Consider the following 45,286-nt stretch of genomic DNA (forward strand, 5'->3'; position numbering starts at 1 on the left):
GGCTCGCGATCTCCGCGGCCGGGACACCCGCCCCGTACCACCGCACAGCCTTCTCACACTGCTCAAAACGGTCCATCTCGAAACACCCTCACTGGTGAAGGCGTTGCAACGACCACTTGAATCCACCCCGGCGGAAAGCGGGGGTCTCGACTCCGCTCGACCGGCGGAAAGCGGGGGTCTGGACTCCGCTGGACCGGCGGAAAGGGGGGGCTCGACTCCGCTCGACCAGCGGAAAAGAGGGGGTTAGTCAGTCGCGGCGATTCTTCCGTTCACGAGCCACCTCGAGGTAGTCGTCGAGCTGGCGAGAGAGCTCTTGGTCCAACGCGCGGTACAGCGTGTTGTGGGCGGCGACGCGCCCGGTTCGGCGCAGCTCGCCGAGGAAGTGAGTCGCCCAGTCGGACTCCTCGCCGACCTTCGGAATCCAACCGTCGAACCGGCCCTCGGTAATCGCGCTGCGACCGGCCGAGATCAGCGTGTGAGCTGCGCGGCGCATGTCCTCGTCGAGCTGCTCCTGAAGGTCGAGGGCATACGACAACGGCATGCCGCTCGCCATCAGACGCACGTATCCGTCGATGCTCTCGGTGTCCGTGATCGTGTACTCCTCGGGTAGCGCGTCGTCGCCGACCGGCTCGATCAGTCCCGCGTGACGCATTCGCGCCAACAGCTCCGGATCGTTCGTCCCGAGGAGTTGGTACAGTTCGTCGACGCCGATCGTCTGCGATGGAGTCCGAGACCACGGTTCGGTGACGAGTTCTCGCAGACCCAGGACCTCGGCGATGTCCTCGCCCTGCTCCATACGCTCGAAGAAATCCGCGATGTGCGTCATCGTGAAACCCCTGCTCAGCAGGTCGTTGATGATGCGGAGTCGCGATAGATGCTCGTCACCGTAGACGGCGATCCGGCCTCGACGTTCGGGCCGCGGGATCAGACCGCGATCTTGGTAGCCGCGGACGTTCCGCGTCGTCGTGCCCGCTTCACGTGCAAGATCGTCGATTCGGTACTCGGTCATTCGCATGATTCTTCCAAACCACAGGACGTGGGGCGTGAAGAACCAGGTGAGATGCCCTACATCTCGATCGTGAGCGACTCCGATGCGCACCGCGAGACGCACGGCAAGAAGTAGCCCGACTCCCGCTCGGGCTCCAGCAGGCTTCCGTCACGGTGGTCGACGACGCCGTCGCTGACCCGCACCCTGCAGGTGCCGCAGAATCCCTGTTGGCACGAATACGGAGCGTTCGGCCGCAACCGACGCAGTGCGGTCAGAGTCGACTCGTCCGCGGCGACGGTCTCGGTCTCCCCGGTCGACGCGAGCGTGATCCGGAACTCGGTTCCGTCCTCGATCGGGGGCGGGGAGAACCGCTCGTAATGCAGTTCGACGTCCACGCGATCGACCAGATGCGTGCGCAACGCTTCGAGCATCGGTGTCGGACCGCAGCAGTAGACGGCGAGGCCGCGATCGCCGACGTCGCCGACCAACTCGTCCATCGTCGGCAGACCGTGCTCGTCATCGGTGCGGATCTCTACGCGGTCGCCGTAGCGAGCGAGCTCGTCCCGGAACGGAAGGGAGTCGAGCGTTCGGCCGCTGTAGATCATCGACCAGTCGAGTCCGAAACGATCCGCCACCGCGATCATCGGGAGAATCGGCGTCACACCGATGCCCGCAGCGACGAAACGCAGGCGTCCGACCGGGGAGCCGTGTCCGGGCACCGCCAGCGGGAACGCGTTCCGTGGTCCTTTGATCTTGATGGAGTCGCCAACGGCGAGCGTGTCGTGAACCTCGATCGATCCGCCACCGCCGTTCGGAATACGGCGCACTGCGATGCGGTAGGTGCTCTGGTCGCCGGGATCACCGCACAGCGAGTACTCACGCATGCGGCCCGACGGCAGCAGCAGGTCGAGGTGAGCGCCCGATCGCCACGGCGGGAGTACTGAACGATCCGGGGCGGCGAACGTCAACGCGATGACATTCTCGTCGTGCGCGACCACGTCCCGCGCGACGATCTCCAATGTCTGGATCCCGTTCTTCTGCTGGACGTCGCGCAGCGGAGCGAGCGGAGCCCAGAACGGGAACCACACCTTGCCGATGCCGGTGAGTAGCCGCATCAGTGGATCACGACGCCACCGGCCGGTGAGGTGCGCCGGTTCGGCGGCAAGCGACGTCTCGTGTGGATGCTTGATGTGGTTCATGACTGTCATCCCGCGCGCCGAGCCCCCGGCGACGTGGCCAGGTAGGCCACGGCTTGGGCGGTGTCGCCGATCTCGGACGGATGGAACCCCGGCCTGAAGTACGTCGCCGTCGACACGACGATGCGCCCGATCTTCGGGAACATGCCGCTGCGCGACTCGGCGAAATAGTCTCTGACGTATCGCCGGTACCTGGCGCGAACAGTCATCTGCGAGAACGTCGGGTCCTGACTGTTGACATAACGGAAACCGCGCACCAGGAGGATCATCAGGAACGGGAGCGCCAAGCTCATGGCGCGGCCGCGGCGCAGCGGGCTGTCGCCGAAGTAGGCCGCCACCTCGTGTGCCACGGATCGGTGCTCGACTTCCTCGGCGCCGTGCCAGATGAACATGTCGGCCATGTTCGGGTCGGCGCCGTTCTCGGACCACGTGCAGTTCAAGGCGAAGTCGCCGAGAAAAGCGGTGTAGTGCTCGATCGCCGCGATCAGCCAGAGCCGCTCGACGAGATGCTTCTGCGCGGCCTCCGGTGTCTGTCCCTTACGTGGCCCGAGGACTCGACGGAAGATCCATTCCATCTGGGTGAGGTACCCGCTCGGATCGATGCCGCGTCCGGTCAACCATTCGTGGACCGCCTTGTCGTGGGCCTCGGCGTGCATGGCCTCCTGGCCGACGAAGCCGCGCATGTCGGTGGCGAGCTTCTCGTCCTTGACCAATGGAAGCGCTTCATTGAACGTCTGCACGAACCACCGCTCGCCTTCCGGCAGCAGCAGGTTCAAGACGGTGATCATGTTCGACGACACCGGATGGTTCGGGATCCAGTGCAGCGGACTCGCCGACAGGTCGAAATCGACGTTGCGGGCATGGAGTTCGACGTCGCCCGGATCGGTGTCGTCGCTCGTGCGTGTGCGTGTGTTCGTCATCGCGGGCTCCTATCCGGTCAGCTTCTGGCGTGCAGCGATGCGTGACGCCCACGGGATGAATCGGTACACGCGGTAGCCGAATTTGGCTTCCGGCGTCACGGGTACGACGGCCTTGTTGGACACGACGGCGGCGACGATCTCTCGTGCGACCTTGTCCGGCGTGTAGTTCCGCTTCTCGTAGAACCCGCTCACCTTGCGGCGCATGGCGTCCTGATCGTCGACACCCGCGTACTCGGTGACCGATGTGATGTTGGTGTTGACGATGCCGGGACAGATCGCGCTGACCCCGATGCGATGAGCCGAGAGCTCGGCCCGCAGGCTCTCCGAGAACATGAGCACGCCGGCCTTGCTGGCCGAATACAGCCCGAGTTCACGTGAGGGGGTGAATGCGGCCGCCGACGCCAGATTGACGATGTGGCCGCCGGTCCCCCGAGCGACCATCTGCTTGCCGAACGCTCGACTGCCGCTGATCACGCCGCGCAGGTTGATGTCGATGAGGCGGTCGATCTGGTCGTCGGTCGCGTCCAGCGCGCTGCCTCCCAGACCGATGCCTGCATTGTTGACGACGATGTCGGGGACACCGTGCTGTGCACGGACAGTCGCCGCGAATTCGTCGACCGTAGCCGTCTTCGAGACGTCCACGTCGTAGACAGCGGTCAGAACGCCCATCGCCTTGCACTCGGTCGCCGTCTCGTCGGCCGCCGCAGTGTCGATGTCTGCGAGCACCACCTCGCAGCCGAGAGCGGCCAACGCGAATGCCGTCTCGCGTCCGATCCCGCTGCCTGCGCCGGTGATGACGGCGAGCTTGCCGGTCAGCGGCTGCGGCGGACCGGAGACACGCGCACGGTCGATGGTGTTCGGGGCGCTCGACGTCCCGTTCTCGATGGAGTCGATGAACTCGATCGCCGTCGCCGCAAGGTAATCCGGGTTCGTGTACGGCAGCCAGTGACCGGTGGTCGACGACTTGCGCCACAGCTTCGCTGCGTGCGTGTACGTGCGGTCGTAGATGGCCGGGCGTAGAGCGATGTCGCGGTCGTTCACCACCTCGAGGACTGGCACTCGGGTAGGGCGGGGATTCGGCGAGGCGAGTTTGCCGCGGATGTTGGCGCGGTACAGCTTGAGGCCGGAGATCATGTCCTCGCGCAGAGTCGGCGCGAACGAGACGTTCTCACGCGGCGTGCCCTCGACCGCGTGGAGGAACTCGGTCCACAACTTCTCCGAGCCCAGAGCGCGGAAGAACGCGTCGGAGACCCCGGGGATCTGGAAGAACCCGGTGTAGGCCGACGATGCGACCTGAGAGAGTGCCTTACCGAGACTGCTCGGTGTTCCGGACGTCAGTTGGATGCGGGCCCACTCGCTGAGGAAGTCGAGGTTCGGACCGGACACCGACGTGAACGACGCGATGGCGTTCTCGGCGTCGGGCGTGGTCACTGATTCCCAGGTCTGCACGGAGCCCCAGTCGTGTGCGACGACGTGCGCGCGTCCGCCGTCGGTGACTGCGTCGATAACCGCGAACAGGTCCTGTGCCAGATCGGCCAAGCGGTACGACGACACCGAGTTCGGCCGGTCACTCTCGCCGAAACCTCTAGTGTCGTAAGCGAATACGCGGTAGTGCTCGGCCAGTTGCGGAGCTACCTGATCCCAGAGGTGGTGGGTGTCGGGCCAGCCGTGTACCAGGACCACCGTCGGGCGGTCGGTGTCCGCGGTGTCACCGTACGAGAACGTCGCGAGGCGGAATTCGCCTGCATCGACGTCGCTGCGATGCCAATCGATCATGTCGTCTCCGATCGTGCCAATGATCATTGAGACGGTACCACCGGTAACGGTCAAGCGCTAGCGCTTGCTAGCGCCTCGGAGTGTGTGTTACTGCCGGTACCACGACAGGAAGTTGCCGATCCGATCGATCGCCTCAGACAGGTCACGCCCCCACGGCAGTGTCACGATGCGGAAATGGCTCATATCGGTCAGATTGAAGCCCGATCCCTGTACCACCAGGATCTTCTCGTGAAGGAGTAGATCCTGGACGAACTTCTCGTCGTCGTGGATCTCGTGGACTTCAGGATCGAGTCTCGGGAACGCGTACAGTGCGCCCATCGGCTTCACGCAGCTCACACCCGGAATCTCGTTCAACTTGTCCCACGTGATGTTGCGCTGCTCCAGCAGGCGTCCGCCGGGTTGCACTAGGGCGTCGATGCTCTGGTAGCCGCCGAGGGCCACCTGGATCGCATGCTGTGCAGGGACGTTGGCGCACAGTCGTGTCGACGCGAGGATCCCCATGCCCTCGATGAAGCCCTTCGCGTGGTCCTTTGGTCCCGTCATCACGACCCAGCCCGCGCGGTAGCCGCACACGCGGTACGCCTTCGACAGGCCGTTGAACGTGAACGTCAACAAGTCCGGTGCCAACGACGCCACATTGATGTGCTCGGCGTCGTCGTAGAGGATCTTGTCGTAGATCTCGTCCGCCAGAATGAGCAGCGAGTTCTTGCGGGCGACCTCGACCAGACGTTCCAGCACCTCACGCGAGTAGACGGCGCCGGTCGGGTTGTTCGGATTGATGACGACGATCGCCTTGGTGCGCGCCGTGATCTTCGACTCGATGTCCTCGATACTCGGATTCCAGCCGTTGTCCTCGTCGCACTTGTAGTGGACGGGGGTTCCACCCGACAGGGAGGTCATCGCCGTCCACAACGGGTAGTCCGGTGTCGGGATGAGGACTTCGTCGCCGTTGTTGAGCAGTGCCTGCATCGTCATCGTGATCAGCTCGGACACCCCGTTGCCGAGGAGTACGTCGTCGACATCGAAGTACGGGAAGTCGGGGATGAGCTCGTAACGGGTCACCACGGCGCGGCGAGCCGACAGGACGCCTGCGGACTCGGAGTAGCCCTGGGAGAACGGCAGCGCGTGGATCATGTCGCGCAGGATGACGTCCGGAGCCTCGAACCCGAACAGGGCGGGATTGCCGATGTTCAGTTTGAGGATGCGGTGCCCCTCCGATTCGAGTCGCGCCGCCTCTGCGTGCACCGGACCTCGGATCTCATAGCAGACGTTCTGCAGTTTCTCGGACTGCTCGAGCGTGCGGAGATTCACGTTCTGATGCGACACATGGGGGCGACTCATGAGTACATTCTGTCAGCCTGACGCAGTCGATTTGAATTCGACGGGGACACTGGTAGGCGTGACCTCTACCTCGTTCACCGTCGCCTCGTTCAACGTCAACGGGATCCGTGCGTCCCGTCGTCGTGGGTTCGATGACTGGCTGGCGCACCGGGTGCCGGATGTCGTTGGCCTGCAGGAGTTGCGGTGTCCGGAGTCGGAGGTAGGGGAGTTCCCCGGCTACTCGGTGGCGACGGACGTCGGTTCGATACCGGGGCGGAACGGCGTCGGGCTGCTCACCCGGCACGAACCGGAGGCCGTCCGATCGTGGTCGGTCGCGCCGCCGAAGGCCCGCGGGCTCGGGGCGTATGCGTCGCACGGACGGTACATCGAAGTCGACCTGGCCGACCGTCCGCTCACCGTTGCCTGCCTGTATCTGCCAAAGGGTGGATTGCCCGGCCACCTGCAACGTCCTGGTGGCATGCGAGCCGAGACCGACGGCGGAGCGAAGTACGAGCGCAAAATGGCGTTCCTCGCTGGTTTCGCGCGTGAGCTCGACCGGAACCGGCTGGCGGCGGCGCGCGAGGGTCGCGAATTTCTCCTGGTGGGGGACCTGAACGTCGCACACACCCAGCACGACGTCACCAACTGGCGTCCGGCCCGCAAGATGGAAGGCTTCCTCCCGGAGGAACGCGAGTGGTTCTCGTCGCTGCTGTCACCGCGGCGCCTCGTCGACGTGGTGCGAACTCTTCACGGCGACCGTCCGGGCCCGCTCACCTGGTGGAGTTGGGCGGGACAGTCGTTCGTCAAGGACGTCGGCTGGCGGATCGATCACGAACTGGCGACCCCCGGCCTTGCCCGTCGAGCGGAGGACGTCTGGGTGGATAAGGAGTCGTCGCCGGATGTGCGCTTGTCCGACCATGCGCCGCTGATCGTGCGCTACCGAGACTGAACGGCGAACGTTTGTGCTCGACGGTGTCCTAGGGACACCTTCGAGCACAAACGTTGAGTGAATCGGAACCGGCTACCGGTGGCGTGCGTCTAACTGAGTATGGGGGAGAAGACGCTACGAGGCGTGCCGGCGTGTATTCGGGTCGCGGAACATCTCGCTGGTCACGACGGCATCATCACGGCGGCGCGGGCCTACGAGTTGGGTATGTCGGTCGGCGAAGTGAAGCACAGAGTGGCTGTGCGGCTATGGATCCCACACGCACGGGGCGTCTATTTGTCGGCCGAGCATCGGATGACGGAGATGGCGCGCCTACGGATCGCGGTGGCGACGCACGGCGGTGTGGTCGACCGGACGGCGGCGGCGTGGCTGCACGGTCTGATCAACGACCTGCCAGACGTGATCACACTCTCGGTCCCGCAGGCCGTGCACGGCACCGCTGACTGCGCGGTGACCACGGACTCCAAGCGGCGGACTTTCCCGTCTGAAGACGTCGCTGCCGTTGCGGGGATTCCGGTGACCGCGTTGCCGTTGACGATCTTGCAAGCCGCGACCGAACTGGACATAGACGCGGCTGTCTCGGTGATGGACCGTGCACTCCAGATCAAGCGGGTCACTGTGCCAGCGCTGCGAGCCAGCCTCGACCGCAATTCCGGCGCGCACGGAATGCGGTTGGCGCGCATCGTTCTCACCGCTGCCGAAGACGATTCCGAGTCCGAAGCCGAGCGGCTCTTCGTTCGTCTGCTGAAGAGGTACGGAATAACTGGTTGGGAACAACAGAAGTGGCTAGGCGGGCATCGCATCGATTTCGTGTGGCCGGAGTTGGGGATCGCCGTCGCGATCAACGGTTGGGCCTTCCATCACCAGTACGACAGGTGGGACAACGATCTGCGTACGACCAACATGCTCGTGGCGATGGGGTGGTATCCCCTCAGCTTTCCATGGAAACGGCTGCGGTTCGAAGAAGAGTCCGTGATGCGGGAACTGGTGAACGCGATTGAAACGCGACAGACCTGCCAATAGAAAAACGTTGGGACCCGACAGCGTTCCTAGGGCACTGGGTTCCTAGGACGCCGTCGAGTCCCAACGTCGGACTCGGTGCGAGTTACTTCGCGCCAGGGCGCTTCTTTCCGGCCGCGAGACCGAATCCCTTCGCCTTCGAAGCTCCGGTCTCAGCGATGGTCCGGGCGTCGGATGCGGGCGCCGACGAGGCCGGAGCCTCCGAGGCCTCTTCTTGCGCAGGTGCCTCTGCCTCGGGAGCTTCCGCTTCTGCAGGAGCCTCAGACTCCGCGGGAGCCTCGTCCTTCGGCGCTTCAGCTTCGGCCGCGGGAGCCTCCTCAGCCGGTGCCGCTGCTGCGGCTGGCTTGGGAGCGCCCGGTTTCTTGGCGCCGGGCTTCTTGATCCCGCCTGCCATGCCGAAGCCCTTGGCTTTGCCTTCGGTTCCCTCGGTGGTGACTGCTTCTGCAGTCCCAGCCCCGGCGGGAGCTTCGGCAGTGGGAGCTTCGGAGTCGGTCGACTCGGTGGAAGCTTCCGGCTCGGCGGACTCAGCGGGAGCCTCAGCTGCCGGTGCCGCTGCTGCGGCTGGCTTCGGAGCGCCCGGCTTCTTGGCGCCGGGCTTCTTCAAGCCGCCCGCCATGCCGAAGCCCTTGGCCTTGCCTTCGGTTCCCTCAGTGGTGACTGCTTCCGCAGTTCCAGCCTCGGCCGGAGCCTCAGTGGCGGGAGCCTCCGCCTCAGCGGGAGCCTCGGCAGCCGGTGCCGCTGCTGCGGCTGGCTTCGGAGCGCCCGGCTTCTTGGCGCCGGGCTTCTTCAAGCCGCCCGCCATGCCGAAGCCCTTGGCCTTGCCCTCGGTGGACTCGGTCGAAGCAGGAGCCTCGCTCGTCGCCGACGATTCGCTCGTCGCCTCCGACGTCTCCGCCGCAGGTGCAGCGGCCCCGCCTGGCTTGGGCGCTCCTCCGCCTGGCTTCGGCGCCCCACCCGGCTTCTTGAGACCGCCCGGCTTCTTCAGGCCTCCGCCCATAGCCAGCCCCTTGGCCGGTGCGGCCTCGGTGGTCTCGGCTGCCGGTGCGTCCGTTGTCGGTGCATCTGCTGCGGGAGCAGCCGCACCGCCCGGCTTGGGGGCCCCGCCCGGCTTCTTCAAGCCGCCGGGCTTCTTGAGGCCGCCGCCCTTCGGTGCCAAACCCACAGCAGGCTTGGGCTCCGTCGTCGGGGCTTGCGCGGTCTTGGTCTCAGCCGCGGCCGGAGCAGCGGCAGCCGCCTTTGCCGGTTCCGGCTCAGGAGTCGGAGCCAAGTCAGACTGGATCGGGTGCAAGAACTTGCCACCGCGCTCGACCTTTGCGCGGCCGCGCTGGACGCCCTCGAGAATCATCTGTGCGACGTCGACGACCTCGACCTTGCCCTCTTCTTCGGTGCCGCTGGTACGAGCGGTGACACCGTCGGTGAGCATGACGCGGCAGAACGGGCAGCCGGTCGCGATCTTCTTCGTCTCGCCCTCGCCGGTCGGAGCCGGAGTCAAGGTGAGAGTGTCGAGCGCTTCGTCGACGCGGTCGACGTTGATGCGCTTGCCGATCTGTTCTTCCATCCACATGCGCGCGCCGCCTGCGCCACAGCACATGGAGCGTTCTCCGTGACGCGGCATCTCAGTCAGTTCGCCGCCCGCTGCGTCCATCAGTTCACGCGGAGCGTCGTAGACCTTGTTGTGACGGCCCAGGTAGCAAGGGTCGTGGTAGGTGATCGCCTGACCGCCGACCGGGGCGACCGGCACCAGGCGCTTCTCGCGCACCAGCCGGTTGAGCAACTGCGTGTGGTGAACGACCTCGTAATCGCCGCCGACCTGCGGGTACTCGTTGCCGAGCGCGTTGAAGCAGTGCGCACAGGTGACGACGATCTTCTTGCGCTGGGTCGGTGCTGTGGCGAACAGTTCGTCGAACGTCTCGATGTTCTGCTGCGCGAGCATCTGGAACAGGAACTCGTTGCCTGCGCGGCGAGCGGAGTCGCCGGTGCAGGTCTCGCCTTCGCCGAGGACTAGGAAGTCGACGGCGGCGATGTCGAGGAGTTCCGCGACGGCCTTCGTGGTCTTCTTCGCCCGATCCTCGTACGCGCCGGCGCAGCCGACCCAGAAGAGGTACTCGTAACCTTCGAATGATTCGACGTCCTTGCCGTAGACCGGGATGTCGATGTCGATCTCGTCGATCCACGCGGTGCGCTGCGAGGAGTTCTGCCCCCACGGGTTGCCCTTGTTCTCGAGATTCTTGAACATCCCGGCCAGCTCGGTCGGGAAGTCCGACTCGATCAGCACCTGGTAACGACGCATGTCGATGAAGTGGTCGACGTGCTCGATGTCCACCGGGCACTGCTCGACGCAGGCGCCACACGTGGTGCACGACCACAGTGCTTCGGCGTCGATGACCGCTCCGAGCGGGTCTCCGCCGAGCGAGTCGCCGACCAGCTTGCGATCGGCCTCTGCGCGCGCAGACTCGGGGACCTTGGCGAGCTTGTCCTCGTCGACGTTCCCGTCCTTGTCGACGATGCCGACCTCGTTGCCTTCGGTGTCCTTGGCGCCGCCCGCGAACAGGTACGGAGCCTTGGCCTGGCCGTGGTCACGGAGCGCCATCATCATCAGCTTCGGCGACAGCGGCTTACCGGTGTTCCATGCCGGACACTGCGACTGGCAGCGACCGCACTCGGTGCACGTGGTGAAGTCGAGCCAGCCCTTCCACGAGAAGTCCTCGATCTTGCCTGCGCCGAACGCGTCGACGTCGGGGTCGGCCTCCTCCATGTCGAGGACCTTGCCCTGGCTCATCATCGGCTTCGCTGCGCCGAGGGCGACTCCGCCGTCGGTCTCACGCTTGAAGAAGATGTTCGGGAACGCTGCGAAACGGTGCCATGCGACACCCCAGTCGATGTTGAGGCCGACTACGGCGAGCCAGATCATGCCCGACATCAGCTTGATGACTGCTGCCGCGGTGACCCAGTACACGGAGCTGCCCTCGAAGAGCTGCGCGAAGTAATGAGTGAAGAACGACGTCCAGATCGGCGGGTCTTCGATGCCCGACGAGATCTTGAAGGTCTTGACGAACACCATGCCGAGGCCCTCGATGAGGACGACCAGTTCGACGAAGTACGCGGCGCCGAAGCGCGACCCGGAGAAGCGCGAGAGCCTGCCGGGACGGCGCGGGTGGTTGAGCTGGCGGATGATCATCATCGCGGAGATGCCGATCACCGTGCCGAGGCCGAGCACCTCGTCGGCGAAGATGTAGATGTTCCATGCGCCGATGACCGGCCAGTGGAACTCGGGGTCGAAGATCTGGCCGTACGCCTCGAACCAGAAGATCGCACCGATCAGGAAGCCGAACATCACCAGCCAGTGGGCCCAGCCGACGGTGCGGAACTTGACCATCCGGGTGTGTGCGACGAATTCCTTCAACATCGTCGCCAGGCGTTTACCCGGATAGGCGAAGCGTTGAGCATCGACCTTCTGGCCTTGCGCAATGGAGCGGATCATGGTGAATACGCCCCGCAAGAACAGCGCCCAACAAACCAGGCTGATCAACGCGGCGATCGATCCGATCACGATCGTGGTCGTCGTCATGAAAGTACCGGCCTTTCTTCAGGTCGTACCTGGACTCGACGTGAGCGGCCGATGCTCATGCCGAAGTCGACATTTTCTCCTGGTAACCGTAAGGCTTCGCACCCGGCGAGCGCTCCCAAGGATTACCTAACTTCGCTGGTTGCAACGGGTTCCAGGTCTGCATCGTGATGTTACTCGTGAGTAGGTAGTGGGCCAAGCTTCCTTCGACCGATCTCGGTGTGACGTCGGACAAGGTGCGGGCGGGGGGTCTCGACTCCGCTCGACCAGCGATGACGGGCTCGACCAGCGGTGACGGGGCTCGGCCAGTGACGACGGGCCGGGTCGGCGATGAACGCGCGACCAGCGATGAAGGGCTTGATCGGCGATGACGGGCGCGACCAGTGGTGACGGGTCGCGCCGGCGGTGGGCCGCGATTAGGTCAATCCTGTGCCGAAAATGTGACGTTTACGGGGATACGCGACTGTTTCGTCGTCGTCCGACTCTAATGTCCAATCCATCGCGACCACGCAGGTCGAGACCGTGCTTCCGCTCTGGCGGCCAGACAGAAAGAGTTGACATGAAGAAGTCGACAATCCGGCGAAGTGTGGTTGCCGCAGCTGCTGTCGCTGCGGTCGCCGCGGGAAGTCTCGCGCCCGCTCCGGCCGAAGCCGCTGTGTCGGTGCCCGTTCTCGCCACCTGTGCACCGGGAGAAGGACCCGTCGGCAGTGCGTTTCGCGGCGCTTCCGCCGACTGTTCCGCGGCCAGTCCATCGTTGATCGCGGCGGGTGCAGATGCACTCATCGGGTGGATAGTGCCAGACGTCGGATTCAAGCTGAGCGATCTCAACATGGCCTTGGCGATGGGGGTGCCGATTGTCAGTCCAGGCAAGGCGACGATCTCCGGCAGCGGATTCACCACCGCGGTGGGCATATCGGGGACTGGCCAGGCAGATGCTGGCGGCGTGTTGAGTGGTGCGATCGCGGTCGGGTTGCTCGGTGGCACGGGAGAGGCGGACTCGACATTCGGCGGCATCTCGCTCGCCGCCGGAGTGGGTGGGACGTCGACCGCACACGCCCTGCCTTTCGGATTCGCGACGTCAGTCGGCATCGGGTACGACACATCGGCGACAGCATTCGGCGGCTTTGCTTCCGCAGCAGGGACGTCTCCGCTCGCAGGCTCGGCGCAAACGGTATGCACCGCGCTGTACGCGACAGCTTCGGTGCGAAACGCTGACGGCAATGTGTCGTCGTGTACGAGTGTCCTGTTCATCTTCCAGCAGTCGCAGCAGGGTGACGGCCCGGTCGTCTACGCGATCAAGAATCCATTCTCGCTCGGATTCACCTCGCCGCTTGCCGGTCTCCTGTCTGTGCTCGAGGTACTCCCGCTCCCCGAGGAGGTCACGGATCTGCTCGATGTCGGGTTCATGCCGGTGTTCACTGAAGACCTCGTCCGCGTCGTGATGACCGATGGCGGGCCGACGGTCGAGTCGGACTTGTTCGGCTCGAAGGCGGACTCGGCGGCTACTGCGCCCTCGGTCCTCGCGGCGAAGAGTGCGTCGATGTCCGACGGTGTCGGATCCGGAGGCGACGTGTCGAGCAGTCGCACGACTGCGGACGTTTCGACCGGGTCGAACGGTAATGACGAGGGTTCGGGCGTCGAAGCTCCCGCCGTCGAAGCGACTGCGGATGCTCCGGCAGAGACGGAGACTGAGACTTCTGAGACGGGGCCTGCTGAGTCGGGGCCTGCTGAGACGGGGCCGACGGAGACCGAGCCTGCTGAGACCGAGTCGTCTGCGCCGGCAGCTAGCGAGAGCGCGTCGGATGGCGACGAATCGAGCGGAGCCGAAACGTCGTCGGAGGACGCCCCGGCGTCGGACGAGTCGGGGACCAGCGAAGAGGCACCGACGGCGGCGTGATGTGAGCGCCAGCTGAAGCGAGCGGAGCCGGATCCCGAGGGGTGTCCGGCTCCGCTCGTGTCGGGTGGGGGTCTCGACTCCGCTCGACCAGCAAAAAAGAGGGCTCGACCAGCAAAAAAGAGGGCTCGACCAGCAAGAACGGGGGTCTCGACTCCGCTCGACCAGCGGCGAGGGGGTCTCGACCGGCGGCGAGGGGGTCTCGACCGGCGACGGCGGGTCTAGGCCTTCGGGGGCAGCGCCTCCAGTTCGGCGAGCGTCGTCTCGAGGTGATCGAGGATGCGCTGGAGGCTGGGGAGTTCGGCGCGGGCGCCGGTGATACCGAAGTTCGCCTTGCCGGAGATAGTGGCGATCGTGATGTTGATGGCCAGACCTTCCAACGGGATCGACACCGGGTAGCAGCCATCCATGCGTGCGCCGTTCCAGTACAGCGGTTCGTCGGGCCCCGGAATGCTCGAGATCATCAAGTTGAATCCGGTCGGCGTGTACTGCACGAAGCCCGGGATCGTCGTGAACGCCAACGGCCAGATGATCGCGGCGCCCAGCGCGAGGGCCTGCAACGGTCGGAGGCCGCGGACGGCGGCCTTCGCGGCGTTCGTCGACGCTTTGATCGCGGCGACACGGGTGCCCGGGTCGGCGACGTCGGTCGCCAACCGCACCGAGATCGCGGTGATCGCGTTGCCGTCCGAATCGTTGTCGCTGTGCAACGAGACCGGCAGCACGGCGACGAGCGACTCGTCGGGCAGCGCATCCTGGTCACTCAGGTAGGTGCGCAGGGCGCCCGAGCACATCGCGACCATCACGTCGTTCAACGTCATGCCCTGCGCCTTGCCGACGGCGCGGAGTCGTTCGATCGGCCAGTCCTGGGCGGCGAAACGTCGTGCCGACCCGATCGGAACGTTCAAGATCGTGTTCGGAGCCTGCTGCATGGGCGGTACGTAGTCTTTGTCCGTCACACCGGCGATGGCGATCTTGGCGGCAGCGGGGCCCAGGCCGACCACCTGTTCGGCGATGCCGACGACCTGTGAGGCGACTCCTGTGATCGACGACAGAAGTCCCTTCGACTTTTCCTCGACCTTCTTGGGTTTCGGGGGACGCTGCATCCGTGCGTCCCACACGGCGGTCACCGACCTGTCGTCCGGGTCGGCAGACAGGCTTCGCTGCAGCAGTCGCAGAGCGGTGACGCCGTCGACGACGGAGTGGTGGAACTTCGTGTAGACGGCGATGCGGCCGTCCGCCAGGCCCTCGATGATGTGCGCTTCCCACATCGGGCGGCGTCGGTCGAGAAGGTTCCCGTGGTTGAGCGACACGTACTGCAGCAGATCGCGAACCGCACCCGGCCGGGGAAGGATCGCGCGCCGGAGGTGATAGTCGAAGTCGATCTCGTCGTCGTACGACCACGCGGTGTATCCGGCGACCTGCGCGGGAGTAGCAGGCCGCTTCAAGAACATCGGTGCGACATCGCCGCTCGGGATCCGCAGTCTCTCGGCCATCTCCTCGGCGAGATCGTCGGACGACTGGTCCTCGCGCGGCACGAACAGTTGGAGTCCGCCGACATGCATCGGCTGCTCACGGGTCTCCGCAATCAGGAACATCGAATCCGTGACCGGCATGTACTGCATGGCACCGCACTCCTCCCAGTTGTGTGCGCTCCTCCGCGCACGAATGGCTCAATTGTGACACGTCGCACAACGCCGGATGATCGCGCCCTACCTCGTCGGATTCCGCAGCGTGGACGGCGCGCACTACCGTGTACGGGTGTTCACTCGACGACGTCTCGTACGGCTCCTTCTGCTGTCAGTTCTCGCGGTGGAAGTCCTCGTCGCGGTCACGTCGTCGTGGGTCGCCGTCGCATCGCGCGGTCGTGTGGTCGAGCCGGGAGACATCACGGAGGACGCGCCCCGCACCGTGATCGTCCTCGGTGCGAAAGCCGACGACGGGCAGCCCGGGGACTACCTCCGCGCACGTCTCGACGTGGTCGTCGACCTGTATCGGGCGCAGCGCGTGGACACGATCCTCGTCTCGGGCAACGACGAAGACGACGCCGGAAACGAGGTTCGGGTGATGCGTGCCTATCTGGAGGCTCGAGGTGTGCCGTCGCGTGTGATCGTCGACGACGGGATCGGACTCAACACGGCAGCCACGTGCAGACGCGCCGCCGACCTGTTCGGGATCCGTTCGGCATTGATCGTGACGCAGAACTTCCACGCCGGGCGGGCCGTTCTCCTGTGCGAGGCCTACGGGATCGACGCGACCGGCGTGATCGCGCCGTGCGGGCACTGTTCGACGCTCAGCATGGTCCGCAATCACCTGCGCGAATCGCTCGCGTCGCGGCCGCGTGCCGTCTGGGACTCCGTCCGCGCGCGGAGATGACGGCAAGCACCTGACGACGAAACAGGTCATTCAGCCGAATTGCCGCCCTGCGCTGTCGGATTAGCGTGGTTGCATGGTGAGGACCGGAACACCCGGGTTGGACGTGGCCGGACTTGCGGTGACTGCCGCCGCAGGCGGTCATTGGGCGGTCCCGACGCACGCGGCCCTCGCCTCATTGCACGATGCCCGATTCCCGCCCACCGCGGTCACGGCCGTCTTTCATATGGGGCACGACATCATCGGACCGATGTCGGGGGCTGTCCGTGACGTCATCGGAGCGACTCGCTGCACACGCACGTTCGACGTCGACGTCGGCGCGATGGGCTTGGTCGCTGCGCTGGCGGTTGGCGCATCACTCGTCGACGACGGAGCGGTGTTGATCACCGTCTGCGAACCCGGCGGCGGAGCCGCATCGATCGTGTTGGCCGGGGGATCGTCGTCGCGCGCTGCGACGTTCGAGTTCGATCAGGCGCGCGGCGACGAGACCGGGCCGTACGTGCTGCGGTCGGCGTCCCCGGTCCGTGGGCTCCTCGACTGTCGCGCGGCCGGACGATACGACGTGGTGCTCGTGGCGGCTGACGGCGCGTCGCCGACCGCCTCCGTGCGGTGCCGCCTGCAGAGTCGCCACTGACCCGATCCGGTTGCGAGTAGTCCTCGAACACTGCGCTATTTGAACATCGGCGGCTGCGGCGGCCACCACTCGGTCGCCTTGCCGATGTCGGCGTCCAGATACGGGATCAGGCTGCGGATGAACGCAGTCGTCAGGTGATGGGAGTCGTGCCAGACCAAGATGTTGCCGACCACCGCGGGGCAGTAGCCGTCTCGGCAGAATGCGTCGCTGTAGTCGAGGAACGTCATGTTCGGGAAGTCTCCTGCGATCGCGTCGATCGGGCTGACTTCCGACAGGGCCCGCTCGCGGGAGACGCCGCACACCTCTGGATTCTTGCCCGCGGCGATGCAGTCGCGCGGGATCATCGGTCCGTGCGTCCACGGTGTGTCGCGCACAGCGATCACCTTCTGGCCGCGATCGCGGAACAGTGCGAAGTAGTCGAGATACCCCTTGGGCACCACGTCGCCCTTGCCGTCGTCGACAGGCCGTGACGCGGTCGTGAAGATCACGTCGGGCTTGTCGTCGTCGAGCTTGTCGGCGACCCGCTCGGCCCAGTCGTTGCACTCGGTGAGTAGTTCGCCGTTGTATTCGACCGCAGCTTCGGTGCTCATCGCGCACCCGGCCTTCATATACGTGGTGACTCGAAATCCGCGCTTCTTGCCGATGACGTCGAGTGCCGTCATCCAATGCTCGGAGTGCGAGCCGCCGACGACGGCCATCGTGCGGGTCGCGGTCGGGTCTCCGTACACGCCGACCCGGATGGACGGATCGCCGAAGTTGGAGAAGTGCGGTCGGTGGTTGAGCGGCCAGTCGCGCTCCGCGGCCTCGGGAGACGGCACCGCTTCGATGGCCGGCGTCGGGAAGTCGCTGAGGAAGGCGCGCGCGCCCGGGTAGTCGCGCGTGTCGAGGTTCGTGGTGTCGACGTACCGATGGTCAGCGCGGTACTGCCAATAGCCAGCGCTGCCCAGGGAGAACAGCGTCGCGACGACGAGGCCGACGGCAAGAATCCTGCGGTATCGAGGGGTGAATCCCGTGCCGCGCCCGGCGCGCAGCGGAGCCTCGACGAACTTGGTGGTGAGCCACGCGACGATCACCGACACGACGAGGATCATGGTGCCTTCCAAGAACGACACGTCGTCCTTGAAACGCCAGCTCATGTAGAAGATGAGGAACGGCCAATGCCACAGGTACAAGGCGTAGGCGATGGAGCCGAGCCACACGATCCACGGGTGGGCGAGGACGCGGCCGCCTGCCGAGAGGTCGTTGCCCGGCACCTCGCGCCGCGCGCTCGCCGACGAACCGAGCCAGATCAGCAGGAGCGTCGAACCGGCCGGGACGAGAGCCAGCAACGCCGGATACTGCTCGACGCCCGCGATCCAGATGCCCGACGTAGCGATGAGTAGAACGGCGACTGCGGTGAGCGCCGTCCGCAACCAGTCGGGGAGGCGGATGCGGGGCATCCAGATGGCGAGGACGCCGCCGGTGATCGGCTCCCACACTCGGGCGATCGTGTCGTAGTAGTTGAACGGCTGGTTTATCCCGTGGCGGTAGTTCGCCCACGCGAACGACACCAGTGCGACGACGGCCAGGCTGCCACCGACGACGCCGGTGATGACGCGTGGGCGACCCAATGCAGGCCAGAACCGTGCGCCGAGTTTCAGAAGCCCGCCGAGGGCGAGCGCGCTGATGATCGTGATGAAGAAGAACTGGCCCTGCATCGCCATCGACCACAGGTGTTGCAGCGGGCTGACCGCGGAGTCGGCGGCACCGTAGTCCTGCGACGCTAATGCCAGGTGATAGTTCTGGTAGTAGAACGCGGAGGCGACGATTTCCTTGCCGAGCGGAGCCCACCGGGTCGACGGCATCAACCACCAGGTCAAAGCCGCGATCACGGCGAGCAACAGGAACAGCGCCGGGATCAGTCGACGGAGCATCCGCGACAGTCTCGGCCACGGGTTGATCGCCACCGACCAACTCTGGTCTGCCGGGTTGGTTCGGATGACGTGCTTGAGCAGCGACGCGACGAAGAAGTAGCCGGACAGCGTGAGGAAGACGTCGACGCCGCCGGATACGCGCCCGAACCACACGTGGAAGATCGCGACGAGGAAGATCGCGATCCCGCGCAGCCCGTCGAGGTCGAGACGATATCCCGAATTGGTGCCGGCGGCCGCGTCCTCGTTCGGTGTCGAGTGCGACTGAGGCCCGTTGATCGCTCCGGCTTTCGTCACAGCGGGGATGGTACGTGGGAGGGCGTGCACTTTTCCATTTCGACGCGATGCGTGCAGTCGTCCGTTCGAGGGTAAGGACCGGTAAAGGGCAGCTCGGTGCTACGGGCCGCACGGGTGGGCACAGGAGACATGAGACGGCAGTCATAGCGGTGGTCGAGGCATTCACTCCATTCGGACGACTGACGAGCAGGTCAGCAGAATTCAATCCCGAACTACGCAAACCAGCCGGTCGGCGAGAGCGACTATGCACCGCCGGCCGACGATTACACGGGGTTCTCGATCGGTGCCGTCGCGACGCTCGTCGGCGCGGTCCTGGTGCTGATCAGCTAACCGATGGTCTGGTTCGTCGCGAAGCTCGACGACGGCGCGACGATCTCGGGTCTCGGCACCACCACCTCCACTCCGAACTTCGAAGTCACCGTCCAGACCGGCCGCCTGCACTGGGTCGCCGGGATCGCGATGATCGTGCTCGTCGGATTCGGCGTCGCCCGGCTTCTCGGGAAGTTCGGTGAGAACGTCAAGCGCGTGCCGGTGGTCCTGGGCGTCATCGGCCTGCTCAGCGCGGGAATCAGCACGTTGAGCGTCAGCGACGACTTCTCGATCGGTGCCGGTCTGTACCTGGCGCTTGTCGGCTCGATCATCGCGTTGGTCGGCGCCATCGTCATGGCACTGCTTAAGAAGTAGTCGAGACTGAAGAACCTCAGCACGACGAAGCGGGCCCGCCCTTGAATGGGGCGGGCCCGCTACGTCGTGCAGGGTCGGGAGGTCAGGCCGCGGGACGGGCCTGGGGCGTGGTCTCCGACGGCTCGGCCTCGCCCAGCTTCTGCGCGTACGAGACACCGAGGGCCAACAGGATGAGTCCGACGACGATGAACGCGATCACCCGGAAGATCCCGTCGAGTGCGGCGAGGTCGAACAGGAAGAGTTTTGCAATCGCGGCCGCCATGACGGCCAGCCCCGCGGTGAGGACGACGGCGCGGTCGGCGCCGGCCAGGCGTCGGGCCCAGAGAAGAGCGGCGGCTGCCGCAATGCCCCACGTGATCGTGGCAGCGGCGTGGCCTGCGCGGAACGCGGTGTCGGCGTCCGATGTAGTCAGATGCGCGGAAGCCAAAGCGACGGTGGTGATCAGCCACAATCCGACGGCGCTGCCTGCGACGGTGAGCTGGTGGGCCGATTCCGGGTAGAGGTCGGCCCACGACCAGGTGACGAGAGCGGTGGCCGCGAGACCCATCAGTCCGCCGACGAGCAGCGAAGCGTGGGTGCCGTCGTCGGCTTGGAGATGGGCGGAGAACAGCTGGTGCAGGGCTCCGCTCCCGGTGAGGGCGAGGACGCCGATCCCGCTGAACGCGGTGCCTGCGACTCGGACGACAAGGGCGAGGTCGCCTGCGAACGGAGCAGCGACGGCGAGGAGGAGCCCGATGGTCATGATCGCGGACGGGCGGTAGTCGGCGTCGAGGACGTACCCGGCGGTGACCAGCAGGTGCACGATCGCGGTGGCCAACCACATGACGCGAGCATCACGGGTGACGAAGCGGGTCGTCGAGAACGCGGCCACCAGGTACATCGCCGAACCTGCGGCGAGGACGGCGAACGCTGCGGCGCCGAGTGAGCCGGCCGCGAACAGCAGCGGGGCGGCGGCGAATCCGGAAGTCAGGGCGACGACCTCGGGGTGGTTCGCACTGCGGACCAACAGGAGCGACGAGCCGATCGCGATCGCGATCGCGGTGAGTGCGAAACCGTTGGCGAGCCATGGCTGATCGGAGATCTGCGTGAAGATCAGCGACGGGAACATCACCGCTGCCGTGTTGACGACGAAGACTGCGAGCCAGCTGCGTCCGACCTGTATCCACAGGGAGGCTGCGGCGTAGACGAGTAGGAATCCGATGAGGGCTTCGTCGACGCCGCGCGTGACGACAGGGGAGAGGACGAGCATCGGGATCGACACCATCAACGTCAGAGTCTGACTGTTCCAACGATGTGCGACGCCGAGGCCGACGCCTGCGATCAGGCCTGCGACGGCGAGGGCGGCGATCTCGGGCAGCCATCCGTAGATGGTGCTCATCGCGAGGACGTCGAATAGGAGGCCCGCGATGCCGGTGGCTACGAGCGCGACGGCTCCGGGGCGTCGCTCCGGGATTCGACCTGTCCAGACTCCGAGTCCGGCGAGGACGGCGGCGAGGATGCCGCCGCCCGCGACTCGGATCTCGGGGCGGAGGAGTCCGGCCTGTGCGGCGAGGACGAGGAGCATGACGATGCCGGAGAGGGTGATCGCGACTCCGACCCCGGCGAGGATCTTTCCGATGAGGCCGCTCTCCGCGGCCTTCGCGACACGTTGGCCGAGAGTCGGTGACGGTCGGCGGGGCGGCTGTGGGTAGGTGGGGAACGGTGCGTAGCCGTGCGACTGGTATTGCACGAACGGCTGTGCCGTGAAGTGGCCGGTCGGTGGGATCGGCAGAGTGAGTCGGTCGATGGGCGTCGGGCCAGTGGGGGTCGGGCCGGTGGGGGTGCCCGCGGGCGGCTGGTTCTGCGGTGTCTCGTTCATGCTTTCCACTCTCGACCTGCGGAGATGGGAAAACATGCGTGGAACTACCTACTACGCATGGTCACTTTCTCGCCCCGCACTCGAGGACTCTCACTCCGCGTCCAACCCGTGCTCGATCGCGTAGCGGGCCAACTCCACGCGATTACCGAGCTGCAGTTTCCGCAGCGACGAGCCGACGTGGTTCTCGACGGTGCGTGGACTGATCTCGAGGCGAGTCGCGATCTGGCGCGACGACAGCCCCTTCGCGACGTAGCGCAGGACTTCGGTCTCCCGGCCGGTGAGGACCGGGGCGTCGGTCTCCGGCGTCTGCGACATGCGTCGGTACTCGCCGAGGACGAGTCCGGCGAGGCCCGGCGTGAACACGGTCTGTCCGTCACCGGTCGCGCGAACAGCCGCGATCAGCTCGGACTGTTGGGCGCTCTTCACCAGGTATCCCGTCGCGCCGGCCTTGATGGCGTCGAGCACGTCGTCGCGCTCGTCCGATGCCGACAGGATCAGCACGCGCGCGCCGGGGTGGGCGGTGAGGACGCCTGCGGTCGCCTGCGCTCCGGAGCCGTCGGGGAGGTTCATGTCCATGAGCACCACATCGGGTCGGACGGCGCGGGCGCGGGCTGTCGCCGATGCGACGCTGTCGGCGGTGGCTACGACGTCGAAACCATTGTCGGTGAGGTCGCGGGCCACGCCGTCGCGCCACATCGGATGGTCGTCGACGACCATGATCGTCAGATCGTTCACGGCGTGCCCTTCCGGCGGCGGGGTGCGGACAATTCCCATTCTGTCCCGGCACCCGGTGCGGACTCGAGGCGCGCGGTGCCGCCGAGACTCTCGACGCGGCCGATGATGGATGCGGAGATCCCCAGGCGACCTTCGGCTTCGGCGGCAGCGAGCCGGCCGTCTTCGATGCCGACGCCGTCGTCGCGGACGGAGACGACGACGTAGTCGTCGAGGTCTTCGAGGAGGATATACGCCTGCGCGTCGGGGCCGGCGTGGTTGACGACGTTGTCGAGGACGTTGTCGACGACAGCGAGCAGTTCGTCCGCGATATGAGCGTCGACGGTCACCGGGTCGGCGGGCGCGCTCACCTGAGCGCGGTGGGCGATGGCCGATCGAAGTACCGCGGCAAGGTCTCGTGATGTCGGGGCCAGCGTGGGGGACGGGTCAGCGGCGTCGGCGATCAGGGCTCGGAGACGGCGTTCCTGCTCGGCGGAGAGTCGAGCGAGTTCGGCTGTCTCGCCGCCGATCTCGCGTCCTCGCTTGGCGATCAGCGCCAGCACTTGGAGGACGCCGTCGTGCACTTCGCGGGAGAGTCGCTCGCGTTCGGCCGACCGTGCGGCCACACCGATCGCCTCGACCAACTCCTGGTGGACGGTCCGGGCACGTGTCGCAGCCATGCCGACGGCTGCTGCCGCCGAGACGAGCAGGATCGTCGTCGCGTTGCGACCGAAATTCACGTCGATATGGCCTTTGACGTAATAGTTCGCGCCCGCGACCACGAGTGCTGCGGCCGCGCCCCACAGGGTGCCGCCGATGATGGCTGCCGACAACGCGGCGTTCGTCATCCACAACGTGGTCGGCCAGGTCTGGTTGTGCGACGCCCAATCGGTGTCGGTGACCAGCGACGTTGACAACATCATCCCGGCGGAGACGAGTACCTCGACGGCGACGAACCAGGGGCGTCGGCCGAATCCGACGAGGTAGCCGACGGTCCACCAGATGTTGGCGGCCGTCAGGACGGCGAACAACACCCAGGTGACGCGGGGGTGAGTGAGGTCGTCGTTGATCGCGATCTGGAATCCGAGCGCGTACACGAACGAGAGGAGCCGGAAGATCTGGGCCGCGCGCCAGAGTGGGCCCGCGGGGTCGCGATCGTGGATGTCGTGGCGCCGTTGAGCGAGCGAACGTACACGTCTGTCAACGCTCTGCATGGTGTGACGGTATCGTTCAGGTGCTCCTATAGTGGGTCAATGGCATGACGCGGTGCCCGGGCGCAATGCGACCGGCGAGCCCGGAAATCAGGTCGCCGGTCGGCACTCCGTAACGAGTCGGCTACATCAACAGCGTTGCGACCACCGTCGCGATCACGAGTCCTGTCATTACCGGAAGAAAGCATTTCCGGGCCAAGCTCAGCACCGGGACCCGCGCGAACCCCGCTACCGCGACCAGCGACGACCATGCGACGAGGGTGCCGCCCCCGGACCAGATATTGCCCATCTGGCCGATAGCGGCCAGCGTGGCCGGATCCATGCCGGAGCTGTTCGAGAGGGCAGCGGCGAGTGAGCCCGTCAACGGTAGACCGCTGAAGCCGGACCCCTCCAGGCCTGCGATGAGGCCGACGAGAAGGACCCCGAACGATGTGACGATCGGGATATTCGGAAGGTGGGCCTGGGCGGAGGTCACCAGGTCGAAGAGAAATGCCGGGGCTGGAGATCCGTCCGAGAGGCCCAATATGTCCGCAGCGAAATCCGCTCCGCCAATGAGGAAGAATCCCGCGATCGGCAACACAATGCCCATTGCCTTGAACGCGAACACGAGGCCGTCGACGAGATGTTCTGCCGTGGTCTCCATGAATTTCGTCGGCTCGTGTGCTGCGCACACGGTGAACAACAGCAGAGCTGCGATCCCGCCGACCATCGCGGCGGCGTCCTCGCCGTCCAACGCCGGCACGACCCCCAGTTTTCCGAGGGCAAGATACGCAATGAACACGACATAGACTAATGGCACGAGCACGGCGAAGAAGACTGCCTTGCGAGTCCGCGACTCGGGTGGGTTCGCAAATTCGGTCGACGCTCCGGGATCGGAAGAGGCCGTGGGGGGATCGATAACCGCGGTGCTTGCTGATCCGGCGGAACTGGGCGACGAACCGCTGCCGCCTGCGCCCGCCACGCGGGCCGCAGATCGTGGCGACGATGTGAGTCGCCGCGAGCGACTGACCGTGCCGGCGTCGATCTCGTCGCTCGAGGTGTCGTGTTCGTTGAGCGGTGGCGTGGTCGTTGCGAGTAGACCGCTTTCGGCCGTCTCCTCCCATTCGGTCAGAAGTGCGGCCGACGGCACCTTCCATCCTCGTCGTTGTGTCAGCCAGGTGATCAGCATGGCCACCGCGCCCACGATCAACGACAGGGGAAGTGCCTTATCGGCCACTGAGTCGGGACTGATTCCTGCGGCCTTCGCGGAGATGCCTGGAGCGACCTTCATGATGTAGTCCGAAGATAGGGCCATTCCCTGTCCAGCAATTGCTATCACCATTCCAGTCGACATAGGCGATAGCCCGGCTCGGATCGCAACTGGAATGAGCACCGCGCCGACCAGCGGCACAGCCGGGGTCGGCCAGAAGAACAAGGAGATCACGTAGGTCACTATCGCGAGGACGACGAAGCTGCTGATCGCGCTCCGCATCACTTTCCGGAACGGCGCGATCATCAGTCGGTCGGCGCCTGCCTGACGTAGACCGCCGAGCATCGCGGTAACGAGCGCGATTATCAAGAAGATATTGAACAGTTCTTTGGCGGCCACCAGGCTTGCGTTGAAGATCGAGGCGAGTGCCGTCACGATGCTGTTCGAGAATACGAGGGCCGTCAGAAACGTTGCTACGACCGCCGGAACGACGATGTTTCGGCGCATGACCATTGTTGCGATGATGACGACGACACCGGCGAGGTATACCCAGTGGGCACCGGTGAGATCAGTGGGTTGCACAGTGGTACATCCTTAACGAGAGTGTGAGATGAGGGAGTAATTGAATGGGACTGTGATAATCACCACGCTCCCGCTATCTCTCTCGCCGGTCAATTAGTACCTTGCACAGGTCGGGTCGGCATTTGTGTGCACAGTGAACGCAACCGAGCGATCTTCTCGAATTGGCTTCGGAGAAGAAGGTCTTCTACCTGGGCGGTTGTGCATGTTATTCAGTGTCGCCTGTCTTTCGTGTGCATTCTGTGGTGCTTCGAGGTGGTCGTCGATTCCCGTCCGGGTGGAAAAATCGTGGAGGAGGCAGATCTGCGGCCTGTGCGGTGGCGAGTTGAAAGTGGCGAGAAGAGAGCGCGATGACGGCAATTAGGAAAGAACCCGATGCATTCGCGAGCGAGGATGCTGGAACTCCCGTGGCGCTCGCTGCTCTGCTCACCGGAACTTTCGTCGGGACACTGAGTAACGGTGTGGTCAACGTCCCGTTGTCCCAGATCCTGGCCGAGTTCGATGCTCCGCTCGGTAGCGGCGTCCTGGTAGTCGTCGGGTTCTTGTTGACATTTGCGGCAGGCATGCCGATGGCTGGATACGTCGGTGATCGATTCGGTCGACGCCGGGTCTATTGCAGTGCCCTTGTCGTTACCGCAATTTGTTCGCTCGGCGCCGCTGCTGCTCCCAGTCTGCAGATCCTGATTGCGTGGCGCGCGATGGCAGGTCTCGCTGCGGCGGTGTTCGCGCCGGCGGTGATGGGGCTGATTGCATGGCTGTTCGGTCCGCACCGGCGCGCGCGTGCGGTCGGTGCGTGGGCCAGTGTGAACGGAGTAGGGCAGGCGGTCGGTCCGTCGGTCGGTGGTCTCTTGGCGGACGCCGCGGGATGGCGGTGGGTCTTCGTCCCCCTCGCGCCGATCGCTGTGTTCGGTCTGATCCTCACGGTGCGTAGCGTCCCACGGTATCCAGCGCGGAAGATGCGACTCGACGCAATCGGCGCAGGTTCGTTGACGCTCGGCTCAGCGTCGATGATTCTTGGTGTCACTCTGGTCGGTACCGAATCGACTGCGGGGTGGATCGTGGCAGTGCTTCTCGTATTGTCGGCGGTTCTCGTCGTGCACGCGGTGTGGCATTGTCTGAGAGTTCCGGTGCCGTTCATCGATATTCGTGCGGTGACCGAACCCCGATTCGCACGTAGCGCATGCGCAGCGTTCTCCCAGATGTTCGCACTCGGTGCGACATTGCTCGCGTTTCCGCTGTACGCGACCGGGCAAGGTGCGAGTACCACGCTGTCCGGTGTCCTGCTGTTCGCACTGCCTGCCACGATGGCTCTGCTCGCTCCTCTGGTCGGCCGGTTCAGTGATCGACTCGGCGCCAGACCGGTTCTTCGCGCAGGCTTGGTCGTGCTGGTGATAGGCCAAGTTCTACTCGCGGTTCTCACCGGGGTGACGACTGATATCGGAGTGTCGACGACGGTGGTGCTGGTCGTCACCGGCATCGGTGTCGCGCTGGTGCAGACACCCGCGGCGGCCGGGTCCACTCGATCGGTCGCGGGCGCTCAGGGCACCGGTCTCGGATTGTTCAATCTCCTGCGGTTCGGCGGTTCGGCGCTGGGAGCGGCGTGGGTGTCGGTGGCTCTGCACAGATGGGACTACCCGGTGTTGTTCATCGTTACGGCAGCCGTTGCAGGGGCTGGTCTTGCCGCATCGTTCGTCGGCCGCGATCCGGTTGTGGGCGTCCTTCCCGAACCTGAACTGTCGAGTCAGCCATAGCGCGACTCGCGGGCAAGGGACGATCCCAGGCCGTCTAGTAGTTCGAGGCGGAGGGCGAGCCACACACTGAACTGATTCTCCGGTAGACGGATGTCGCACCCGCATGCGCGCGACAATCGCTCGATCTTGGACAGCATCGTGTTCCGGTGCATGTTCATCGCCCGGGCCGTCGCGTTCACGTTCCCGCCGTGCTCGAGATAGGAGAGCAGAACGGAGTGCAATTCGGCACCAGCCCGAACAGGTCCCAGTGTGTCGGCGGTGAACTGGCGACTACGGGCGGTGTCCGCGATCTGTTCGAGCACACCGAACGACCGAAGCTCCTGATGCGCGACAGCGCCGGTGATGTGCATGCGATCGGCGATACCGAGCGCGACACGGGCCTCGCGGTAGCTGTCGCGAATGTCGGTGGCACCCACCGCTGCTGGCCCGTATGCAACTGCGGACCGCGCGTGCCCACGGGCCGCCAGGTCGTCGGCCATCGCGACCGCGTACCGGCGGACCTCGTCCTCGATCTCGGTCGGTGTCGTAGCCAGGACAGTTCGGACTACGACGACGATGTCGCCCAGCACTGTCAAGTAGGAGCGGACGTTTTTGTGCGGCAGGAGACTCGCAGCGTACCGCGCGAGCCGGAGTAGGGATCTGTCTACGTGATGGTCGGCCGCCGCTGTAGGTGACCCGTACGTTCGAGTGACGAATACGGCGAAGGTCGCATCAAGGTCTATGTCGTGGAACTCGGCTCGGGTCTGCATCTCATGCTTGGTGCCGAATCCTCCGTGGACCAGTGCCTGAACGAAGTCGCCGCGCGCTCGTTCCTCGGCTTCCTCGACGCTGCGCTGTCGAAGCATCTCCGAGCCGATGATGGCAGTGGCCTGGTCGGCGACGACTTCGCGCTGGGCGAGCTCGTGTACACCCTGATTCTTGCCGGGGTGCAGGATCACGACCTGCCCCTCGAAATACTTGCCTAGACGGATGGGAGCGACGGTGCACGACCACTCGCCGTTGGGGGTTTGGAGAGTCGTCGTGACGGTGTCGTGATTGTCGCCGTGCGACGCGCGATCGACGAGATGTTCTTGAAGCGGCGGGAGGATCAGGTCGAGCGGTTGCCGGGTCAGTCCGTGGTGCGCAACCGTCTCGCATCGTGCATCGAACACCACAGCCGGGGAATCAGACAGCGACGAGACCTCCTTGAGGAGCGTCGACATGCCTGCACCCCGGTGCAGCAGACCGGCGAGCGACTGGTGGACGTGAGAGGCATACCGCATGACGTGCACCTCTTGGGTGAGAGTCCGTTCGGCGAGCAGTCGGTTGAGCGCAGCGAACCCGATCGGCAGGGGCACTTCGATAACCGTCAGGCCGTCCGGAACGTCGTCGGAATCGATCGAGGTGGGAAACGGTCCGTCGACGAGCAACGCCGACGATCCTCGAGACAGCAACGACGTGAAGGTCGAGGCCTTGGCAGCGAGGGACTCCGGACGTGCGTAGACGATCGTCGCATCGAGCCTGTCGTAACGGACCATCACTTCAGCTAGTGGGAGCGCCCACGTCACGGGAGCGTTGTTGTCGGTGTAGTCGGACACCGTTCGGGCTCCCTCCATAAGGGGCTCGTCGAGTAATCCGCCGAGTGTCAGTCGGGGGTGCGGTTCCATCGGACTCTACTTTCCCCGGGGCTGCCGGAGCGGAGATGTTGGAGCGTCGGGAGATCTGTGCGTTCTATGTATGCATCATCAGATACCAAGTCGAATCGCACCGCAACTATGTGCATAACAGTCAAGTTTGGAAGAACTTCGAGGCTACTTTGACAGTTTCGTGTATGCGGATGATCAGGTTTCATGAACGCAGCGTCGCGACCAGGCGGCGCAACCCCCGAAAGCACGCGATCGAAGGTTTCTCATGTATCAGGTTCTGCGCATCACACTCGACGACGCCCTGCCGATTCTTGCGGCAGGCGCCGCGAAGGCCGCCGAGGTCGGCGTCAAGCAGACGCTCTGTGTCTGCGACGACGGTGGCAACGTCGTCGCGCTTCATAGGCTCCCCGGCGCTCGAATCACCGGGGTCGAGATCTCGATGGCAAAGGCTTACACGGCTGCAGGTCATGAGCGTGCAACCCACCTTTTCAATGAGCCACCGAACGGACCTGCACTGCCTGGAAACGAAGCATTCGGGATCTCGCATATGCTGCCCGGCAAATTCGCCACCTTCGTCGGCGGGTTCCCTCTCGTTCACGAAGGGCAGGTGGTCGGCGGTATCGGAATCAGTGGTGGAAATGGCGCCCAAGACAAGGCTGTTGGGGCCGCCATGCTGGCTGGGTTCGAATCAGTCGTCGCCGCCGCCCGGTGACGTGCACTCTGGCCGAATAATCGACTTTGCTTAGGACACAATGGCCGTGGCATTGAACACAGTCCCCTTCTAAAGTCGCAATTATCGAAAGCGATGAGGGCGAAGCTTTTCGATTATCTCTCTGAAATCCGAGAGATTCCACCACAGCCCACCGATATCGACGTCAATTCTGGAAAGGAATATCGACATGACTGAGTTCATGAATCGCGACGACTTCCGCGCCGCGTTGGAGAATGCGATCAAGGGTCGCGAGGCGAAGAACGCCTCATTCAGCAAAGCCTGGGCGGATGGCACGCTCACCAAGGATCACTTCGCGCGTTGGGCGGAGAATCACTTCCATTATGTCGGACCTTTCGCAGACTATCTCGCGAATATCTACTCGAACACGCCTGAGTATTTCACTGATGCGAAGGACTTCACCTTGCAGAACATGTATGAGGAGGAGTTGGCGGATATCCGCCACACGGACCTGCTCATCAAGTTTGGTGAGGCCTGCGGTACCACTCGTGAGCGCATCGAAGACCCCAGCAATATGAACGCGATTACCCGTGGTCTTCAGTCCTGGTGCTACGCGGTGTCGCAGCGTGAGCACTTCGTCGTCGCTACCGCGGCGCTCGTCGTCGGCCTGGAGTCGCAGGTGCCGAGTATCTACAAGAAGCAGATCGTCCCGTTGCGTGAGGTCTACGGCTTCACCGAAGACGAGATCGAGTTCTTTGATCTGCACATCACGTCGGACGTCGTACACGGCGAGCGCGGCTACCAGATCGTGCTCGACTGCGCAGACACCGTCGAACTGCAGCAGCGCGCGCTGCAGCTGGTGCGCTGGGGCGCTGAGATGCGGTTCTCGTACACCAAGGGGCTGTACGACACCTACGTCGCTCCGGACCTGGAGTCGGCCGGAGTCTGACCATTGATCGCCGTGAGGGCCTGCGAAGCCAGGCCCTCACGGAGTCCTGCGCGGAGAGGAAGAGACATGGCCGACGATTCGCAGGCCGTTCAAGCCGACACCTGTGGGTGGGTGGTTGCCGCTACGACGCGGGATCTGAAGCGGCGCCGAAAGCTACGTGTCGACGTGGACGGCGTCGCGATCGCGTTGTTCGCAGCCGGCGAGAACATATACGCGTTCGAGGACGCGTGCATCCATGAAGATCGTTCGTTGTCGAAGGGCACGTTGCTGCACGGTCGGGTGATTTGCCCGGGTCATCAGTGGCAATTCGACCTGGAGACCGGATACGAGTCCGACCAGGAGCTTTGTCAGCCGACCTATCCGGTGCGTCTGGATGACGAGGTCGTGTACGTAGACATGTCTGCACGCCGCCCGGACGAAGCCCATCAGGGAAGAAGGAACCCATGAGCATCAAGAATATTGCGGTCGTCGGAACGGGTCATGCCGCGACGTCCACGGCCCGGTCCTTGCGGCGTCGAGGATTCGACGGCTCGATCACTTTGATCGGCGACGATCCGCATGAGCCCTACCAACGTCCACCGCTGTCGAAGGAGTATCTGGCTGGAGATGCCGACGGCTCATCGATAGCCTTGTTCACGCCGAAGATGCTCGCGCAGAACGACATCGCCGTCCGGTCTGGTGTCCGTGTCGACAAGCTGGATGTCGCGGGTCGCACTCTGGAGCTGAGTGCTGGCGGTTCGTTCACCGCAGACGCAGTGGTTCTTGCTACCGGCGGGCGACCGCGTACTCTGCCGGACTTCCCACCCGGGGCGCCGGGCGTCCATTACCTACGGTCGTTTGACGATGCCGCGCGGTTGCGGGACAGGCTTCGTGCCGGCAATCGGCTCGCCATCATCGGCGGTGGATTCATCGGCCTCGAGCTCGCAGCTACGGCGCGGGACCTCGGCCTCGCTGTCACAGTGGTGGAGGCAGGTACCAGAGTGCTCGAGCCGCGTCTCGGGTCTCGACTCGCAGAGTTCTGTGCCGACCTGCACCGTGAAGCCGGCGTCGATCTGCGCTGCGGCGAAGGAGTGTCGTCGGTCGAGCGGACCGTGGACGGCATGCGGCTGCATCTCGCAGGTGGTACGGCCGTGGACGTCGACGATGTAGTGGTGGCCGTCGGGATGGTGCAGAACACCGGACTCGCATCAGCCGCTGGGTTGCAGGTCGACAACGGGATCGTCGTCGACGCGTGCGGGCGTACCGCGAGTCCCGGAGTGTTCGCGGTGGGTGACGTCGCATCCCGCTACTCGGAGTCGGCTGGACGGCATGTGCGTGTCGAGCACGTGGACAACGCGAACCGCCAGGGCGCCGTTGTCGCGCGTGCGCTGCTCGGAGAGGAGGAGCCCGACGACAGTCCGCCATGGTTCTGGTCGGATCAGTACGAGTTCAACATTCAGTTCACCGGAGATCATCGTGGAGCCGACGAACTGGTGATCCGCGGGACCATAGCTGATAGCGAGTTCTCTGCGTTCTATCTGTGCGAGGGGCGCCTGGCGGCAGCATTCGCGGTGGACCGTGGTGAGGACGTCGTCTTCGCGCGGGAGATGCTCGGCGCGTCGTTCGACAAGGCGATGCTTGCGGACCAAGACATCGACCTTTGGGAGCTCAGCGAGCGAAGTGGAGCATTGGCATGAGCGGCCATGCCCCCGTCGTCGGGGCGAACCTCGTCGGTGGCGATTGGGTGCAGGCTGCTTCCGGAGCCGTGTTCGGCAGCGTCGAGCCCGCCGACCCCCGCAGAGTCGTGGGGACGTTCCCCGAGTCCTCCGCCGAGGATGTTCGGGCGGCGGTCGACGGACTTAAGGAAGCTGCGCCTGAATGGGCCGCGACCTCGCCGGAATGCCGGGCCAGCATCCTCGAAGCTGCTGCTGATGCGCTCGAGTCTCGAGCTGCGCAACTCATCGAAGAGATGTCGCGTGAAGAAGGCAAAACCAGGGCAGAGGCTTCAGTCGAGGTAGGGCGGACGCCGATGAACTTGCGTTTCTACGCTGCCGAGGCGATGCGCTCAGGCGGTCAGACCTTTCCGGCAGCAAACGGGACTCTCGTGTATACGGTTCGCGAACCGGTCGGGCTCGTCGGAGCTATCACACCCTGGAACTTTCCCCTCAACATTCCGTCCCGGAAGATTGGACCCGCGCTGGCGGCAGGCGACACAGTGCTGTTCAAACCGTCTGAATTGACGCCACTCATGGGGCAACGGCTCGTTGAGGCGTTGATCGCGGGAGGCCTGCCGCCGTCAGCGATCGCACTAGTCCAAGGCGGGAGCACGGCGGGTGCGGCAATCACGGCTGACGAGCGGGTCGACGCCGTGACGTTCACGGGTTCGACCGATGTCGGGCGTGCGATCCATCGACAAGTCGGACCCGATCGGCGCGTCCAACTGGAGATGGGCGGTAAGAACCCCACCGTGGTGCTCGCCGACGCAGATATTGAGATGGCCGCAGCGATCGTGGTCAAAGGTGCATTCGGTCTGTCCGGACAGGCGTGCACTGGAACGAGCAGGCTGATCGTCGTCGACGAGATCCACGATGCGCTGGTGGACGCGGTCGTCGCTCGCGCAGAGAAGATCACCGTAGGAGCGGGCTTAGACCCCGGTGTGATGATGGGTCCCTTGGCGAGCGAATCACAGCAGAGAAAGTATCGCGAGTACGTAGCGGCCGGGGTGGCTGAGGGGGCTGTGCTGCGAGGTGCGGTCTCGTCAATCGACGGCCCCGGATACTTCGCTCGTCCAGTGGTCTTCACCGACACCACTCCGGGTATGCGGATCGTGACAGACGAGATCTTCGGACCTGTTCTCGCCGTGCAACGTGCCCGCGATTACGACGAGGCCGTATCGCTCGCGAACGCAACGGGCTTCGGGCTGAGCGCCGCGATCATCACGCGCGACGTCGGTCGCGCGATGGCGTTCGCGGACGAATCGAGGACCGGTCTCGTGAAGATCAATCAGCCGACATCCGGAATGGCGATGAACGCGCCCTTCGGTGGATACAAGGCCTCGAGCACACAGACATTCAAAGAACAGGCTGGTGCGTCGATGATGCAGTTCTACCAGTCCGAGAAGACGATTTACCTGACGTCGGCTGGATGACGGCTCGACACAAAGGAGAAGGACGAAACATGGAGTTCAAGCGTGTCGCCCGGTCGGGTCAGGTACCCGAAGGCATCGTGCGACGTTTCTATGCCGGCGATTATGAGGTCGCGGTGTCTCGCCTCGACGGGACGGCCTACGCCACATCCAACTACTGCTCGCACCTGGACTGCTTGCTCTCGTCGGGGAAACTCGTACAGGACGGCATAGGGTGCTCCTGTCACGGCAGTGCTTTCGATCTGGAGACAGGGGAGCCGATCTGTCCTCCCGCTACGGAGCCGATCAAGACGTATCCATGTGAAGAGCGTGACGGCGAGATCTTCGTAGGCATCGACCCGGCGGAGCCTCCGGAGGGGCCGCGGCGCCGCAAGCTGCGGGCTGCGACATGACGACGCGAATCGGTCGGCCGTCGACGATGGCGACGCGAGGCATGGTTGCGAGTTCGCATCCGCTGGCGAGTACGGCGGGCCTCCAGGTTCTGGCGTCAGGGGGCAATGCAGTCGACGCCGCGCTGTGTGCCGCCGCGATGACATGGATGACGCTGCCCGGACAGTGTGGAATCGGAGGGGATGCATTCGCCGTGGTCTCCGAGCCGGACGGTTCGGTATGGACGGTCAACGGAAGCGGTTACGGCCCGGACGGCGGGTCGGCCGACTTCTACCGGGATGCGGGCTTTGCTGCGATACCGCTCGACGGACCGCTCGCAGTGGCGGTCCCGGGTGCACCCGCTGCGCTAGCCGCCCTACACGCACGTGGTGCGACGCGGAGTCTTGAGGAGTTGTGGGAACCGGCGGCTCGCGTGGCCGAGCAAGGACTCCCGTGCTCGGCGAAGACTCGCGATGACGTGCGCGAAGCGCTCGAACCGATTAGCAATGATCGAAATCTGCGGGAGGCACTTACCGATGACGGGCAAGTTCCGCTGATCGGTTCACGGCGCAGCCATTCTGAACTGGCTACAACGATCAGAAGACTGGCGGCCGACCCGGCTTCGTTCTACACGGGCGAGCTGGGCGAGCGGTGCGTCGACGCTCTGCGGTCCGGTGGCGCGCCGTTCACCGGCGAGGAATGGCTGGCGAGCGGGGTCGTTGCCCCACAGAGTGCGTTGACGACACGATACGGCGGTGCCGTGATTCACCAGACGCCGCTGCCGTCAGCCGGATGGATGGTGTTGCAGCAAGCCCAGTTGTGTGGGTCTGACCTCGGAATGACGCCGTGGCTGAGTGCAGACGCGATTCAACGGATGACGGGCGCTGCTCGGTTGTCGTTTGAGGACCGGTTCAGTCTGTGTGGCGCTGACAATGACGGTGCTGAACACGTACTGACCGCAGGTTCGATAGCCCAAGGGCGCGCCCGTCTTGCCGACGGGCTGGTCGGCTCTCGGCAGTTCGCGGTGTCGGGCGGGGACACTACGTCGCTGGTGGTCGTAGACAGCGACGGCAGATCCGTCAGTTTCATTCACTCTCTCGCGTTCACCTTCGGCGCCAAGTTCAGCGTGCCGGGCACCGGCATCGTTCTGAACAACAGACTCGGCAGGGGAAGCTATCTGATAAATGGTCATCCCAACGAGGTCCGACCACGGCGAAAGCCACTGCACACATTGAACGCGTGGGTAGTCACCGACGACGCCGGGCGGTTGTCGGCAGTCGGGAACACTCCAGGCGGAGACGGACAGGTGCAGTGGAACATGCAACTGCTGTCGCATCTCCTCGATCATGGACTCGACCCGCAAGAAGCTGTGAGTGCTCCTCGTTTCACCGTGTTTCCTGGGGCAGACGCGAACACGATCGGTATGGAGCACGAAGTGCGGGTCGAGACATCGGTCGCGCCAGACGTACGAGCCGAGCTGCGGAGGCGAGGCCACGTCGTGCGCGACGTCACGCCGTTCGGTGAACCCGGTAGCGCCCAAGTGATTTCCGCCGACCCGCGGGGGATTCTGCTCGGTGGGAGCGATCCACGACAAGAAGGAGTGGCTCTTGGCCTCGAATGAGATGCGTGCCGAGCCAGTACCCGGTCCCCAGGGACGGTACGTACCCGTGACGCGTAGCGGATCGACGATCAGGACCGCGGGCATGACACCACGGCGTGACGGTCGCTTGGTGGTGACGGGTCGCGTGGGCGAAAGCGTGGAGATCCCGCAGGCAAGAGAGGCCGCAGGCCTCGCCGCTCGGAATGCGATTGCCGCGGCCCGGTCCGTCGTTACCGAAGGGGAACGGCTGACGTTTGCTGAAATGACTGTCTACATCGCGTGCAGTAGCGACTTCACTGAACTCTCGGCTGTCGCGGACGGCGCATCAGATGCCGCGGCGGAGGAAGTCGGCGCGAATGGACTGCCGGCGCGCAGCGCCGTCGGAGTGTACGCGCTGCCTGGTGGATCGCCGGTTGAAGTCGCGCTCGTGGCGGAGGTCGTTACGACATGACGGTTACTGCCCGCCCGCAGGCGCGGCCCTTGGTGTCCGTCGTCCGCATGCTCGGTCCGTCGCATCACGTCGGTCTGATGATTGCATTGACATTCGTCACCGGGATAGTCGACGCAGGCGGCTATCTCGGGTTGGACAAGGTGTTCGTCGGCAATATGACTGGCAATGTCGTGATCCTCGGAATGGGGGCCGCGGGAAGCGATGGGCTGCCGGTTCTAGGCCCTGCGCTGGCGTTGGTCGCATTCATCTCCGGTGCAGGTGCTGCAGGTGTGACGCTCCGCTCCGCGCGTTCGGGGTGGGGCGGTCGTGTGACCGCGGTCGCGGTGGCATCAACGATCCTGGTTGCCGTTACCGCAGTCACGACAGGAGTGTTGCCCGATACGTCTGCGTCGCAGGTCAGTGCCGCGGTGATGACCGCGTGCGCAATGGGTGCGCAGGCTGCAGCTGCACGAAAAGTCGGCGTAGCAGACGTCACCACTGTGGTTGTGACCTCAACGATCACGGTATGGGCGATCGACGCCTTCGCGCGCCCTGGGTTTGCGACGATTCTGAATCGGCGCGTGATCGCGATCATCGCAATTCTGTTGGGCGCCCTGACGGGAGCACTACTCCTTCAAGTCGCGTTGTGGATGGTGTTCGCCGCCGCGGCGGGCATCAGCGCGGTGGTCGTCGCGATCGGGCACCTTGGCTCTCAGCATGAGATGGGCGTCTCCGACTGACTAGCTGTCCGGTCAGAACTGTCGCTCGACGAACTGCGGCTGCTCGCGTGCCAACCCGGCCTTGCGGGCGATCGCGGAGTTGCGGCCAGTCAGGAGTCGGGCCTGCAGCGCTTGTTCCACGGGAAACGACAGGCGTGAGCCGGTGTACCACGTGTTCTCGAACAACGACTTCGAAGCGGCGACGGCGTCCGGCGATCGCTGCTTGATCTGTGCGATCAGGGCGTCGGCGTCGCCGAACGGGGCGTCGGACACTCCGCTGACCAGACCCCAGTCGAGGGCCTGATGCGCGCCGAACGCCTCGCCGGTCATGGTGAGTCGCTTGGCGACGTCGATGCCGGTGAGTTGGGCGATGCTGGCCGACAGCGACATATCGGGGATCAGCCCCCACTTGGCTTCCAGGATCGACAGGTCGGTATCGGTTGCGGCGTAACGGAAATCGGCACCGAGAGCGATCTGCAGACCGCCGCCGTAGCAGTGGCCGTGCAGGACGGCGATCACCGGGACGGGGACGCTGCGCCACGCCCATCCGGCGTTCTGAAAGTTGTTCGCCGCCGACGCTCGCTTGGGAATCAGGTTGCGCATGATTCGGCCGCGCTCTTTACCTGCCGATGCGAAGTCGAGGCCGGACGAGAACGACGCTCCCTCGCCGGCGAGGACGACGGCGCGAATAGTGCGGTCCTTGGCTGCCAGGCGGGCCGCCGCAGCGAGATCGTCGAGCATGTCGAGGGTGAGCCCGTTGTGCTTCTCTGGACGGTTGAGCCGAACGTGGGCCACCTCGTCGTGCACCTCATAGCTGATGTCGCTCATGCGTCGACGGTATACGCAGGGCATCCCGTCCGGGCGACCCCGCAACTCGTGGCGTAACTCACACAAGACTTGAGCGGATATCAGTCAACTGCGGGGAATGAACCACGTGGTCGCGTAGTTGAACGAGGCAAGAAACCTGAGTGATAGAGACTCAACTAGGTTGACGGGATGAAATCAGACCGGTAGACCTGAGCCGAAGGCACTGAGGTTTCGGCTTGTAAGAGTTCCAAGAAGACCATCAGGCCCACAGGCCCACGAACCAACCGGCTTCGATAAAAGCCGCCTACAAGGAGGAACACATATGTCCCGTGCTGTCGGAATCGACCTCGGCACCACCAACTCCGTGGTGTCCGTTCTGGAAGGCGGCGAGCCCACCGTCATCGCGAACGCTGAAGGCTCCCGCACCACCCCGTCCGTCGTCGCGTTCGCTCGTAACGGCGAAGTCCTCGTCGGACAGCCCGCCAAGAACCAGGCGGTCACCAACGTCGATCGCACCATCCGTTCGGTCAAGCGCCACATGGGCGAAGGCGACTGGACGGTCGAGATCGATGACAAGAAGTACACGCCGCAGGAGATCAGCGCCCGCACGCTCATGAAGCTCAAGCGCGATGCCGAGTCCTACCTGGGCGAAGACGTCTCCGACGCCGTCATCACCGTTCCCGCGTACTTCAACGACGCACAGCGTCAGGCGACCAAGGAGTCGGGCCAGATCGCCGGACTCAACGTACTGCGCATCGTCAACGAGCCGACCGCCGCCGCTCTGGCCTACGGCCTCGACAAGGGCGAGAAAGAGCAGACCATCCTGGTCTTCGACCTCGGTGGCGGCACGTTCGACGTCTCGCTGCTCGAGATCGGCGACGGTGTCGTCGAGGTCCGTGCGACCTCCGGTGACAACAACCTCGGTGGCGACGACTGGGACGAGCGCATCGTCGAATGGCTCGTCGACAAGTTCAAGGCGGTCAACGGAATCGACCTGACCAAGGACAAGATGGCCAACCAGCGCCTCCGCGAGGCTGCCGAGAAGGCCAAGATCGAACTGTCGTCGTCGCAGAGCACGTCGATCAACCTGCCGTACATCACGGTGGACGCAGACAAGAACCCGCTGTTCCTCGACGAGCAGCTCTCGCGCAGTGAGTTCCAGAAGATCACCAACGATCTACTCGAGCGCACCCGCAGCCCGTTCCAGGCCGTCATCAAGGACGCAGGCATCGCAGTTGGCGACATCGACCACGTGGTCCTCGTCGGCGGCTCGACGCGTATGCCTTCGGTCACCGAGCTGGTCAAGGAACTGACCGGCGGTCAGGACCCCAACAAGGGAGTCAACCCCGACGAGGTCGTCGCTGTCGGTGCTGCCCTGCAGGCAGGCGTTCTGCGCGGTGAGGTCAAGGACGTTCTGCTCCTTGACGTGACACCGCTGTCGCTCGGCATCGAGACCAAGGGCGGCGTCATGCACAAGCTGATCGAGCGCAACACCACCATTCCGACCAAGCGCTCGGAGACTTACACGACGGCCGAAGACAACCAGCCGTCCGTGCAGATCCAGGTGTTCCAGGGGGAGCGCGAGATCGCTTCGCACAATAAGCTCCTCGGCTCGTTCGAGCTGGGCGGCATCGCACCCGCGCCGCAGGGTGTCCCGCAGATCGAGGTGACCTTCGACATCGACGCGAACGGCATCGTTCACGTCACCGCGAAGGACAAGGGCACCGGCACCGAGAACAGCATCCGCATCCAGGACGGCTCGGGTCTGTCCAAGGATGAGATCGACCGCATGGTCAAGGACGCTGAGGCGCACGCCGACGAGGACCGCACTCGCCGCGAGGAGGCCGAGACCCGCAACCAGGCGGAGTCGCTGGTCAACCAGACCGAGAAGTTCCTCAAGGAGAACGAGGACAAGGTTCCCGACGACGTCAAGACCAAGGTCGAGGCCGCGGTCACGGACGCCAATGAGGCTCTGAAGGGCACCGACTCGGCTGCGATCCGCACCGCTATTGAGAAGCTGTCGGAGGAGTCGCAGGCCATGGGCCAGGCGATCTACGCCAACGCTCAGGCAGAGGGTGACACCGCAGCCGCTGACGAAGGCGACGACGTCGTCGACGCCGAGGTCGTGGACGACCCCGCGGAAGGTGATAACAAGTGACCAACCCCGAGACCGGCTCTCCGGAACCGGACGAGGTCGTCGACGAGACGGTCGAGGCGCCTGCCGACGAGGTCACCGCTGAGACCTTCGAGGAAGAGCCCGTGGACGTCGAGCCCGCTGCAGAGGACGCAGCGGACTCGGCCCCGGCCGACGCGCAGGTCACCGAGCTGACCGAGGCGTTGCAGCGGGAGCGCGCGCAGTTCGCCAACTTCCGTCGCCGTAGCGCGGAGGAGGCTCTGCAGTCGGTGGCTCGCGGCAAACAGGTTCTCGTGGAGAAGCTGCTACCGATCCTCGACGACTTGGACCGAGCCCGCGAGCACGGCGATCTGGAAGAAGGACCGCTGCGTGCACTGTCCGACAAGTTGGGCGAGGTCCTCGCGGGCGAGAAGCTCGTCAAGTTCGCCGAGCCCGGCGACGACTTCGACCCGGAGATCCACGAAGCGATTCAACACGAAGGCAGTGGTGACACGCCCGTCCTCGGGCTCGTCTACCGCGCCGGATACCGCCTCGGCGACAAGGTGATCCGCACCGCGATGGTCACCGTCACCGATCCGGCCTGACGCAGTTCATGCCGGTCGAGCGTGACGCGCGTGCGCCGGTCGAGCGTGACGCGCGTGCGCCGGCCGAGCGTGACGCGCGTGCGCGGACGAGCGTGACGCGCGTGCGCGGACGAGCGTGCTTTTTGCTGGTCGAGCGGAGTCGAGACCTCGGATCTCGACTCCGCTCGATCGGCGAGGGGGCTCGATCGGCGAGGTCGGATCTCGTACCCGATAATCACAAACACAGACTTATTACAGGAGGTGACGTCTGATGGCACCACAGCGTGAATGGCTGGAGCGCGATTTCTACGCAGACCTCGGCGTTTCTTCCGACGCCACGGCGGAGCAGATCAAAAAGGCCTACCGAAAGCTGGCTCGCGAACTGCATCCGGACGCGAATCCCGGAGACACAGCAGCCGAGGAGCGCTTCAAACGAGTGTCGGAAGCCCACAGCGTGCTCGCCGACGACGAGAAGCGCAAAGAATACGACGAGATGCGGAAGCTGATGGCCGGCGGCCGTTACCGCGCCGACGGAACGGGAGGCGGGGGATTCCCCGGCGGGTTCAGCGGAGGCGGCGGGGCAGGCGGCTTCGACATCGGCGACCTGTTCGGCGGCGGTGGCGGAGCAGGCGGGGCTGACCTCGGGGACGTGTTCGGCGGCCTCTTCGGAGGCGGCGGAGGCGGACGCACGCGAGGAGCGAGCACCAGCCCGCGTCAACGTCGTGGCAACGACCTGGAGACCGAGACGACCCTCGCGTTCCGCGACGCCGTTCAGGGCACGACGGTGCAGTTGCGGGTCACGAGCCCGTCGCCGTGCACCAATTGTCATGGCAGCGGCGCGAAGCCGGGCACGAGCCCGCGAACATGCGCGTCGTGCAGCGGCTCCGGATTCATCAGCCGCGACCAGGGTCACTTCGGTTTCTCGGAGCCGTGCCCGGACTGTCAGGGCACCGGCACCAAGATCGACGATCCGTGCCGGGACTGCTCCGGTTCGGGCATCACGGTCCGGCCGCGCACCATCAACGTCCGCGTCCCGCAGGGCGTCGAGGACGGACAACGCATCCGACTCGCCGGGCAAGGCGAGGCCGGACGACGCGGCGCTCCGTCGGGCGACCTGTACGTGACAGTCCACGTGATGGCCGACAAAGTGTTCTCCCGCAACGGGAACGACCTGAAGGTCGAGTTGCCGGTCTCCTTCTCGGAGTTGGTGCTCGGTGCGACGGTCTCGGTTCCCACGCTGGACGGCTCGGTCGGCGTCAAGATCCCGGCCGGGACGTCGGACGGGCGTACTCTGCGGCTCAAGAACCGTGGCGTCCCGAAGCGTGCGGGTGGTGCAGGTGACCTGCTGGTCACGGTGAAGGTCTCGGTGCCGTCGAAGCTCGACGACTCCGCGACCCAAGCATTGAAGGCGTACGCGGAGGCCGAGAAGGCGAGCGGATTCGATCCACGAGACGGATGGGCGCGGTGATGCACGATGGCTACGGAAGAGCCACGAGGTAACCCAGGGGATCCATTAGGCAACCCCGGCGAGCTCGCCGCGACGTACCTGATCTCGGTAGCGGCCGAGTTGGCGGGCATGCACGCGCAGACTCTGCGCACGTACGACCGTCTCGGCATCGTCACGCCACAGCGCACCAGTGGCGGCGGACGACGCTACAGTTCGCGCGATGTCGAACTGCTCCGAGAGGTGCAGCGACTCTCGCAGGACGAGGGCGTGAACCTCGCGGGCGTGAAACGCATCATCGAGTTGACTGACCAGGTCGACGCATTGCGCTCCCGGGTGCTCGAACTGCAAGGCGAACTCGAAGCGGTCCGAACCGCAGTTCGGCCGGGTGCCGAGCTCGTCCCGGTTCCGCACACCAACGCGCTTGTCGTGTGGCAGCCGCGCCAGCGCAGGCGCAAGCGCTGATCGTGCGCAGTCGTCATTCGCCGAACTCTGGTCAGTCGCCGAATTCCGCCAGGTAGTAGCCCGACATCTCGGGGGAGTAGCTGGCGAAGTCGACTGCAGTGACGTCGACGCCGGTCTCGGCGGCGACCATTCGATCGAGGTAGTAATCCCAGCCTGGTCCGACGCCTTCCGCCATCTTCGGGTCGGGGACGTCCTGCGCGAACGTCAGCGTGGTGACGCCGTCGGACTCGTCGAGGTCGAGACGCAACAGCCAGTGCTCGGGATCCTTGCTGTCGTAGGGCATCGATGTAGTCATCCGCAGCCGTCGAGGGCGGACGCATTCATCGATGCGGAAATGCTCAGCCGGAATGTCGTCGCCTTCGAACAGCATCTGGAACTTCACGTGGCCGTCGGCCGGGTCTCCAGTCCACGTGCCGATCCAACGGGCCAGTCGTTCGGGTTCGGTGACGGCGGCCCAGACGTCGTCTATCGGCGCGTGGAAAGTGCGTTGCCATTCGCAGTAGGTCTCGCCGCCGTGGTCGCGGCGGCGCCCGGTGGGGGTTGGACTGTTCATGCGCTGTGCTCCTTGCTCCGGTCTTCTGTGGAGTTCTCGGCTCGGGTCGTACTGACGTCACGTTCTCGAGTGGTTCGACGTACTTCGAGGTCGAGGGCGTCGAGTGCTCGTTCGGGAACCGGTGGGCTGCCGCGAAGCGTCGCGAGGTAATCGCGCACCGATTCGAGGCCCTCGTGCGCGATTGCGTAGTGCCGCTCACGCCCCTGGGTCGTCGCGATGACGAGCGAGGCTTCGGAGAGAATGCGCAGATGCTTGCTGACAGCCGGACGGCTGATCGGATACTCGGCTGCGAGATCGACGACCCGCGCCGAACCGGCGGCGAGCCGCTGTAACAGCCGTCGTCGCACCGGGTCGGCGAGTGCGTCGAATGCGTCCATAGGCTATTGGTAACTGAATGGTTACCAATAGTCAAGGGGCGAAGGGTGCGCTCACGCGATGCACAGAAGGGGTCAGAGTTGATACTCCTAGACTGAGGAAGCGGGTGACTACACCTCCGGGAACAAAGCGACACTCGCCAATGTTGAGTCGAACAGACTGAACCTTGGAGGTGTCATGTCCGAGAACATTTCCGTTCCCGTCCTGTTCGTGCCAGACCTGATCGTGCTCCCCGGGATGGTCGTCCCGGTGCCCCTCGACGACGCCGCACAGGCGGCCGTCGACGCGGCGCGTGCCCCCTCGACTTCGTTCGGGGAGCAGCAGGACGGCAAGATTCTGATCGCACCCCGACTCGACGACCGCTACCCGACCCACGGCGTGATCGCCTCGATCGTGCAGGTCGGGCGTGTGGCCGGGCAGGAGCAGTACGTCGCGGTCGTCCGCGGCGAGAAGCGCGCTCACATCGGGTCCGGAACCACCGGTCCGGGCGCAGCGCTCTGGGTCGACGTCGACCTCGTCGACGACGCGACCGCCACCGAGCAGACCAAAGAGCTCGCCGACGACTACCGGAAGGTGGTCTTGGCGATGCTGCAGCGCCGTGAGGCGTGGCAGGTCATCGACGCGGTCAACAAGCTCACCGACCCGTCGGCCCTCGCCGACACGGCCGGGTACTCGTCGTGGCTGTCGAACGAACAGAAGCGCGAGCTCCTGGAGACCGCTGACGTCGACGAACGGTTGCGCCTGCTCATCGGCTGGACCAACGAGCATCTCGCGGAGACCGAGGTCAACGACAAGATCGCATCCGATGTCCGGGACGGCATGGAGAAGACCCAGAAGGAGTTCCTCCTGCGCCAACAGCTCAACGCCATCCGCAAGGAACTCGGCGAGGACGAGCCCGACGGCGCCGACGACTACCGCGGACGGGTCGAAGCAGCAGATCTGCCGGAGAAAGTCCGCGAGGCCGCGGTTCGCGAGGTCGGAAAGTTGGAGCGCTCGACGGATCAGAGCCCGGAAGCGGGCTGGATCCGCACGTGGCTCGACACCGTTCTGGACCTGCCGTGGAACACCACGACGGACGACTCTACTGACCTCGCGGGCGCCCGCGAGATCCTCGACGCCGACCATCACGGACTGGACGATGTGAAGGATCGGATCATCGAATACCTCGCGGTTCGCAGCCGTCGCGCCCAGCGCGGCCTGTCCGTCGTGGGCGGACGCGGGTCGGGCGCCGTCATGGTGCTCGCGGGTCCGCCCGGAGTCGGCAAGACCTCGCTCGGCGAATCCGTCGCTCGGGCACTCGGCCGTACGTTCGTGCGCGTGGCGCTCGGCGGCGTCCGGGACGAAGCCGAGATCCGCGGGCACCGTCGTACGTATGTCGGCGCGCTGCCCGGACGCATCGTCCGCGCCATCGGCGAGGCGGGTTCGATGAACCCCGTCGTCCTGCTCGACGAGATCGACAAGGTCGGTTCGGACTACCGCGGCGACCCGTCGGCCGCGCTCCTGGAAGTCCTGGATCCGGCGCAGAACCACACGTTCCGCGACCACTACCTGGACCTCGATCTGGATCTGAGCGACGTCGTGTTCCTGGCCACCGCCAACGTCGTCGAGAACATCCCGTCCGCACTGCTCGACCGCATGGAGCTCGTGACGATCGACGGATACACCGAGGACGACAAGGTCGCCATCGCGCGGGACTACCTGGTCCCACGACAGATGGAACGTGCCGCGCTCGCCGCAGACGAAGTCGTGATCACCGATGAGGCACTGCACGAGATCGCCGCGAACTACACCCGAGAACCAGGTGTGCGACAGTTCGAGCGCCTCGTCGCTAAGACCTTGCGCAAGGTGGCGGTGAAGGGGTCCGAAGGATCTCCGGTGTCCAGTGATTCCGGGGGCGACGGTCTGATCACCGTCGACGTCGGCGATCTCGTCGACTACCTGGGTCGTCCGCGGTTCACGCCGGAGACTGCGGAACGCACTGAAGTCCCTGGAGTGGCAACGGGATTGGCGGTCACCGGTATGGGCGGCGACGTGCTGTTCATCGAGGCGCTGAAGGCTGCGCCGACGGACGAGAAGGCGGTCGGCCCGCAGCTGAAGCTGACCGGGCAGCTCGGTGACGTGATGAAGGAGTCCGCGCAGATCGCGCTCAGCTACGTCCAGGCGCACGCCGTCGACTTCGGCATCGACCCGGCCGCGTTGAACGGCACGGTGCACATCCACTTCCCGGCGGGAGCCGTCCCCAAGGACGGGCCGTCGGCGGGCGTGACCATGGTGACGGCGCTCGTCTCGATGTTGACTGGGCGGCGAGTGCGCAGCGATGTCGGCATGACCGGAGAGGTGACTCTCAACGGCCGCGTCCTGCCGATCGGCGGCGTCAAGCAGAAACTGCTTGCCGCGCAACGCAACGGGTTGCGGACGATCTTCATCCCGCAGCGCAACGAGCCCGATCTCGACGACGTTCCGGCCGAAGTCCTCGAGGCCCTCGACGTGAAGCCCATGACCGACGTTGCTGAGATCGTCGCGCAGGCATTGGAAGACGTCTCGGCAGTGGTGAGCGACGCAGCGTGATGTGAGACGGCCGGGGGGGGGGCGGGGGGGGGCGGGGGCCCGCGGGGCAGACCCCCAGGAGCCGGAGGGGCA

At 65.0% G+C, this 45,286-nt stretch carries 37 protein-coding genes; 21 read left to right on the forward strand and 16 right to left on the reverse strand.

Going from position 1 to position 45,286, the window contains the following annotated elements; genetic code table 11:
• Window positions 1-247 precede the first annotated feature (247 nt).
• From L5G32_RS11820 to L5G32_RS11840, 5 genes are all read right to left on the reverse strand, one after another.
• Window positions 248-1,009 (reverse strand): MerR family transcriptional regulator, encoded by a 762-nt coding sequence (locus L5G32_RS11820; protein WP_237011256.1) that lies wholly within the window; start codon window positions 1,007-1,009, stop codon window positions 248-250.
• A gap of 56 nt (window positions 1,010-1,065) precedes the next feature.
• Window positions 1,066-2,187 (reverse strand): PDR/VanB family oxidoreductase, encoded by a 1,122-nt coding sequence (locus L5G32_RS11825; protein ID WP_237011290.1) that lies wholly within the window; start codon window positions 2,185-2,187, stop codon window positions 1,066-1,068.
• A gap of 5 nt (window positions 2,188-2,192) precedes the next feature.
• Window positions 2,193-3,104, reverse strand: coding sequence for a metal-dependent hydrolase (locus L5G32_RS11830; RefSeq protein ID WP_237011257.1), 912 nt, complete (start codon window positions 3,102-3,104; stop codon window positions 2,193-2,195).
• 9 nt (window positions 3,105-3,113) lie between these two features.
• Window positions 3,114-4,880: an SDR family oxidoreductase gene (locus tag L5G32_RS11835; RefSeq protein ID WP_237011291.1), complete on the reverse strand. Its 1,767-nt coding sequence runs from the start codon at window positions 4,878-4,880 to the stop codon at window positions 3,114-3,116.
• An 87-nt stretch (window positions 4,881-4,967) separates the two neighbouring features.
• Window positions 4,968-6,221 carry a pyridoxal phosphate-dependent aminotransferase gene (locus L5G32_RS11840; protein WP_237011258.1) on the reverse strand — a complete coding sequence of 418 codons (1,254 nt, stop codon included), beginning with the start codon at window positions 6,219-6,221 and terminating at the stop codon, window positions 4,968-4,970.
• 58 nt (window positions 6,222-6,279) lie between these two features.
• Here L5G32_RS11840 and L5G32_RS11845 point away from each other — a divergent pair, with 58 nt between their 5' ends.
• Together L5G32_RS11845 and L5G32_RS11850 are read left to right on the forward strand one after the other, a co-directional pair.
• The gene (locus L5G32_RS11845; protein WP_237011259.1) at window positions 6,280-7,149 is read left to right on the forward strand and encodes an exodeoxyribonuclease III; all 870 of its coding nucleotides are present in this window, start codon (window positions 6,280-6,282) and stop codon (window positions 7,147-7,149) included.
• 123 nt (window positions 7,150-7,272) lie between these two features.
• On the forward strand, window positions 7,273-8,169 hold the full coding sequence (locus L5G32_RS11850) for an endonuclease domain-containing protein (protein WP_237011260.1): 897 nt from the start codon (window positions 7,273-7,275) through the stop codon (window positions 8,167-8,169).
• Between the two features lie 82 nt (window positions 8,170-8,251).
• Here L5G32_RS11850 and L5G32_RS11855 read toward each other — a convergent pair whose 3' ends face one another.
• Window positions 8,252-11,734, reverse strand: coding sequence for a (Fe-S)-binding protein (locus L5G32_RS11855; RefSeq protein ID WP_237011261.1), 3,483 nt, complete (start codon window positions 11,732-11,734; stop codon window positions 8,252-8,254).
• Window positions 11,735-12,290: 556 nt separating this feature from the next.
• Between L5G32_RS11855 and L5G32_RS11860 the strand changes: the two genes are divergently transcribed.
• Window positions 12,291-13,628, forward strand: a complete 1,338-nt coding sequence (locus tag L5G32_RS11860; protein ID WP_237011262.1) for an ICP22 family protein — start codon at window positions 12,291-12,293, stop codon at window positions 13,626-13,628.
• A gap of 218 nt (window positions 13,629-13,846) precedes the next feature.
• On the opposite strand, the gene L5G32_RS11865 is transcribed toward L5G32_RS11860, so the two are convergent.
• Window positions 13,847-15,247 carry a WS/DGAT/MGAT family O-acyltransferase gene (locus L5G32_RS11865; protein WP_237011263.1) on the reverse strand — a complete coding sequence of 467 codons (1,401 nt, stop codon included), beginning with the start codon at window positions 15,245-15,247 and terminating at the stop codon, window positions 13,847-13,849.
• Between the two features lie 76 nt (window positions 15,248-15,323).
• On the opposite strand from L5G32_RS11865, the gene L5G32_RS11870 reads away from it, so the two are divergent.
• Both L5G32_RS11870 and L5G32_RS11875 read left to right on the forward strand, forming a co-directional pair.
• Window positions 15,324-15,998, forward strand: coding sequence for a SanA/YdcF family protein (locus L5G32_RS11870; protein WP_237011264.1), 675 nt, complete (start codon window positions 15,324-15,326; stop codon window positions 15,996-15,998).
• Between the two features lie 73 nt (window positions 15,999-16,071).
• A complete protein-coding gene (locus tag L5G32_RS11875; RefSeq protein WP_237011265.1) occupies window positions 16,072-16,629 on the forward strand; it encodes a hypothetical protein in 558 nt (185 codons plus the stop codon).
• 35 nt (window positions 16,630-16,664) lie between these two features.
• On the opposite strand, the gene L5G32_RS11880 is transcribed toward L5G32_RS11875, so the two are convergent.
• Complete coding sequence (locus L5G32_RS11880) at window positions 16,665-18,836, reverse strand: acyltransferase family protein (RefSeq protein WP_237011266.1); 2,172 nt, start codon at window positions 18,834-18,836, stop codon at window positions 16,665-16,667.
• Between the two features lie 333 nt (window positions 18,837-19,169).
• Between L5G32_RS11880 and L5G32_RS11885 the strand changes: the two genes are divergently transcribed.
• Window positions 19,170-19,520 (forward strand): hypothetical protein, encoded by a 351-nt coding sequence (locus tag L5G32_RS11885; protein WP_237011267.1) that lies wholly within the window; start codon window positions 19,170-19,172, stop codon window positions 19,518-19,520.
• An 82-nt stretch (window positions 19,521-19,602) separates the two neighbouring features.
• Here L5G32_RS11885 and L5G32_RS11890 read toward each other — a convergent pair whose 3' ends face one another.
• The 4 genes from L5G32_RS11890 to L5G32_RS11905 form a co-directional block, all read right to left on the reverse strand.
• On the reverse strand, window positions 19,603-21,378 hold the full coding sequence (locus tag L5G32_RS11890; protein ID WP_237011268.1) for a DUF2339 domain-containing protein: 1,776 nt from the start codon (window positions 21,376-21,378) through the stop codon (window positions 19,603-19,605).
• Window positions 21,379-21,468: 90 nt separating this feature from the next.
• Complete coding sequence (locus tag L5G32_RS11895; RefSeq protein ID WP_237011269.1) at window positions 21,469-22,152, reverse strand: response regulator; 684 nt, start codon at window positions 22,150-22,152, stop codon at window positions 21,469-21,471.
• A complete protein-coding gene (gene macS / locus L5G32_RS11900) occupies window positions 22,110-23,303 on the reverse strand; it encodes a MacS family sensor histidine kinase (protein ID WP_237011270.1) in 1,194 nt (397 codons plus the stop codon). The genes L5G32_RS11895 and macS overlap by 43 nt, the downstream gene beginning before the upstream one ends.
• A gap of 121 nt (window positions 23,304-23,424) precedes the next feature.
• The gene (locus L5G32_RS11905) at window positions 23,425-25,002 is read right to left on the reverse strand and encodes a hypothetical protein (protein ID WP_443669359.1); all 1,578 of its coding nucleotides are present in this window, start codon (window positions 25,000-25,002) and stop codon (window positions 23,425-23,427) included.
• Between the two features lie 416 nt (window positions 25,003-25,418).
• Between L5G32_RS11905 and L5G32_RS11910 the strand changes: the two genes are divergently transcribed.
• Window positions 25,419-26,819 carry an MFS transporter gene (locus L5G32_RS11910; protein WP_237011272.1) on the forward strand — a complete coding sequence of 467 codons (1,401 nt, stop codon included), beginning with the start codon at window positions 25,419-25,421 and terminating at the stop codon, window positions 26,817-26,819.
• Here L5G32_RS11910 and L5G32_RS11915 read toward each other — a convergent pair.
• Window positions 26,810-28,465, reverse strand: coding sequence for a PucR family transcriptional regulator (locus tag L5G32_RS11915; protein ID WP_237011273.1), 1,656 nt, complete (start codon window positions 28,463-28,465; stop codon window positions 26,810-26,812). The two genes, L5G32_RS11910 and L5G32_RS11915, sit on opposite strands and share 10 nt — an antisense overlap.
• 244 nt (window positions 28,466-28,709) lie before the next feature.
• Between L5G32_RS11915 and L5G32_RS11920 the strand changes: the two genes are divergently transcribed.
• From L5G32_RS11920 to L5G32_RS11960, 9 genes are all read left to right on the forward strand, one after another.
• On the forward strand, window positions 28,710-29,156 hold the full coding sequence (locus L5G32_RS11920; RefSeq protein ID WP_237011274.1) for a GlcG/HbpS family heme-binding protein: 447 nt from the start codon (window positions 28,710-28,712) through the stop codon (window positions 29,154-29,156).
• A 187-nt stretch (window positions 29,157-29,343) separates the two neighbouring features.
• Entirely contained in the window at window positions 29,344-30,063 is a 720-nt protein-coding gene (locus tag L5G32_RS11925) for an iron-containing redox enzyme family protein (protein WP_237011275.1), read from the forward strand.
• 66 nt (window positions 30,064-30,129) lie between these two features.
• Window positions 30,130-30,510, forward strand: a complete 381-nt coding sequence (locus L5G32_RS11930; RefSeq protein WP_237011276.1) for a Rieske (2Fe-2S) protein — start codon at window positions 30,130-30,132, stop codon at window positions 30,508-30,510.
• Window positions 30,507-31,739, forward strand: coding sequence for an NAD(P)/FAD-dependent oxidoreductase (locus L5G32_RS11935; protein WP_237011277.1), 1,233 nt, complete (start codon window positions 30,507-30,509; stop codon window positions 31,737-31,739). The genes L5G32_RS11930 and L5G32_RS11935 overlap by 4 nt, the downstream gene beginning before the upstream one ends.
• Window positions 31,736-33,190, forward strand: coding sequence for an aldehyde dehydrogenase family protein (locus tag L5G32_RS11940; protein ID WP_237011278.1), 1,455 nt, complete (start codon window positions 31,736-31,738; stop codon window positions 33,188-33,190). Before L5G32_RS11935 ends, L5G32_RS11940 begins: the two co-directional genes overlap by 4 nt.
• 29 nt (window positions 33,191-33,219) lie before the next feature.
• Window positions 33,220-33,579: a Rieske (2Fe-2S) protein gene (locus L5G32_RS11945; RefSeq protein ID WP_237011279.1), complete on the forward strand. Its 360-nt coding sequence runs from the start codon at window positions 33,220-33,222 to the stop codon at window positions 33,577-33,579.
• A complete protein-coding gene (locus L5G32_RS11950; RefSeq protein WP_237011280.1) occupies window positions 33,576-35,177 on the forward strand; it encodes a gamma-glutamyltransferase family protein in 1,602 nt (533 codons plus the stop codon). Before L5G32_RS11945 ends, L5G32_RS11950 begins: the two co-directional genes overlap by 4 nt.
• Window position 35,178: 1 nt before the next feature.
• Window positions 35,179-35,607: a RidA family protein gene (locus tag L5G32_RS11955; protein ID WP_237011292.1), complete on the forward strand. Its 429-nt coding sequence runs from the start codon at window positions 35,179-35,181 to the stop codon at window positions 35,605-35,607.
• On the forward strand, window positions 35,604-36,326 hold the full coding sequence (locus tag L5G32_RS11960; protein ID WP_237011281.1) for a DUF1275 family protein: 723 nt from the start codon (window positions 35,604-35,606) through the stop codon (window positions 36,324-36,326). Before L5G32_RS11955 ends, L5G32_RS11960 begins: the two co-directional genes overlap by 4 nt.
• 12 nt (window positions 36,327-36,338) lie before the next feature.
• Here L5G32_RS11960 and L5G32_RS11965 read toward each other — a convergent pair whose 3' ends face one another.
• On the reverse strand, window positions 36,339-37,133 hold the full coding sequence (locus L5G32_RS11965; protein WP_237011282.1) for a crotonase/enoyl-CoA hydratase family protein: 795 nt from the start codon (window positions 37,131-37,133) through the stop codon (window positions 36,339-36,341).
• Between the two features lie 301 nt (window positions 37,134-37,434).
• Here L5G32_RS11965 and dnaK point away from each other — a divergent pair, with 301 nt between their 5' ends.
• From dnaK to L5G32_RS11985, 4 genes are all read left to right on the forward strand, one after another.
• Window positions 37,435-39,270 (forward strand): molecular chaperone DnaK, encoded by a 1,836-nt coding sequence (gene dnaK / locus L5G32_RS11970; protein WP_237011283.1) that lies wholly within the window; start codon window positions 37,435-37,437, stop codon window positions 39,268-39,270.
• A complete protein-coding gene (grpE, locus tag L5G32_RS11975; protein ID WP_237011284.1) occupies window positions 39,267-39,830 on the forward strand; it encodes a nucleotide exchange factor GrpE in 564 nt (187 codons plus the stop codon). Before dnaK ends, grpE begins: the two co-directional genes overlap by 4 nt.
• Window positions 39,831-40,080: 250 nt before the next feature.
• A complete protein-coding gene (dnaJ, locus tag L5G32_RS11980) occupies window positions 40,081-41,277 on the forward strand; it encodes a molecular chaperone DnaJ (protein ID WP_237011285.1) in 1,197 nt (398 codons plus the stop codon).
• Window positions 41,278-41,283: 6 nt separating this feature from the next.
• Window positions 41,284-41,718 carry a heat shock protein transcriptional repressor HspR gene (locus tag L5G32_RS11985; protein ID WP_237011286.1) on the forward strand — a complete coding sequence of 145 codons (435 nt, stop codon included), beginning with the start codon at window positions 41,284-41,286 and terminating at the stop codon, window positions 41,716-41,718.
• Between the two features lie 31 nt (window positions 41,719-41,749).
• Here the strand turns inward: L5G32_RS11985 and L5G32_RS11990 are convergent, their stop codons facing one another.
• Both L5G32_RS11990 and L5G32_RS11995 read right to left on the reverse strand, forming a co-directional pair.
• Window positions 41,750-42,271, reverse strand: coding sequence for an SRPBCC family protein (locus tag L5G32_RS11990; protein WP_237011287.1), 522 nt, complete (start codon window positions 42,269-42,271; stop codon window positions 41,750-41,752).
• A complete protein-coding gene (locus L5G32_RS11995) occupies window positions 42,268-42,648 on the reverse strand; it encodes an ArsR/SmtB family transcription factor (RefSeq protein ID WP_237011288.1) in 381 nt (126 codons plus the stop codon). Before L5G32_RS11995 ends, L5G32_RS11990 begins: the two co-directional genes overlap by 4 nt.
• A gap of 175 nt (window positions 42,649-42,823) precedes the next feature.
• Between L5G32_RS11995 and lon the strand changes: the two genes are divergently transcribed.
• Complete coding sequence (gene lon / locus L5G32_RS12000) at window positions 42,824-45,214, forward strand: endopeptidase La (protein WP_237011289.1); 2,391 nt, start codon at window positions 42,824-42,826, stop codon at window positions 45,212-45,214.
• Window positions 45,215-45,286: the final 72 nt, after the last annotated feature.

Origin of the sequence: Gordonia zhenghanii, assembly GCF_021738965.1 — a bacterium.
Classification (GTDB): Bacteria; Actinomycetota; Actinomycetes; order Mycobacteriales; family Mycobacteriaceae; genus Gordonia; species Gordonia zhenghanii.

Excerpts from the sequence above, each read along its gene's own strand:
- L5G32_RS11940 (WP_237011278.1), top strand. The coding sequence starts at position 31,736 with ATGAGCGGCCATGCCCCCGTCGTCGGGGCGAACCTCGTCGGTGGCGAT.
- L5G32_RS11920 (WP_237011274.1), top strand. The coding sequence starts at position 28,710 with ATGTATCAGGTTCTGCGCATCACACTCGACGACGCCCTGCCGATTCTT.
- dnaJ (WP_237011285.1), top strand. The coding sequence starts at position 40,081 with ATGGCACCACAGCGTGAATGGCTGGAGCGCGATTTCTACGCAGACCTC.
- L5G32_RS11820 (WP_237011256.1), bottom strand. The coding sequence starts at position 1,009 with ATGACCGAGTACCGAATCGACGATCTTGCACGTGAAGCGGGCACGACG.
- L5G32_RS11865 (WP_237011263.1), bottom strand. The coding sequence starts at position 15,247 with ATGCAGTACATGCCGGTCACGGATTCGATGTTCCTGATTGCGGAGACC.
- L5G32_RS11855 (WP_237011261.1), bottom strand. The coding sequence starts at position 11,734 with ATGACGACGACCACGATCGTGATCGGATCGATCGCCGCGTTGATCAGC.
- L5G32_RS11935 (WP_237011277.1), top strand. The coding sequence starts at position 30,507 with ATGAGCATCAAGAATATTGCGGTCGTCGGAACGGGTCATGCCGCGACG.
- L5G32_RS11915 (WP_237011273.1), bottom strand. The coding sequence starts at position 28,465 with ATGGAACCGCACCCCCGACTGACACTCGGCGGATTACTCGACGAGCCC.
- L5G32_RS11835 (WP_237011291.1), bottom strand. The coding sequence starts at position 4,880 with ATGATCGATTGGCATCGCAGCGACGTCGATGCAGGCGAATTCCGCCTC.
- L5G32_RS11860 (WP_237011262.1), top strand. The coding sequence starts at position 12,291 with ATGAAGAAGTCGACAATCCGGCGAAGTGTGGTTGCCGCAGCTGCTGTC.
- L5G32_RS11990 (WP_237011287.1), bottom strand. The coding sequence starts at position 42,271 with ATGAACAGTCCAACCCCCACCGGGCGCCGCCGCGACCACGGCGGCGAG.
- L5G32_RS11840 (WP_237011258.1), bottom strand. The coding sequence starts at position 6,221 with ATGAGTCGCCCCCATGTGTCGCATCAGAACGTGAATCTCCGCACGCTC.
- L5G32_RS11905 (WP_443669359.1), bottom strand. The coding sequence starts at position 25,002 with ATGGTCATGCGCCGAAACATCGTCGTTCCGGCGGTCGTAGCAACGTTT.
- L5G32_RS11910 (WP_237011272.1), top strand. The coding sequence starts at position 25,419 with ATGACGGCAATTAGGAAAGAACCCGATGCATTCGCGAGCGAGGATGCT.
- L5G32_RS11930 (WP_237011276.1), top strand. The coding sequence starts at position 30,130 with ATGGCCGACGATTCGCAGGCCGTTCAAGCCGACACCTGTGGGTGGGTG.
- L5G32_RS11830 (WP_237011257.1), bottom strand. The coding sequence starts at position 3,104 with ATGACGAACACACGCACACGCACGAGCGACGACACCGATCCGGGCGAC.
- macS (WP_237011270.1), bottom strand. The coding sequence starts at position 23,303 with ATGCAGAGCGTTGACAGACGTGTACGTTCGCTCGCTCAACGGCGCCAC.
- L5G32_RS11885 (WP_237011267.1), top strand. The coding sequence starts at position 19,170 with ATGGTCTGGTTCGTCGCGAAGCTCGACGACGGCGCGACGATCTCGGGT.
- L5G32_RS11890 (WP_237011268.1), bottom strand. The coding sequence starts at position 21,378 with ATGAACGAGACACCGCAGAACCAGCCGCCCGCGGGCACCCCCACCGGC.
- L5G32_RS11945 (WP_237011279.1), top strand. The coding sequence starts at position 33,220 with ATGGAGTTCAAGCGTGTCGCCCGGTCGGGTCAGGTACCCGAAGGCATC.
- L5G32_RS11895 (WP_237011269.1), bottom strand. The coding sequence starts at position 22,152 with ATGGGAATTGTCCGCACCCCGCCGCCGGAAGGGCACGCCGTGAACGAT.
- L5G32_RS11960 (WP_237011281.1), top strand. The coding sequence starts at position 35,604 with ATGACGGTTACTGCCCGCCCGCAGGCGCGGCCCTTGGTGTCCGTCGTC.
- L5G32_RS11825 (WP_237011290.1), bottom strand. The coding sequence starts at position 2,187 with ATGAACCACATCAAGCATCCACACGAGACGTCGCTTGCCGCCGAACCG.
- L5G32_RS11950 (WP_237011280.1), top strand. The coding sequence starts at position 33,576 with ATGACGACGCGAATCGGTCGGCCGTCGACGATGGCGACGCGAGGCATG.
- L5G32_RS11875 (WP_237011265.1), top strand. The coding sequence starts at position 16,072 with ATGGTGAGGACCGGAACACCCGGGTTGGACGTGGCCGGACTTGCGGTG.
- L5G32_RS11870 (WP_237011264.1), top strand. The coding sequence starts at position 15,324 with ATGATCGCGCCCTACCTCGTCGGATTCCGCAGCGTGGACGGCGCGCAC.
- dnaK (WP_237011283.1), top strand. The coding sequence starts at position 37,435 with ATGTCCCGTGCTGTCGGAATCGACCTCGGCACCACCAACTCCGTGGTG.
- lon (WP_237011289.1), top strand. The coding sequence starts at position 42,824 with ATGTCCGAGAACATTTCCGTTCCCGTCCTGTTCGTGCCAGACCTGATC.
- L5G32_RS11965 (WP_237011282.1), bottom strand. The coding sequence starts at position 37,133 with ATGAGCGACATCAGCTATGAGGTGCACGACGAGGTGGCCCACGTTCGG.
- L5G32_RS11995 (WP_237011288.1), bottom strand. The coding sequence starts at position 42,648 with ATGGACGCATTCGACGCACTCGCCGACCCGGTGCGACGACGGCTGTTA.
- L5G32_RS11925 (WP_237011275.1), top strand. The coding sequence starts at position 29,344 with ATGACTGAGTTCATGAATCGCGACGACTTCCGCGCCGCGTTGGAGAAT.
- L5G32_RS11985 (WP_237011286.1), top strand. The coding sequence starts at position 41,284 with ATGGCTACGGAAGAGCCACGAGGTAACCCAGGGGATCCATTAGGCAAC.
- L5G32_RS11955 (WP_237011292.1), top strand. The coding sequence starts at position 35,179 with ATGCGTGCCGAGCCAGTACCCGGTCCCCAGGGACGGTACGTACCCGTG.